This is a genomic window from Synechococcus sp. CS-1332, assembly GCF_025127995.1.
GTDB lineage: Bacteria > Cyanobacteriota > Cyanobacteriia > PCC-6307 > Cyanobiaceae > Cyanobium.
Genome location: NZ_JAHLYP010000020.1, coordinates 1 through 54,047 on the forward strand (window position 1 = coordinate 1; position 54,047 = coordinate 54,047).

Consider the following 54,047-nt stretch of genomic DNA (forward strand, 5'->3'; position numbering starts at 1 on the left):
ATCGCCGGGCGCCGCCTCCGGGGACGGGATGCCTGGGCGGTCTGGGCAGGGGATGGTGTCACCGCAGGGGTTTCCGTCGCCGCGGGGACGACGGGCAGCGGCGGCGGCGCCGGCGGCTCGCCGAGACATCCGCTGCGGCCAATGGCCACAGTCACGTCGTCGCCGCTGCCCTCGCGGCTGACCCGATCCAGCGCCTCCGGCAGGGTGCTGGCCGCCTCGGCGCCACTGCGGGCCAACCAGGCCGCCAGGGTGAGGAAGTCGCCGTCGGTGGCACAGGATTTGCGGATGCCGTCGGTGCAGAGCACCAGGGCGAAGTCGCTGTCGTCGGCGACGATCGGATGCAGGCCCGCCCGGCGGGCGAACAGGGCCGCCGCCCGGGGCTGGCAGAGGCTGCAGGTGGCTTCTCCGAGCGCGGTGGGCTCGTTCTCCTCCTCCAGCAGCCGGGCGCGGCCGTCCGCCTCCACCCGCACCAGGTCCCAGTCGCCCAGGCCCGTATGGCCCCACCAGCGGGTCGTCATCACCACCAGGCCCAGGGTGCTGCCGTAGAGCAGGGGCTCGAAGTCGCCCTCGCCGGGATCGCTCTGCCAGTGGGCCTGCACCGCCTCCAGCCAGCGGCGCTGGACCGCCTCGGGCAGGTCGCGGGCCAGCCAGCGGCTCCAGTCCCCCTCCCCGTCCCCCGGGGGCGCGGCGGCCAGGGTGTCACCCACCACGGCCAGGGCCGTCTCGCAGGCCAGGCGACTGCCCACCTCGCTGCGCCGGTAGCGGCGCCCTCCGTGGCCATCGGCCACCGCCATCAGCATCACCGGCTGCCCGTCGCCATCGCGCAGCTCACCGCAGAGCACGGCGTCCTGACAGGGGCGGCCGGCACGCCGGTGGGCGGCACCGGCCCGGCTGGCACCGATCGGCGCCGCCCAGCGGGTCACCACACCAGGGGACCGACGTCGTCGGTGGGATCCAGCACGGTGGGGGGCAGATCCGGCAGGGGGATGTTGCCCGCCGCGGGCTCAAGGGGCGTTTCGCTGACCCGGCTGGCAGGCATCGAGGCGGCCCCCACCACCGCCGTGGAGGCCCACTGGATGTACTGGGCCAGGGAAGTGGCGTTGCTGGCCTGCAGGGGGCGGCGGGGCGAGCGGCCCGACGTCGCCGGTTCCGTGCCGATGAACCGCTGCAGCACCTCCAGGTCGGCGTCATGGCCCAGGGCGATGGCCAGGCGCACCGCCTTCTGGGCCCAGGGCACCCGCAGCAAAGCCTCGAGGCCGGCGGCGAAATCATCGGTGGGCTGGCCATCGGAGATCAGCACCAGCACCGGCGGCAGGGCGCGCACCTCCATCGGCGGGGTCTGCAGGGCCGCCGCCACCAGCTTCAGGGCCTCCCCCATCGCCGTGATGCCGCCGGCCTGCAGATCGCGCCATTCCAGCTGGTCCACCGGCGTGGGGGACTCGATGTGCCACGCGGCGTGGTCGGCGAAGCGCACGGCCCGCACCAGCACCCGCGCTTCCGGGTTGTCCCGGGCCACCGCCGCCATCCCCGGCAGCGACTGGCGGATGGCCTGGTTGAGGGCCTGCATCTTGCCCGACGCCGCCATCGAGCCGGAGCAGTCGCAGAGGTAGAGGAAGTGGAGCGGGCGGTTGGCCAGCTTGACGTCAGGAAACGGCATCTCTCAGGCGGCGGGGGATGGCCGGGTGGGGCGCTGCACGGCGATCGGACCCGCGGGGGTGTGGATCCGGGCGAGTGCGGCGAGGCTACAGCTCTCGCCAGGCTGCACCGGCTGGACGCGGCCGTCGGGGGTCTCGGCGCTCCAGGCGGCCGCCTGGAGGTTGCGCAGCCCCAGCCGCCGGGGATCCTGGGGATGGGCCACCACCCGGGCCAGTGGCCGGCGCAGGTCCTCCCCTGCCAGGGCATCGAAGTGGTGGGGGTGCAACTCGTTATCGGGCGCCGCCAGCACGGCCCCATGGGGCAGCACCAGCGTGATCGGCTCCGGCAGCGGTGACGCGCAGCTCCAGCACAACGCCGGGGCACCGCTGGCCTGGAAGTTCTCCTGGCCGCAGGCGGGGCAGAGGGCACGGCGGTCGAGGGTGCGGGCCAGCTCCTGCTTCCACTGGCCGGTGAGGGCGCGGCGGGAGGGCTGCTTCATGCCGCGGCAGAAGGTCTGCTCGAACAGCGCCTGGAGGGGGCGGGGGTAGATGGGCCAGGTGATCAGGGCGGCCACATGCTCGATCGGGTCGGGCCTGTTGCGATCGTCGACCGGATCGAAGATGAACACCGGGTCCTCGCCGCAGAGGCGGCGGCGGGCCGGCTCGTCGAGGCAGCGGATCGCCAGCTCCATCTGACCCTTGAGGGGATCGTGGCGGGTGAGCAGCCGGAACAGCAGCACCGCCAGGGAGAAGAGGTCGCTGTCCGCCCCGGGCCGAGCCTGCCCCAGCAGGACCTCCGGGGCCATGAAGCCCGGGGTTCCCAGCACGGCGCCGTGGTCGGCACCATCCACCGCGACGTTGTCGTTGTCGCAGATGAGGATGCTGCCGCCGCCGGGCTCCAGGAAGAGGTTGCCCAGCGAGACGTCCTTGTAACAGAGCCCCGCCAGGTGCAGGGCATGGAAGGCGTCGGCGAGGCCGAAACAGGCGCGCAGCACCTGGCGCAGGCCGATCGCCAGCCGGCCGGCGGCATGCTCGCTGGCGCCCACGTAGGCGGGAGGCCGCAGGGGCATCAGGTAGCCGAAGCTCTCCTGCCGGAGGCGGATCAGGGGGCGGCTGGCGGGGCTGACCCGCAGCAGGGCGATCGGCCAGAGGAAATCCTCGTTCGGAGCGGTGGCCCGGATGCTCGCCACCAGGCGCCGCTCCAGGCCCCCGTCACGGGCGATGCAGGCCGGCAGGTACCACTTCAGGGCCAGCCGCTCCCCCTCCAGGTCCACCTCGTAGACCTGGCCCTGGGTGCCGCCCCCGAGGCCCCGGATGATCTGGAGCGGGGCCTCCAGACCCTCGAAGTCCAGGCTGGCGCCCTCCGGCAGGATCCAGCTCATGGCCGTCGCCCCGCCGCCGGGGCCGCTCCCATGGCCTTGCGGATGCCGTTGCGGTGGGCCAGGGCCGTCTCCAGGCTGTCGAAGCGATGGCGGTAGGCCAGGCCGTCCTGCAGCGTCACCTCCAGCAGATGCTCCCAGCGGGAGCCCAGCAGGATCCAGCCCGCCAGCGCCCCCAGCTGCAGGGGCCAGAACAGCCAGGGGAAGGGAAGCAGCAACAGGCCGCCCAGGCAGAGCAGCAGCCACCAGCTGAAGGCCTGGGGATGGCGCCGGCGGCTGCGCACGTAGGCCGAGCGGATCCGATCGAGGGGCAGGGAGCGGCCGGCGAAATCCAGCTGGCCGGCGGCCGGCTGGGCCAGCACCGGAGCCGCGGGGCGGCTGGTGGCGCGGAACTGCAGCACCGGCCCCTTCAGGCCCAGCCGGATCTCGTCCCCGTCCGAGAGGGGCCGGCAGTCCCGCAGCCGGGCGCCTTCGAGGTAGGTGCCGTTGGCGCTGCCCAGGTCGCAAAGCAGCCACTGGTCCGCCCGTGTTCGCGACACCCGCACCAGGGCGTGGTGGCGGGAGACGCCCTGGGCCTGGCTCAGGCAGAGGCCGCTGGCCGGATCGCGACCGATCGAGAGGGGCGTGCGGGGATCCAGCGCCACGCTGCGGCCGGGATCGTCCCGCAGCAGCAGCCGGGGGTGGGCGCTCATCGGGGGTCGTCTCCGGGCTCAGGGCGGCGGCCCAGGCGCCGGTCGGCCTGGAACCGGCCCCACCAGCCCATCGGTTCCCCCTCCCTCCAGGGAATCACCCGCCCGGGGAACAGCAAGGCCGAGGCCGCCAGCGCCAGCGCCACCAGGAGCAGGAGCAGCAGCACCCAGCCGGGGATCGCCCCCACCCAGGTGGCGGCAAAGCTGGCCCGCACCGCGTACACCCCGATGGTCAGGGCGGTCCAGATGCGGAAAGGTGCCCATGGATCCCGCCGTTGCTCCACCTGGCCGGCCGCTCCGATCGCTGCGGGTAGCGTATGGGAGCAAGGCAGATGGGCCGGGGATGGTGGGGACGACGGAGCAGGCGTCGCCTGGCGACATCACCGCACCTGGCACCGCACCCCACACCGCACCCCACACCGCACCCGAACCCGCCACGGGTTGGCGGAGCCTCCAGCAGGCCCTTCGCCGCACCGATCCGGATGGCGGCCGTCGCCGGGCCATGGCCACGGCCCTGGGGGAACTGAACCGCCACGGCGCCTGGCTGGAACTCTGGATCGGCGGCCAGTGTCGCCGGCATGTGGCCCTGGAGGGCGGTCGTTACCGCATCGGCCGCGATCCCCTCTGCGAGCTGCAGGCCGACGCCACCGGCGTCAGCCGCGTGCACGCGATCGTGGAGCAGGAGTGCCCCGGCGACCGCGACTATGTCGGCGAGGATTTCGGCTCCGCCAACGGTCTGTTTCACCGCGATCGCCGCATCCGCGCCATTCACCTGCGGGACGGGGACCGGCTGCAACTCGGCTCGCCGCTGAAGGGGGAGGCGCCGACCCTGGTGTACCGCCATCCCCGCAGCCCCCTGGGGCAGCTGGTGCACTGGGGGGCGATCGGCGCCCTCGTCGGCTCGGGCGTGGCCCTGGGGGGCCTGCTGCTGGCCACCACCGTCTCCGGTGGCTCCTCGATCCGGTCGGTGGGCGGGCCGGTGAAGGTGTTCTCGACCGATGGCCGCCAGATCGATGCGGCCGAGGGCTCCTCGACGGCCCTGCCCACCCTGGCCGACTACCCCCTGCACCTGCGCCAGGCCCTGATTGCCTCCGAGGACTCCCGCTTCGGCTGGAACAGCGGCATCGACCTGTTCGGCACGCTGCGGTCCCTGGTGCAGGGCACCGGCGGTGGCAGCGGCCTGGCCCAGCAGGTGGCCCGCATGGTCTACCCGGCCGTGGGCACCGATGTGTCGGTGGCCCGCAAGCTGCGGGAGCTGTGGGTGGCCTGGCAGCTGGAGGCCGGATTCAGCAAGAACCGGATCCTGAAGATGTACCTCGACCGGGCCTACCTGGGCCTGGGGGCGGAGGGATTCGAGCAGGCGGCCCAGCTCTATTTCCGCAAGTCGGCCAGCGCCCTGGATGTGGCGGAGTCGGCGTTCCTGGTGGGCCTGCTGCCGAGCCCCAACAGCTACAGCCCCTGCAACCGGGAGAACCCCACCTGGGGAAGGGAGCGCCGCGACCTGGTGCTGGGGCGGATGCACGCCGAGGGCTACCTCTCCGACCAGGCGCTGATCGACGCCCGCCGCCGCCCCCTCAACATCGATCCCTCCGCCTGCCGCGACTCCACCTACTCCAGCTATCCCTTCTTCAGCGATTACGTGATCGGCGAGCTGGAGGGGCGGCGCTTCGCCCTCGACCTCAGCAGTGCGGAGGCCCGGGGCAACTACGCGGTGATCAGCAGCATCGACCCCCGCCTGCAGGCCATCGCCCAGAAGCAGCTGAAGGCGTTCCTGGAGGGGCCGGGGGTCCGGGCCGGGCTCACCCAGGGCGCCCTGATCTCGATCGACTACGGCACCGGGGCGATCCTGGCCTACGTCGGCGGCGGCGATTACAGCCGCTCGAGCTTCGATCGGGTGCAGGCCCTGCGTCAGCCCGGATCCACCTTCAAGCTGTTCTCCTTCCTGGCGGCCCTGGAGGCCGGCGTGAAGCCCGGCGATGCCGTCTCCTGCGCCCCCCTGGCCTACGTGGCAGGCTGCCGTGGCGGGGGTGGCATCACCAGTGTGGCGGCGGGCTTCGCCAACTCCGACAATGTGGTGGCCCTGCGGCTGGCCCAGCAGGCCGGCCTGAACAAGGTGGTGGCCAAGGCCCGCCAGCTGGGTATCAGCACGCCCATGGAGGAGAGCGTCTCGATGGTGCTGGGCGGCAAGGAGACCTACCTCTACGAGCTGGCGGGGGCCTATGCCGTGGTGGCCAACGGCGGCCGCTCGGTGCCCCTCCACGGTGTCAAACGCATCTATGACCTGGGCATCTGCGGCTCGGTGCGGTCCCTGGCCGACTGCCCCCCCAGCGGCGTCACCACACCGGTCGGCGAGCTGCCCCGTCAGCTGATCGAACCAGCGGTGGCCGCCGAAATGGATGCCCTGCTGCGGCAGGTCGTGAGCGGCGGCACCGGCGCCGCCGCCGCCGTGGTGGCCGATGCCCGCGGCAAGACCGGCACCACCGACAACGGCGTCGATGTGCTGTTCGTGGGCTACTCCCCCTCCAGCCGCATCCTCACCGGCATCTGGATGGGCAACGACGACAACCGCCCCGCCCAGGCCGCCTCCGGCGCCCTGGTGGCCCAGCTGTGGGGGCAGGTCATGCGCGCCCTGGCGAGCTGAATCAGACCAGCCAGCCCAGGCTGCTGGCCAGCTCCTGGGCGCGGGTGACCAGGGCCCAGGCCGTTCCCAGCACGGTGCCCCACCACCAGGGGCTGCTCCAGAGACGGGCCATGGGGCTGCTGCTGTCCTGGGGATCGCGGCGGGGCAGCTGCCAGCCCAGCTGCACGGCGCCAAAGATCACCAGCAACACCCAGGCGGGGATCTCCACCGGCCCCAAGACGAAGGGGTGGGCCTTCCAGTGCAACAGGCTGAGAACCGAAGCCAGGGCGATCACGGCCGCGATCGGCCCAGAGGCCCCGTCCCAGTGCCTCAGCACCCGGGCCCGGCGGGCCACCAGCACCGCCGGCGCCGTGGTGGCCAGGGCGGTGAGCGAGTAGCGCAGCAGCAGGGAGGACAGGGGCAGCGATGAGCCACCCAGCACGATCGTCAGCATCACCAGGTTGAACAGGGCCTCGCGGTTGGCCGCATGGATCCAGGGGGCGGTGATCCAGCACCAGGCACGGCGGGGATCACCGCTGGCCTCCAGGGCCAGGGGCCAGCGGCGGCGAAGGGCCCGCAGCGGGCCGAGGGCCAGGGCCTGGAGCAGGGCCAGAGCCACCACCAGCACCACGCCGCTGCCCCAGCGCCAGGGATCGAAAAACCATTGGTCGAGCTCCCCGCCGGCCCAGAACAGCACCAGGGCGCCTGAAGCCGAGAGCGCCAGCCCTGGACCGAGGGGCCGCAGGCTCACCAGCCAGGGCAGGGGGAAGCGCCCAACGGTGGCAGGGGCTACGTCAATGGCCTGATCTTCCCCAGAGGAACGGGGGGGGGCCACACCAGAGCAGGCCTCCAGCAGGTCGAGCAGCTCGGCCAGCACCTTCGGCGCGTAGATCCCGGCCAGATGCTGGCTGAGGGCGGTGACGGCACTGCGCTGGGGGCCACCCTGCAATTGCAGCACCCGCAGCAGCAGGGGCTGGGTGGCCAGATCCCGGACGGGTCCGCGCAGGCCCTCTTCCGCCCCAAGGGCGTCAATCAGCCGGTTGGCCAGGGCCTGGGGGTTGTCCAGGCTGACGGAGCCGGTGTCAATCCACTGGCGCAGTTGCAGACCCAGGTCCCGACCCTTGCCCATCGCCGCCGCAGCCTCCCGGCCCGCAGGAGAACTCAGGCGGCCTTGCTGGCCTGAAGACGGGCGCGGGCGCGGGCCAGGGCCTGCTGGGCCTTGACCTTCTCGGGGCTGGGGTCGGAACCTTCCAGGGCCGTAGCGGCCTGCTGGGCCGCCTCGAAGTCGCTCTGGGCGGCGGTGGCATCGATGCTGCTGCCCAATTCGGCGCCGTTCACGAGAACGGTGACCTCATTGGCCACCACCTCGGCGAAGCCGCCCATCAGGGCGATCGACTGCCAGTTGGTCCCCTCCCGCACCCGCAGCACACCGCTGTCGAGGGCGGTGAGCATGGAGACGTGGCCGGTGAGGATGCCGAGCTGGCCGGTGGTGCCGGGCAGGATCACTTCGTCGGCGGTGCCGTCGAAGACGCTCTGATCGGGGGCGAGGACGCGCAGGGTGAGGGTCATGGAGAAGATTCCCGGATCAGGACTTGGCTGCAGCGAGGATCTTGGCGGCCTTGGCCCTCACCTGGTCGATGTTGCCCACCAGGTAGAAAGCGGCTTCGGGCACATCATCGAGTTCACCGGCCAGGATCATGTTGAAGCCCTTGATCGTGTCGTCGAGCTTCACGTACTCGCCGGACTGACCGGTGAAGATCTCGGCCACGAAGAAGGGCTGGGAAAGGAACTTCTCGATCTTGCGGGCCCGGTCCACCGTGCGGCGGTCGTCCTCGGAGAGTTCGTCCAGACCCAGGATCGCGATGATGTCCTGCAGTTCCTTGTAGCGCTGCAGGGTGGACTGCACGGCCCGGGCGGTGCGGTAGTGCTCATCACCCACCACGGCGGGCTGGAGCATGGTGCTGGTGGAATCGAGGGGATCCACCGCCGGGTAGATGCCCTTGGAAGCCAGACCGCGGCTGAGCACGGTGGTGGCGTCGAGGTGGGCGAAGGTGGTGGCGGGTGCCGGGTCGGTGAGGTCGTCAGCGGGGACGTAGACGGCCTGGATCGAGGTGATCGAACCTTCCAGGGTGGAGGTGATGCGCTCCTGCAGTTCACCCACGTCGGTGCCGAGCGTGGGCTGATAGCCCACGGCCGAAGGCATGCGGCCCAGCAGCGCGCTGACTTCGGAGCCGGCCTGCACGAAGCGGAAGATGTTGTCGATGAACAGCAGCACGTCCTGCTTGTTCACGTCGCGGAAGTGCTCGGCCATGGTGAGCGCCGACAGACCGACGCGCATGCGGGCGCCGGGGGGCTCGTTCATCTGGCCGTAGCAGAGAGCCACCTTCGACTTGGAGAGGTCGCCGGCGTTGATCACACCCGACTCCTTGAACTCCTCGTAGAGGTCATTGCCCTCGCGGGTGCGTTCACCCACGCCACCGAACACCGAAACACCGCCGTGTTCCTTGGCGATGTTGTTGATCAGCTCCTGGATCAGCACGGTCTTGCCGACGCCGGCGCCGCCGAACAGGCCCACCTTGCCGCCTTGGCGGTAGGGAGCCAGCAGGTCGATCACCTTGATGCCGGTCTCGAACACGCGGGGCTTGGTCTCGAGCTCGGTGAGCTTGGGCGCCTGGCGGTGGATCGGGGCCGTCATCAAGGTGGAGACCGGACCCTGCTCGTCGACGGGCTCGCCGAGCACGTTGAAGATGCGGCCCAGGGTGGCTTCACCCACGGGGACGGAAATGGGGGCGCCGGTGTCGAGGGCTCCCATGCCGCGCACGAGGCCGTCGGTGCTGCTCATGGCCACGGCACGGACCCGGTGGTCGCCCAGCAGCTGCTGTACTTCGGCGGTGATGGCCACCTGCTGGCCGGCTGAATTGGTGCCTTCGATGCGAAGGGCGTTGAAAATTCTGGGCAGCTTGCCGGCAGGGAATTCCACGTCGAGGACGGGGCCGATCACCTGGCGCACGGTGCCTTTGGTACCAGGGACGGCGGGAGCGGCAGCAGCCATAGGTAAGGAAGGAACGTGGTGTGCCCAGCGGGGTCCAACCACCCGTCTGAAGCGGCGCAACCTTACCACCGCAGGGTGCCTGGGGTCTGGGGTTCGGTCACCCGCACAGCCCGGGGATGGCGACGCGGCGGAGCTGCCACCTAGGTTGGCAGTCGAAGGGCGTGAGTGCTAACTCACCCCAGCGACGCTCCAGCCCCGGCCGGTCCCGTCGTTGTCTTCGCAACCATTCTTCGCGTCATTTCATGGCTGCCGTTTCCCTCAGCGTCTCCACGGTCAAACCCCTCGGAGATCGCGTCTTCATCAAGGTGTCCGAATCGGAGGAAAAAACCGCCGGCGGCATCCTTCTGCCCGACACCGCCAAGGAAAAGCCCCAGGTGGGTGAAGTCGTCCAGATCGGTCCTGGCAAGCGCAACGACGACGGTTCCCGTCAGGCCCCTGAAGTGGGCGTCGGCGACAAGGTGCTCTACAGCAAGTACGCCGGCACTGACATCAAGCTCGGAACCGACGAGTACGTGCTCCTGTCCGAGAAGGACATCCTGGCCGTCGTCAACTGATCTGACGGCTTTTCCGTCCGCATCACCGTCCACCAAGCAATTTTTCTTCTTCCATGGCCAAGCGCATTATCTATAACGAGCAAGCCCGTCGGGCGCTCGAACGTGGCATCGACATCCTTGCCGAAGCCGTCGCCGTCACCCTGGGGCCCAAGGGCCGCAACGTGGTGCTTGAAAAGAAATTCGGCGCTCCCCAGATCATCAACGACGGCGTGACGATCGCCAAGGAGATCGAACTGGAGGATCACATCGAGAACACCGGTGTGGCCCTGATCCGTCAGGCCGCCAGCAAGACCAACGACGCTGCCGGTGACGGCACCACCACTGCCACCGTCCTGGCTCACGCCATGGTCAAGGCGGGTCTGCGCAACGTGGCCGCCGGCGCCAACGCCATCACCCTTAAAAAGGGCATCGACAAGGCCACCGAGTTCCTGGTCGGCAAGATCGAGGAGCACGCCAAGCCGATCTCCGACTCCAACGCCATCGCCCAGGTGGGCACCATCTCCGCCGGCAACGACGAAGAAGTGGGCCGCATGATCGCGGATGCCATGGACAAGGTGGGCAAAGAGGGCGTCATCTCCCTCGAGGAAGGCAAGTCGATGACCACCGAACTGGAGGTCACCGAAGGCATGCGCTTCGACAAGGGCTACATCTCGCCCTACTTCGCCACCGACACCGAGCGGATGGAAGCGGTGCTCGACGAGCCCTACATCCTGCTCACCGACAAGAAGATCGGACTGGTGCAGGACCTGGTGCCCGTGCTCGAGCAGATCGCCCGCACCGGCAAGCCCCTGCTGATCATCGCCGAGGACATCGAGAAGGAAGCCCTCGCCACCCTGGTGGTGAACCGTCTGCGTGGCGTCCTGAACGTCGCCGCCGTCAAGGCTCCCGGCTTCGGTGACCGCCGCAAGGCCATGCTCGAGGACATCGCCGTTCTCACCAACGGTCAGCTGATCACCGAGGACGCCGGCCTCAAGCTGGAGAACACCAAGCTGGAGATGCTGGGCACCGCCCGCCGCATCACCATCAACAAGGACACCACCACCATCGTCGCCGAAGGCAACGAGGCGGCGGTGAAGGCCCGCTGCGAGCAGATCCGCAAGCAGATGGACGAAACCGACTCCTCCTATGACAAGGAGAAGCTGCAGGAGCGTCTGGCCAAACTGAGCGGCGGTGTGGCCGTGGTGAAGGTGGGTGCCGCCACCGAAACCGAGATGAAGGACAAGAAGCTGCGCCTGGAAGATGCCATCAACGCCACCAAGGCGGCCGTTGAAGAAGGCATCGTCCCCGGCGGTGGCACCACCCTGGCCCACCTGGCCCCGGCCCTCGAAGAGTGGGCGGCCGCCCATCTCTCCGGCGAGGAGCTGATCGGCGCCACCATCGTGGCTTCCTCCCTCACCGCTCCGCTGATGCGGATCGCCCAGAACGCCGGCGTCAATGGCGCCGTCGTCGCCGAGCACGTGCGCAACAAGCCCTTCAACGAGGGCTACAACGCCGCCACCGGCGAGTACGTCGACATGCTGGCCGCCGGCATCGTCGATCCCGCCAAGGTGACCCGCTCCGGCCTGCAGAACGCCGCCTCGATCGCCGGCATGGTGCTCACCACCGAGTGCATCGTGGCCGACATGCCCGAGAAGAAGGAAGCTGCTCCCGCCGGTGGCGGTGGCGGCATGGGCGGCGACTTCGACTACTGATCGCGCCTGCGGTCAGCGTCGGATCCAACCTCCTTCGCTTTCTCCTTCTTGCGCCCCTACGGGGGCGCTTTTTTTTGGCGACCGATCAGTCCGGGTCAGGAACAAGGCCGAGATAGAACGGCAACCCAGCATCAACGGCCGCAAGCTCGCTCTCGCTCACCTGGCCGTAGCGGCGCCGGATGCGTTGCTTGTCTTGCCAGCCTTGCCCCTGCGACCAGCGCACAGCAACGCCGGCAGAGGGATCAAGCAAGTCGCTGCCAACTTCAGACAAGCCCTCAGCCCAGGCGGCCAGACCCCATGCAGCGGTGGCGGTGCTGTCGTGATGGGGGGCGGGTCAGCCCCAGGAACACCAATAGCGCTGCTTGATGAGGACGAACCAGGCGGGCGCCATGGCTGCTGCTGGCGGAAGCACCGGATCCGCCCTCTATCCAGAACGCCAGCGGCTTGTCCTCTCGTCCTGGTCTCGCCCGGAGGCCTGCAGCCCCTGGCAAAGGGAATGGCTGCCAAGGCCGTTGCGGCTTCATGACACTGGGAGGTGCGCATTTTAAAGAGAGAGATACTTCAGATGTGATCAGCAGTTCAACTGCATTCTGCTGTTGAACTGCATCAAAAGAAGTCTCTGGCAATCACAGCTACTGCTTGCACTTTCATTCGCTGCCTACCTTGAAGGGAATGGTCCGGCTGCGTTGTCCGGATGCCAATGCAGCGTTGCCAACGAACAGATGAACGCCCTCCTGCTCTATCCCCACTTCCCGAAAACGTTCTGGTCGTTCGACCGGCTCCTGGCGATGGCCGGCGTGAAGGCCTTCATCCCGCCGCTGGGGATCCTCACCGTGGCGGCCCTGCTGCCGCCGGATTGGAAGCTGCGCTTCCATGACCGGAACGTGGCTGAGGAATCGGAGGACGACTGGCACTGGTGCGACCTCGTCATCCTCTCGGCGATGCTCGTGCAACGGCAGGATTTCCACCAGCTGATTCGCAAGGCGGTAGCGATGGGCAAAAAGGTGGCGGTCGGCGGACCCTATCCCACCTCACTGCCGGCCCATGCGCTGGAGTCCGGGGCCCATTACCTGATCCTCGATGAGGGCGAGATCACGGTGCCCGCCTTTCTGGAGGCCCTCGAGGATGGCGCAGCCTCGGGGGTGTTCCGGGCCGACCAGAAGCCGGATGTCAGCCTCAGCCCCAGGCCCCGCTATGACCTGCTGCAGCGTGACGGCTATCTGATGATGGCGGTGCAGTTCTCCCGCGGCTGTCCCTTCAACTGCGAGTTCTGCGACATCATCAATCTCTATGGCCGCAAGCCACGGACCAAGCAGAACCACCAGCTGCTGGGGGAACTTCAGACCCTCTACGACCTGGGCTGGCGGGGATCCATCTTCATGGTGGATGACAACTTCATCGGCAATCAGCACAACGTCAAGCATCTGCTCCGCGACCTCATTCCCTGGATGCAGGAGCATCGCTACCCCTTCAACTTCCTCACTGAAGCCTCTGTGAATCTGGCCGAGCAGCCCGACCTGCTCAAGCTGATGGCCCAGGCCGGCTTCTTCGGGGTCTTCCTGGGCATTGAGACCCCCGACCAGGACAGTCTCGCGGTCACCCGCAAACAACAGAACACCCGCCATCCCCTTGTGGAGGCCTGCCAGACGATCAACGCGGCGGGGTTGATCATCTACGCCGGGTTCATTCTCGGCTTCGACGGGGAACGATCAGGGGCCGGAGAGCGTATCGAGGCGTTCGTCGCCGAAACAGCCATTCCCCAGCCGATGCTGGGGATTCTCCAGGCCCTGCCGAACACGGCCCTGTGGACCCGGCTGGAGCAGGAAGGGCGGCTGCTGCCGGAGGCCGATATCCTCTGCGGCGACCAGAACACCTTGATGAATTTCGTACCCACCCGGCCGCTCCAGGAGATCGGCCGCGAGTATGTCCAGGCCTTCTGGCGGATGTACGAACCGACCACCTATCTGGAGCGCTGCCTGCGCCACTGCCTCGCTATCACGCCCAATCCCCACTGCTCCCAGCAGATGCATGTGCCCCTGGTCAAGGCGGTGCGGCTACTGGCCCTGCTGATCTGGTACCAGGGCCTGCGCCGCCCTGGGCTGCGCCGCCAGTTCTGGTGGCAACTGCTGCAGATGGGGCGGCAACAACCACGACTGATGGCCCTTTACCTGGGCCTCTGCGCCGCCGGCGAACACTTCTTCGAGTACCGCCAGCTGGCCCGGGAGCGCATCGGCGACCAGCTGGGCCAGGATCTCCTGGTGCCATCCCCGCCTGTGCCGGACGTCAGCGCCAGGGAAGCCGTTCTGGTGGGGGCGGACTGACCCACGACGCCTGGGGCTCAGCGCCCCAACAGAGCCCGCAGCAGGCTCAGTCCGATCAGCAGCCCAAAGCCGATGTTCCAGAGCATGGCGTCGCGACCGGAGAGGGCGGCGAGCCAGCCGGGCAGGCGGCCGCGGCGCTGCTCCAGCAGCAGGGTGAAGCCCAGCAGCAGCAGGAGCGGAACCCCCAGGGCAATCAGCAGCGCAGGCAACGGGGCCATGGTGGGGGGAGGCGGTGCCTCAGCTCCCCGGCACGAAGGCCAGGGCCACGCCGTTGTTGCAGTAGCGCTTGCCGGTGGGCTTGGGTCCGTCGTCGAACACGTGGCCCTGGTGGCCGCCGCAGCGGCGGCAGTGGTACTCGGTGCGCGGCAGGATCAGCTTGAAGTCGGTCTTGGTGACCACCGCCTTGGGCAGAGGTTGCCAGAAGCTGGGCCAGCCGGTGCCGGAGTCGAACTTGGTGGTTGAGGCAAACAGGGGCAGGCGACAGCCGGCACAGACGTAGCTGCCGCTGCGCTTCTCGTTGTTGAGCGGGCTGCTGAAGGGGCGCTCGGTGCCCTCATTGCGCAGCACGGCATAGGCCGCCGGACTGAGGCGCTTCTTCCATTCCGCCGGGCTGAACTGCCAGGCGGGGTCGGTGGCCTTCGCCGCCGCCAGGGCCTTCGAGACCGGCAGGAAGGGCAGCAGCCCCGCCAGGGGCGCCCCCACCCGGGCCAGCAGGCTTGAGAGAAAGTTGCGGCGATCCATGCGTCTCAGCCCAGCCAGCCGGCGCTCAGCACCACCGCCAGCCCCAGGAACAGGGACAGCAGGGTCCAGGTGATGCGGTTGAGGGTGTTCTCGGCGCTGCGGGCGCTGCTGAACATCGAGCCGCCGCTGGAGGCCAGCCCCCCCATGCCGTCGCCCTTGGGGCTATGCAGCAGAACGGAGATGATCAGCAGGGCGCCGCTGAGCATCCACAGGGAGGAGACGATGTTCTTGACCATGGAGCCAGACTAGCCGTCCCCGATGCGGCCCTTCAAGCGCCGAGGGTCTGGGGGATTCGGGCGGCGGGAGCGGAGGCGGGCACCACCAGGGAGGTGCCGGTCATGCGGGCCGGCTTGGGCAGACCCAGGATCTCCAGCAGGGTGGGGGCGATGTCGGCCAGGCCGCCATGCTCGCGCAGGGTGACGTCGTTGCCGTGGCCTTCCAGTTTGCGCTTTTCACCCTCCACCAGGATCACCGGCACGGGGTTGGTGGTGTGGGCGGTCCAGGGGAGCCCGTCGGGGCCCTGCATCACTTCGGCGTTGCCATGGTCGGCCGTGATCAGAAGGGTGCCGCCCATGCGGGTGGTGGCCTCCACCAGGCGGCCCACGCAGCGGTCGACCATGGCGATGGCTTCGGTGGCAGCTTCCATCTGGCCGGTATGGCCCACCATGTCGGGGTTGGCGTAGTTGATCACCACCAGGGAGTAGATCCCCTTGGCGATGGCGGCGATGCAGCTGTCAGTGAGCTTCTCGGCCGACATGGCCGGGGCCATGTCGTAGGTGGCCACCCGGGGGGAAGGCACCAGGTGGCGCTCCTCACCGGGGAAGGCCTGCTCGATGCCACCGTTCATGAAATAGGTGACGTGGGGGTACTTCTCGGTTTCGGCGGTGCGGAACTGCCGCAGGCCGTGGTCGGAGACCACCTGGCCCAGAAGACCATCGAGGGATTCGGGGGGGAAGGCCACCGCCACCGGCAGGCCCTGTTCGTACTGGGTGAACGTGACGACGTGGAGGGGGCCGATCCACTGGCGCGGGAAGCCGTCGAAGTCCGGCAGCACCAAGGCGCGCATCAACTGGCGCACCCGGTCGGGGCGGAAGTTGAAGCAGACCAGGCCGTCGCCGCTCTCCAGCAGTCCCTCGGCGAGGCGCACCGGCTCGAGGAACTCGTCGGTGATGCCCTCCGCATAGGAGCCCTGCAGCACCTCCGCTGGGGTGAGGAGGCAGATCTCGGACGGCTCGGTGAGCAGCCGGAAAGCCTTCTCCGTGCGCTCCCAGCGCTGGTCGCGGTCCATGGCCCAGTAGCGGCCGCAGAGGGTGGCGATCCGCCCCACGCCTGCTTCTTCGATCATGGCCTGAAGGCGGGCCAGATAGCCGGGGCCGCCATGGGGGGCCGAGTCACGGCCGTCGGTGACCACGTGCACCAGCACGTCGCTGAGGCCGCGGCCGGCCGCCCAGCGCAGCAGCCCTCCGAGATGGTCGATGTGGCTGTGGACGCCGCCATCGGAGCAGAGGCCGATCAGATGCAGGGGGCGGCCGCTGGCCACCAGCGTGTCGCCCAGGTCGTTGAGGGCCTGATTGCCGGCGATGGTGCCGCTGCGCACCGCCTGGCCGATCCGCACCAGCTCCTGGCGGATGATCCGGCCGGAGCCGATGGTGAGATGGCCCACTTCCGAGTTGCCCATCTGATGGTCGGGCAGGCCGACGGCAGCGCCGCTGGCTTCGATGAGGGTGTGCGGATAGGCGTGCCAGAGGGCGTCCATCACCGGTGTATCGGCCGCCCTGACAGCGTTGTGGTCGCTCTCGTGGCTGTAGCCCCAACCATCAAGGATGGCCAGGACCATCGGAGCTACGGGGGCAGCCGCCTCGCAGGAAACCCGTTCGGCTTTGCCGTTGGCGGACTGCTTCTGGGAGGGAACTGCGGTCACCAGAGAGAAATACTGCACGTTTCAACACAAAACCAACCTACAGCGCTTCCCTGGGAAGGCGTTCTTCCGGCCGGGATGCGTCAGGCTTTGGTTACACGTCATACGTTTCATGGCCAGGCCCATGGCCGGTCCGGCACCCACGGACCGGTTGGAACTGCTCTCCGCCCAGGACCTGGGACGCACCCTCGACAGGCTCGCCTCCCAGGTGCTGGAGGCCGTGGCCGACAGCCAGGACCTCGTGCTGCTCGGCATCCCCACCCGTGGCGTGGCCCTGGCGCGGGTGCTGGCCGGACGGCTGGAGGCGATCTGCGGCCATCCCATCGCCCACGGCAGCCTCGATCCCACCTTCCACCGCGATGACCTGGAGCGGGTGGGCACCCGGCTGGTGGAGGCCACCCAGCTGCCGGTGCCCGTGGACGGCCGTCAGGTCGTGCTCGTCGATGATGTGATCTTCACCGGCCGCACGGTGCGGGCCGCCCTGGAGGCCCTGCAGGCCTGGGGACGTCCCCGCCGGGTGGGGCTGCTGGTGATGGTGGACCGGGGCCACCGGGAAGTGCCGATCCAGCCCGATTACTGTGGCCGGGTGGTGCCCACCGCCCGCCACGAGACCATCCAGCTCTGCCTCCAGGCCATCGATGGGGAGGAGGGGGTCTACCTGCTGCGGGACTGAAGCGGCCTCAGACAAGGGATGTCAGACGGTGGCCAATTCGTCCTCGCGGAAGTGGGCGCGGAATTTGCCGAAGGCCACCACCACCGGCAGGTTCGGACTGATGGGGCGACCCTTCCAGTCATTGAGGACGTTGAACACCTCTCCCTGCTGTCCTTCCATGTCGAAGGCCTCGCCCCGGTGCTGGGGGTGGTTGTAGATGACCACGCTGCTGCTCACCTTGACCTGATCACCTGGCTGCATGTCCACCGGGACGCTCTGCGGGGTCATCCTGTCATGGGCTCAACGCTGGCAGGCGCTTTCCGGCCCGGCCTCGACCACCCTCCCGCCCAGCTCCTTGCAGGCCGCCTGGAACGCCTGCCACTCGTCCATGCCGGCGGCGATGCGGCGCTGCACCAGGCCATCCAGCTTCTCGCCGGAGACCGTGTGGGGCAGGGAGCCGTGGCTGTCGTGCTCCCGGTCCTTGCCCTTGAGCTGGTCGAGGCCCTTTTTCACCTCCTGCCGCAGGGGCTCGCTCTGCTGGCGCCACCAGGGGTGGTCGAGGCGGTTGAGGCTGTCAAGCGCCTCCCACCAGCGCTTCTGTTTCACGAGCAGGGTCGCCCGCTCCAGCTGGGAGCGGTTGCGGTTCCAGATCTCCTGGAGGTCGTCGCCCATGGAACTGCCATCGTCCTTGCGCTCCTCGCCCAGGGGCGTAAGCGCCGCCAGAGCCCCCGGCAGATCACCGGCCTGGAAGCGGTTCATCGCCATGGCCCGCAGCTGGCGCTGCCAACGGGCGAGCCGTTCCCGGTCGGCGGGGGTGCCGGCCCTGGAGTTGATCACCTGGCGCTGCAGGCGCAGGGCCTCGCTCCAGTTCTCCTGGCCCCAGAGCTGGTCGGCCTTGGCCCGCAAGCACCGGCCCCGGTCGAAGGGGGAGCGGCCGGGCAGCCAGCTGAGGGCGGCCAGCTGTTCGCTGTAGCGCAGACAGTCGTCGAGACGGCCGGTGGCGGAGGCCTGCTCCAGGCGCACGGGCAGTTGGCGCTCCCACCAGTAACCCAGACCGATGGCCGCGGCGACCGAACCCAGGGTGATGGCCAGCCAGAAGCGGGGCAGTCTGTGCCGGCGAAGGGCCAAGGGGGGAGAAGCGGGGCGGTTCTCCATCCGTTGTATGCAACGGCGGCCACCGGCGCCCGGTCGCGGGGGCAGCCTGGTCGGCGTCCACCGCCCCTGCCCTTCAGTGCACCGGACCGAGGCGTTGGGGTCCTCGGCGGCCGCCGTCGGCAGGGGCCTCCAGGTCGTCGCACTCCACCAGGAGCTGGGCCTCGGTATCGATGGAGAACCGCAGCCGCAGCCGATCGACGCCACGGTGACCGGGGAAGGCCAGGGGGATGGCCAGCGGCGGCGTGGACCAGGGCCGCACCGGGGCCGCCCCCGCCGGTCGCGTGCGCAGCACCGGCAGCCCCCCCTCGAAGACCACTTCGGCCCGCTCCTCGGGCAGGGGCTCCCCCAGCACCAGTTCCAGCTGGTCCTGGCCATCCCTGCTGCAGGCCAGCACCAGCTCCAGGGGCTGCTCCGTGGGCCAGCTCTGGCCGGCCATGAACAGGGGATGCCAACGATGGCAGCCGCTGCGCCGGTCCCAGCAGCGCAGGGACACGCCGCGGGCCAGCACGTCCCGCACCCGCACCCCGGGCGTCAGGGCCAGGGCCCCCAGGGCCACGGCCTCCACGGGCCGCTCGCCGCGCAGGGGCACGCCCGGACAGCGGCTCTCCAGCCACTGGCGGATCAGGGGAATTCGGCTGCTGCCCCCCACCGGCAGCACCGCGTCGATGGCGGCCAGCCCCAGTCCCTCCCGGCGGGCGGCCGCCAGCACGGCCTCCAGCAGACCATCGAGCAGCTGCAGCAACCCCCGCTCCTCCAGAAGCCGCTCAAAGGCCGGCCGGCTCAGGCTCAGTTCACGGAAGGAACCCTGCCCGGCCTGGATCTGCAGGGCCTCAGGGGCGTCGCTGAGCTGGCACTTGAGGCGCTCGGCGAGCTGCAGCAGGGCGCCGTCGACCGGAACATCCGGGCAGAGGTGGGAGGCGATCCAGCGATCGATGTCCCGTCCGCCCAGGGCCACACCAGCCTTGCCTATCACCCGTGCGCAGCGCAGGGTCTGGGTGCTGCGGGTCAGATCCCGGCCCGCGAAGCGCAGCAGCTGGGCGATCGGCGCGGCCCGCCCCTCGCCACCTTCCAGGGCTACCAGGGAAAGATCGATGGTGCCACCGCCCATGTCCACCACCAGCACCCGGCTACCGGCGGGCAGCCCGGCGCCGATGGCGGCGGCGGTGGGCTCATCCACCAGCGCCAGCTCCGGCACCGCCAGATCGCGGCTGGCCCGCTGCAGCCAGGCCCGGTAGCCCCGATAGGTTTCGATCGGGGCGGTGAGCACCAGCCGTTCCGGCACCAGTTCCGGAGGCAGGGCCCGCCAGAGCCCCTCCAGCAACAGGGCACCGGCCCGCTCGGCCGTGAGCCAGCCCGACGATGGGCCCGTCGCCGGGGCTCCGATGTGGCGCTTGAAATCCCGGCAGAGGCCGGGATGGTCGCCATCGGCCAGGGCCGCCTCCAGCACCTGGCGGCCGATCAGGGGCCGTTCGGCCTCGGGGGTCTCCAGCCACAGCAGGCTGGGCACCACACAGGGGTCGCCGCAGCTGTAAGGCGGCAGGGGCAGCAGCCCGGGGAGCCCCTGGCTGTCCTGCCAGGCCACCACGGTGGTGCTGCTGCCCAGGTCGATCGCGAGGGTTCCGGGCATGGGTCGGAGGGGGCGGGGTGGCCGAAATGGTGGCGGTGGACCTGGTGGCGCACGGGCGCAGGTGCCCCCCTTCTAGGCCTTGTCCAGGAGGAAGGGCGGGCCCCAGGGGCTGACCTAAGGTGTTGAGATTGATGGTCAGGTCCGTATGCCAAGCAGCGAACTCAATGCCAAGGAGCTGGCCCAAAGGGGGGAGAGCCTGATCCGGCACTCCAGCAACCGCTACCTGACCACCGTTCGCATCGCTTTCCGGGCCAAGCAACGCCGTTTCGATGATTTCGACGGCCTGCTCGACGACTCGATGATCAAGCCCGTTCAGCGGGCCATCGTTGAACTCAGCGACGAGCAGGACCAGCCCGACCTGCTGCCCGGCTGAGCCGGGCCCGTTCCGTCCGGCCGTGGAGATCTGCGAAGGCCAGGGCTGGCGGCTGGTGGTGGATCCCTCCCGCACCCCCTACACCGCCCTGATCGGGGGTGAGGGCTGGGCCAGCGAACTGACCGCCACCGAGCTATTGGCCCTGCAACAGGCGGCCGGGCGACTCACGGCCCAGCACAGGGCCATCGCTGACACCTTGATGGCCGAGGAGGCCATTGACATCGAGCTTGAGTTGCCGATCGGCAATCGTCCTGAAGGAGACCAAGGATCCCTGTGGCTGGGCCTGCGCGGAGATCGCCTCGGCTGGTCGCTGCAGCTGGTGCTGACCCCGGAGCCGGGATCGCGGGGCTTCGAAGCGGGCTGGGGCGCCACTGCCAGCGAAGCCGTCGCTGCGGCGCTGGAGCGCCTGAGACCCGCTGCGGCGGGTGGCGGCGATCAGGAGTCTTGATCGTTGGCGGATTCCGCAGACGTCATCGCTGTTTTGCACCGTTTCTCCCCAGGCGGTTGTCCTCTGCCGCTGCTCCCTGCTCCGGTCTGGGGAGAAGCTCCACCGCCCATGGCTCTGGCTTGACAGATCAAGACAGCCCCTCCGGCGGGAGGCTGGTGACACAGGGAGCGACCTGAAGCCCTTGCAGCCGCTTGTGTCCCATGTTGGGATCGGGGACGTCTTGCCGAAGGCACCGCCGTTTGACGATGCCCCTTCGGTGTGGAGAACTGGCTGACGCGCTGCATGGAATCCACGATGGCCCGCCTGAGAACCCTGCCGTTGGATGGGACCGAGTCGCTGGTGAGCCTGCGGGCAGAGGTGCCCGAACCGCTGCTGGACGCGATGCGACAGTTCATCGAGCACCACCCCAACTGGGACCAGTACCGGCTCTTCCAGGCGGCCCTGGCAGGCTTTCTGGTGCAGAACGGCATCCGCAACCGGGGGGTGACCCGCTGCTACCTGGCCAACCTGTTTCCAGGCCATCAAGGCTTCTCGGCGCCAGCGGCCTGAGGGGGAACAGACCGCCTCAGGCCGCTGGCTCCACCCCCAGAAGGCTGAAGATCCGCGCGGCGCTCGCTTCACTCACCGGCAGGATCGAGAGGCGGTTGCCCCGGCGCACCACCACCAGCTCCTCCACGGTGAAATGCTCCCGCAGAGCATCAAGGCTGAGCAGCGTCGGGAAGGTGGCGCGATAGGAGAGACGAACGCAGTCCCAGCGAGGGGCTTCGGGTTTGGAGGCCGGGTCAAAGTATTGAGAGGTGGGATCGAACTGGCTGGGATCCACCACTGCCGTTTCGATCACCTCCATCAGGCCGACAATCCCGGGGGGACTGACATTGGAGTGGTAAAAAAAGGCGCGATCACCGATCTGCATCGCACGCATGAAGTTGCGGGCCTGGTAATTGCGGATCCCATCCCAGAGGGTGATGCCCTCCGCCTGCAGATGCTGGATGCCGTAGACATCCGGCTCGCTTTTCATCAACCACCAGGCCATGGGTCGTCGGTCTCAGAGGGCCAGCACCAGCCGGCGGAAGTGGTCACCGCGGGCCTCGAAACTGGTGTACTGATCGAAGCTGGCACAGGCCGGGGACAGCAGCACCCCCTGGCAGCCGAGTTCCGGAGCCAGGCTGGCGGCAAGGGCCACGGCGCCCTCCAGATCCTCCACCTGCTGCACCACACCGCCATAGCCGCTGGCGTGCAGGAGTCCGGTGAATGCCCCACGGGCCGCGCCGTAGAGCACCACCGCCGCCGCCCGCTCCTGGAGCCGCTCCAGCCAGGCCGTTGCCTCCCCCTGCTTCGACTGACCACCAGCCAGCACCACCAACGGTCCCTCCAGTGCCCGCAGGGCCACTTCGGCGGCGTCGTAGTTGGTGGCCTTGCTGTCGTTGAACCAGGTGATGCCGTTCAGGTGGCGCAGGCGCTCCAACCGATGGGGCACGCCGGGGAAGCAGCGGCAGGCGGCCTCCATCACCGCCGGCTCCAGCCCGGCGTGGAGCCCCACGGCCACCGCCAGCAGCAGGTTCTGGCGGTTATGGGCCCCTGGCATCGCCAGGGCGCTGGCGGGGAACAGGGCTCCCTGGCGCCCCTGCACCATGTCCTGGTCGTCGATCCAGAGCAGCGGATCAAGGCCAGCGGGCAGGGCCTCCCGGGGCCCGGCGGTGATCCAGTCGGCGTGGTCCCAGGTGTCCGCGTGGCGGCGCAGATCAGGGTCGTCGGCGTTGAGCACGCGGGTGCGGGCGTTCTCCAGCAGGCGTCGTTTGATGGCCCGATAGGCGGCCAGGGTGCCGTGGCGCTCCAGGTGGTCGGGGGTGAGGGTGGTCCAGACGCCGATGGCGGGGGCGACGGACGGGGCCGCCTCGAGCTGATAACTGCTCAGTTCCACCACCAGCCAGTCGGGGCGGGGCCCCTGCTCCAGGCGCCGCTGCAGCACCACCTCGGCGGCGGAGATGCCGACATTGCCGCAGAGCGGCGCATCCTTGCCGCCCTGCTCCAGCAGGTGGTGCACCAGGCAGGTGACCGTGGTCTTGCCATTGGTGCCGGTGATGCCGATCCAGGGCACATCCCGGCTGGCCTGCCAGGCGGGCACGATCTCCCCCTGCACCTGAATCCCCTGGGAGCGCAGCTCCTCCAGCACCGGATGGTTCCAGGCGATTCCTGGACTCACCACCACCACGGCCGGCGGCAGCGGCAGGGACTGGAACGCTTCGACGCTGAGGGGCACCCCCAGGTGCGCGGCGATGGACTCGCTTTCCAGCTCGGCCGCCCGGGCCCGCAGCTCGGGAGTGTCACCACTCTCGATCACCACCACCGGTTCGCCGCGGGCGTGAAGCAACCGTGCGGCCCCCAGTCCCGATCGGCCAAGGCCCACCACCACCGTGCAGGACAGGGGTGGAACGGCCTCGGTGGGACTCACGCTGACTGGCTCAAATTCACGATCGGCCGAGGGTAGCAGCGCAGTGAACGTGGACCAGAATCAACCAGGATTCGGGACGATCGAATAGAAATAAATGGGCGATACTGGAATCGAACCAGTGACTCCTACCGTGTCAAGGTAGTGCTCTACCTCTGAGCTAATCGCCCGTTGCCGGGATCACACCGAGGTGCAGGGAAAACGACTGAGATCTCGATGGAGATCAAAACAGAATGTCGCTCTTGACTTCACCGACGGGAAATCCGTTGGATCCGTTTCTTCCTGAAGCTTTTCCTACTCGCCGGCCTTCCCTCCTGTCAACTTGAGCCCCCGGGGCCTCAATGGCGCTCCATCCGGATCCGGAAGCGCTCCCGCTTGGTGGGATCGATCGCCAACACCTCCAGCTCCCCCCGCCCCTCCAGCTGGACCCGCGCCCCCACGGCCAACGGCTGGCTGGGACTGGTGACCACGCTCCAGTCGATGCGGACGGCCCCCTGGCGGATCAGGCTGGCCATGCGGCTGCGGGACAGGCCAAAACCCGCGGACGCCAGGGCATCCAGCCGCAGGGAGGCTTCCACCGTGGTCAGCTGCCGGGGCAGACGCCGGGCCGGCAGCTGCAGCGCCTCGATGGGCCGGGCCTCGAAGCGCACCGGCACCGTGCGCACCAGGCCCTCGCCGCCATCCAGCCGGCTGGCCAGGGCCGCCGTGACGATGGCCTGAGCGCCCCGATCCCCCCGCAGCCACAGATCGCCCCACTCGGCCGCGCTGGCACCGGCGCGCGCCAGTCCCTCGACCATGTCGGCCGCGGAGGCGGGATCAAAGAGGAAATTGCCGCTGATCTCCAGCCCCATCAGGGCGGGAGCCAGTGGCTCCTGGCCCGCCCGCCCCAACACCAGGCAGCGGCGCTCGGCGCCGGGGTGGCCGCCATCGCTGGCGAGGCCCAGCTCACTGAGCACAGCGAGCCTGGCCTCGGCCTCCTCCCGCACCGACGCTTCAAGGAAACCGCTGACCTGCGGTTCCCAGGTGCGCAGGGCCGTTTCCGCCAGGCTGAACAGACCCTCGAGGGCCTGCGGGTGGCGGCTTCCAGCCAACAGGTCCCGTCGTGGAAGCATGGCGGCAGGGGGATCAGATGTCGTCCAGCCGCACCACCGCCTTCGGTTGTGCCAGCTGGATCGTGGTCCAGGGGATCTCACCCCCGGCGGGTAGCTCCAGCAGCAGCAGCCAGCAGCCTTCGTCGAGGCGGTTGCGCAGGATCCGGATGCGGTCGTCCTCCTCGGAGCTGACGCTGGCGGCGGCGGCGAAGCTGCCCATCCAGCCGGATCCCATGCCCAGCAGGCCGCCGATCAACGGCTCCCCGTAGGCCCCGGCGAAACTGAAGGTGTGCAGATCGGTGATCTGGGTGAAGGTGAGTCCGGCCAGGAAACCGAAGGGCAGCAACCAGCGGACCATCGACTGCTGACGCCGCCGCCGGGCCGTGGCCGGATCCAGCCGCTCAACGTCCGACATGGTCGCCTCACCGCTGCCGATCGCCAGGACGCGGGTCGGGGCCGGCTGAAGCGCCAATAGCCGATCCCGCAACGCCTGCAGGCGATCGCGGTCGTCCAGCACGACCACCACACTCAAGGACATGGGCTCGTCTCCACACCGCTCTCTACACTGCACCTCCGGCCTGCCCCCCTGGGGGCGTACCCCCCGCCCCCCGCAACGCTGCCGGACATGACGAAGGTTCTGGTCTCCGATCCCATTGACCAGGCGGGGATCGACATCCTCTCCCAGGTTGCCCAGGTCGACGTGCGCACGGGCCTCAGCCCGGACCAGCTGGTGGCCTGCATCGGCGACTACGACGGCCTGATGATCCGCTCCGGCACCCAGGTGACCGCCGAGGTGATCGAGGCCGCCGGCAATCTGCGCATCATCGGCCGGGCTGGCGTCGGAGTCGACAACGTCGATGTGCCCGCCGCCACCCGGCGCGGCGTGATCGTCGTGAATTCTCCGGAGGGCAACACGATCGCCGCGGCCGAGCATGCCCTGGCGCTGATGCTCTCCCTGTCGCGGCACGTGCCCCACGCCCACGCCAGCACCATGGCCGGAGGCTGGGACCGCAAGACCTATGTGGGCAACGAGCTTTACAAGAAAACCCTGGGCGTGGTGGGCCTCGGCAAGATCGGCTCCCACGTGGCCCGCGTCGCCCGGGCCCTCGGCATGGACGTGGCCGCCTACGACCCGTTCATCTCCGCCGAGCGGGCCCAGCTGTTGCAGGTAAGGCTGCTGCCCCTGCCCCAGCTGTTCGCCGAAGCCGACTACGTCAGCCTGCACCTGCCCCGCACGCCGGACACCGAAAATCTGGTCAACGCGGCCCTGCTGGCCACGATGAAGCCCACCGCCCGGCTGGTGAACTGCGCCCGCGGCGGCATCATCGATGAACAGGCCCTGGCCGATGCGGTGGAAAACCGGGTGATCGCCGGCGCGGCGATCGACGTCTACGCCAAAGAACCGCTGGCAGCCGATTCACCCCTGCGGCTGGTCAAGGAGCGCCTGATCCTCACCCCCCACCTGGGGGCCTCCACGGAGGAAGCCCAGGAGAACGTGGCCATCGATGTGGCCGAGCAGATCCGTGACGTGCTGCTCGGCCTTCCAGCCCGCAGCGCCGTGAACATTCCCGGCCTGACCGCCGAGGTGATGGAGCAGCTGAAGCCCCACCTGCAGCTGGCCGAAACCCTCGGCCTGCTGCTCAGCCAGCTGGCCAGTGGCCAGATCAGCGAGCTGGAGGTGCGACTGCAGGGGGAATTCGCCTCCCACCCGGCCCAGCCCCTGGTGGTGGCGGCCCTCAAGGGCATCCTGTCGGCCGCCCTGGGCGACAGCATCAACTACGTCAACGCCAGCCTGGAGGCCAAGGAGCGCGGCATCCACGTGCTCGAGGTGAAGGACGACGCCAGCCGGGACTTCGCCGGCGGTTCGCTGCAGCTCAGCTCCCGCAGCCCCCGGGGTAACCACAGCGTCACCGGCGCGGTGTTCACCGACGGGGAACTGCGCATCACCACTATTGATGAGTTCCCGGTCAACGTGACGCCGAGCCGTCACATGCTCTTCACCCGCCACCGGGACATGCCCGGCATCATCGGCCAGCTGGGCTCCCTGCTCGGGGAGCACAACGTCAACATCGCCTCGATGCAGGTGGGGCGCCGCATCGTGCGGGGCGACGCCGTGATGGTGCTGAGCCTGGACGACCCGATCCCCCCCAGCCTGCTGGCGGTGATCCACGACATCAACGGCATCCAGGCCGCCCATCCGGTCACCCTCTGATGGGCCTGGTCTGGTGGCGGCTGGAGATGGCCGCCCCGGCCGAACTGGAGGAATCCCTGCTCTGGAAGCTGCCGCTGCTGGGGGTGCCCCGGGTCGCCCTGCAGCATCCCCCCGAGGCCCCGGAGCGCCGCCAGTTGCTGGCCTGGTTGCCCGAAAGCGATTGGCCCGCCGACCAGCGGCAGGAGCTGGAGCGGGCCCTGGCCCCGTTGGGGGAGCCCTTCAACCTGGCGCTGCCACAGGTCCACTGGCAGCGGCAGGCTGATGAGGACTGGAGCCTGAGCTGGAAGAGCCACTGGCGGCCCGATCCTGTTGGGGAGCGGCTGCTGGTGCTGCCGGCCTGGCTGGAGGTGCCAGCTGAGCAGGCCGATCGCCTAGTGATCCGCATCGATCCAGGCAGTGCCTTCGGCACCGGCAGCCATCCCACCACCCGCCTCTGCCTGGAGGCGCTCGAAGCCCTGGCCGGCGAGCGGGAGCGCTCTGGCCAGGGGCCGGGCCTGCACGGGCTGCGGGTGGCCGATCTGGGCTGCGGCAGCGGCATCCTGGGCCTGGCCGCCCTGCGACTGGGGGCGGCGACCGTGGCGGCCGCCGACTGCGATCCCCTGGCGGAGCGGGCGACACGGCAGAACGCCGCCCTGAACGGCCTGGACGGCGCCCAGGCGCTGACGGTGACCACCGGGTCGGCGGAGGCCCTCTCGGAGCTGCTGGGGGGGCGCGGCGCCGATCTGTTGCTGTGCAACATCCTGGCGCCGGTGATCGAAGCCCTGATTCCCTGCTTCCCACGGCTGCTGGGCACCGGCGGTGTGGGCCTGCTCAGCGGCCTGCTGGTGGATCAGGCCGCAGGCCTGGAGCGGGATCTGCTGGCTGCGGGCTGGCGGGTGGAGCAGCGGGTCGAGCAGGACCGCTGGGGCCTGCTGCGGATCCGTTCGGCCTCGGATGTTGCATAAGGCACGCTGATCTGTGTCCTGGCTTTGATTGGCCTTCCCGGCCTGCGAGCCCAAGAACGCCGGGAATGCCCCCTGTCGGATGTAGGAAGGGCGGGTCCTACAGGCCCTGGCTTCCGGGTGTCTGTGAGCTCCAATCTCTTCCATGGCTTCCTACAAGGTCACCCTCGTCAATGAGAGCGAGGGCCTGAACAAGACCATCGAGGTTCCCGACGACCAGTACATCCTCGACGCCGCCGAAGAGCAGGGCATTGACCTGCCCTACTCCTGCCGCGCCGGCGCCTGCTCCACCTGCGCTGGCAAGCTCACCGCCGGCACCGTCGACCAGTCGGACCAGAGCTTCCTCGACGACGACCAGATCGAAGCCGGCTTCGTCCTCACCTGCGTCGCCTACCCCACCTCCGACTGCACCATCAAGACCCACACCGAAGAAGAGCTCTACTGAGCTCCTCGCCGGGCGATTCGCGCGGATCGCCCCTTGAACCCCGTGTTCTTCTCCGCCACCCTCAGGGGTGGCTTTTTCATGTCACTCCAGGTGAACACCGTGCTGGCCTGCGGCAGCGAGCATCCCAGCCCCGGCGGCCAGTACAGCTACCGGGTCCTGGGGCCCTGCTGCCGCCTGTTCGATCGGGAGGAACTGCCCTGGCCCTGCTGCCGGCTGGCCTGGCGCAGCAAGGAGCCCAGCTGGCGCCGCGTCGGCCGCCGCTTCGTGGCCGACCTGGCCGCCCGCCGCTGCCCCTCCTATGCCGTGGAGCTGCTCCAGCCCGGGGCCAGGCCCACCCGCACCGTCATCACCCTGTTCCCCCAGCGGTTGGCCCCCGGCCTGCAGGAGTGGTGGTACAGCAAGCTGCCCGGCTCCCTGGAGGCCGGCAACCTGGCGCCGCCTCCACCGGCGCCCGCCCCGGCGCCCTGAGCCGCTGGTGTCCAGCCACAAAAAAGCCGGCCAGTCCTGGTGGGCTGCCGGCTCAAAGTTGGAGGGGGAATCAGAAGTAGATCTTGCCGCCGCCCCACTGGATGCCCTGAACCTTGGGGGCCACCAGGATGTAGCCGGCGATCAGGCGCAGATCCTCGTCATCCAGGTCGCGCATCTTCACGAACACATCGCTGCTGCGCAGGCTGGGATGGACGTCGGAGATGCTGTACTCCCCGTCGTAGGAGGTGGGATCCTTCATGTAGTCGACCAGGGCGTCGACCGAATCCCGGGGCGGGGTGGCCAGGGCGAGGGTCTCGGGATCCAGGCCCACGTTCTGGTTGGTCTTGGTGATGCCGCCGGCATGGCAGGTGCCGCAGCTGTCGTTGAAGAGTTTGCGGCCGCTCTTGACCTCCTTCTCGGTGAAGGTCACCAGGGTGCCGTCAGGGGACACCGGCACGGTGAGGTCCTCGGCACTCCACTGGGCCGCTGCCGCGGGACCCGCAAAGCAGACCAGCAGGGCCAGGGGAAGGATCAGCAGGGTCCGGGCGATGGCACGGACAAGGGAGCGACGGACGGCGGAGCGATGGACGGCGGCGCGGCGAACAGCTGAAAGGGGGGCGGCTGAGAGAAAGAGGGGGGCCATGGAAGAAGCCGGCGAAATGGCGGTGGGACCGCAACTGAGACCTTGTATCACGGGCGATGGGTCCCCCGCAGCCGAATCACGCGAACTGTTGCAGGCTCAGCCCGCCTCCCCCACCTCAAGGCTGAGGAAGTCCCTGGCCACGATCGTCTCTGGAAAGATGGCCCGGGCCTCGGCCACCAGGTCGTCAGGGGTCATGGGATTCCCGGCCACGTAGCGGGGACTCAGGTGGGTGAGCACCAGCCGCTTCACCCCCGCCTCCAAGGCCGTCTGGGCGGCCATGGTGCTGGTGGAGTGCTGGCGGGCGATGGCCAGCTCCGCCTCACCGTGGGAAAAGGTGGATTCATGGATCAGCAGATCGGCGCCCCTGGCCAGGGCCACCGCCGCCTCGCTGAACACCGTGTCGGTGCAGTAAACGACACTGCGGCCTGGCCGCGGCGGCCCGCACAGGGCCTCACCGCGGATCACCCGGCCGTCGTCAAGGGTGACGCTGCGACCGGCCTTGAGCTCCCCGTAGACCGGCCCGGGGGGAACACCCAGGGCCTTGGCCCGCTCCACGTCGAAGCGGCCGGGCCGCGGCTTCTGATCCACCCGGTAGGCGTAGGCCGGTACCCGGTGGGTGAGGGGGGTGCAGCGCACCGTGATGTCGTCGTCATCGAGCACCAGGCGGCCCCGGGCGGCGGCCTCCTTCACCCGGTGGGTGCGAAGGGGATAGCCGATGCGGGTGGAGGAGGTGCGCATCACCCCCTCCAGGTAGTCGCGCAGCGGATCCGGTCCGTAGAGATCGATCCCGCCACAGCTGCCGGCCAGACCCAGGCTGGCCAGAAGCCCCGGTAGACCGAAAACGTGGTCGCCGTGCATGTGGGTGACGAAGATGCGGCGCAGCTGCGACACCCGCAGCTCGCTGCGCAGGAACTGGTGCTGCGTGCCCTCGCCGCAGTCGAACAGCCAGAGCTCGGCGCGCTGGGGCAGACGCAGGGCGACGGCGGAGACGTTGCGGGCGCGGGTGGGAACGCCGGAGCTGGTTCCCAGGAAGGTGACCTGCACATCCGGGGGGCCTCAGCTCGCATGTTGCCACGCCGCCAGCCGGTGCGGTGGCCGGCGCCATGGCGATTGCCGAAGGTGCCGTTCAGAATGACCCGTTGTCGCTTGGGCACACTCGTGGCCTTCCTCCGTCTCGGATGGCACGCCGGCTTGCCGCTGGCGCTGCTCCCAGCCGCCGTGGCAGCGCCGGTGCCGATTGAGGCCAGGGCGCCGGCCCCGCTGGTGCGGGTGCTGCTGCAGGAAGCCCCCAGCCTTGAGCTGGAAGCCGGCAGCACCGCCCTGCGCCTCGGCGATGGAGCCGGCCGCACCCTGCTGGAGCTGGCTCCGGGGGCCCGGGTGCAGTTCGTCCGCAGCGGCGCGGCACTGGAGGCGAGGCTTCTGGGACCGGCCGGCACTGCACGGCGGCTGTCGCTGCCATCGGGTCAGGCCTGGATCGATCCCGCCCCGGCCCAGGGCGGCAACAACGAGCCCGTGCTCACCCTGCAGCAGCGCCGCTACCGCGGCCGGCTGCTGGTGCGCAGCGAAGGTGATCGGCTGCAGGCGATCAATCTGATCGACGTCGAGAGCTACCTGCCCAGCGTGGTGGGCAGCGAGATGCCGGCCAGCTGGCCGCAGGCGGCCCTGCGGGCCCAGGCGGTGGCGGCCCGCACCTACGCCCTGCGCCAGCGCCGACCGGCGGCCCCCTTCGACCTCAAGGCCACGGTCGCCAGCCAGGTCTACAAGGGGGTGGAGAGCGAAACCGACTCCACCCGTGAGGCGGTGCGCAGCACCCGCTCCCAGGTGCTGGTGCACGGCTCCGCCCTGATCAACGCGGTGTTCCACAGCAGCAGTGGCGGCCTGACCGAAAACAGCGGCGAGATCTGGCGCCAGCAGCTCCCCTACCTGGTGAGCGTGCCCGATTTCGACCAGGCCAGCCCGGTGCATGCCTGGCAGCTGCGCGTCGAACCCGAAAAACTGGCCAGGGCCTTTCGGGAGACCGACGGCGCCTTCCGCATCGAGGTGCTCTCCACCACCAGCTCCGGCCGCATCCGCCAGGCCCGGGTGACCGGACCTGGCGGCACGCTGCTGCTCACGGGCGCCGAACTGCGGCAGCGGCTGGGACTGCGCAGCACCCTGGCCCGCTTCGACTTCGAGGCCCCCAGGGCCTACCCGTTCCCTCCACCGCTGCCCTCCCTGCAGGGCGTGTTCACCCCCGAGGGGATCCGCTCCCTGGCCTCCGGCATGGTCCCGTCCCCCTGGCGAAGCCCCCGTCCACCCGCCGCGCCGACGCTGCTGGTGAGCGGCCGCGGCTACGGCCACGGGGTGGGCATGAGCCAGTGGGGGGCCTACGGGCTGGCCCTGCGCGGCGAGGATTACCGCCAGATCCTGCAGCACTACTACCAGGGGGCCAGGATCCTCCCCTACACCTCCCTTTGAGGCACGGCTCCCCCTCCACCACCAGCCCCGCCATCACGCCCGTCGTCCTGGCTGATGCGGCGGCGGTGGCCGAACGGGTGGCGGCGCTGCTGCTGGCGGATCGACTGCAACCGCAGCAACCCCTGGGCCTGGCCACCGGACGCACGATGGAGCCCGTCTATGGGGCCCTGGCCCGCCGGATGGCTCGGCTGGAAGCCGCCCTGGCGGCCAGGGTGCGCGACACCTGGTGCAGCTTCAACCTGGACGAGTACGTGGGGCTGGCGCCGCAGGATCCCAGCTCCTTCGCCGCCACCATGGCCCGCCAGCTGGTGGCGCCCCTTGGCCTGGATCCCGAGCGGGTGAGGCTCCCCGATGGGCGGGCCGCCGATCCGGAGGCCGAAGCCCGTCGTTATGGCGCCGCCGTCAGCGCGGCCGGTGGCATCGGCCTGCAACTGCTGGGCCTGGGCCTCAACGGCCACGTGGGCTTCAACGAACCCCCCTCGGACCCTGCGGTGGCCTGCCGCTGTGTGGTGCTCAGCGACCACACCCGCCGCCAGAACGCCGGCGCCTTCGGCAGCGACCCCGCCGCTGTCCCCCGGCAGGCCATCACCCTGGGACTGGCCGAGATCCTCTCGGCCCGCCGGGTGCTGCTGGTGGTCACCGGGGCCGAGAAGGCGGCCATCCTGCGACGCACCCTGGAGGAGCCCCCTTCCGCGGAGCTGCCCGCCAGCTGGCTGCAGCACCATCCCGCCCTGACGGTGATCGCCGACGCCGCGGCGATGCTCAGCTGAGCAGGACCGCTTCCATCAGGGCCTCGTCCGCTTCGAGATTGGTGGTGACGCTGCGCACGTCGTCGAGATCCTCGAGCACATCCAACATGCGCAGACAGGAGGCCAACACGCCCCCGTCCTCGAGGCGGCAGGGCAGGGAGGCGATCCAACGGTGCTCCCACCCCGCCAGCGGCAGCTCCAGATCCCTCAGTCCATCCTGGAGGGCTTCGAGATCAGCAAAGGCCCCGAACACATCGACCCCTTCTGCGTCGATGGCGTAGCCCGCCACCGCCGGACCTCCCCGTTCCTCGAGGGCCAGCAGGCTCTCCAGCAGGGTCTCTTCGTCGGCGGCGGGCAGGGCCAGCCGCACCACGGCCCGTTGCTCGAACAGGTAGCTGACGCAGCCAGTCTCACCGAGATTGCCGCCATGCTTGCCGAACGCAAGCCGCAGGTCGGCGGCGGTGCGGTTGCGGTTGTCGGTGAGGGCCTCGACCAGCACGGCCACCCCCCCGGCGCCATAGCCCTCGTAGCGCACCGCCTCAAACAGGTCGGCGCCACCAGCGCCCTGGCCGCTGCCCTTGGCGACCGCCCGGTCGATGTTGGCGTTGGGCAGCCCCGCCACCTTGGCCTTCTCGATGGCCGTGCGGAGCTGGAAGTTGCCGGCGGGATCGGCACCACCGCGGGCCGCCACGGTGATCTCCCGTCCCAACCGGGTGAAGAGCGCCCCCCGCTTCGCGTCCACCACCGCCTTGGTGCGCTTGATCTGGGCCCATTTGCTGTGGCCGGCCATCGGGTTGTTGGGAGAGATTCAGCCGGTGGCGTCGAACACCAGCCGGGGCAGGAGCAGGCCCTTGCCGTCGGCACGGGCGATGCCCGCCAGACTGCCATCCGGCGTAAGCACGGCAACGGCCCCTTCGGGCAACTGCTCCACCGTACGGGGCAGCGAACGGCCGCAACGCCACGGGGATAGCTGGGCGGGATCAAGACGCTGGCGCGGCAGATCCACCAGCACGTCGAGGGGATCCAGCAGGGGGGGGAGGGGCCCGCTCGCCAGGCGTTCCAGGGAAATCGCCTGGTGCAGGCCGAAACCGAGGGCAGCGGTGCGGCGCAGGCTGGCCAGGGCCCCGCCGCAGCCCAGGGCCTCCCCCAGGTCCCTCGCCAGGGCGCGCACGTAGGTGCCGGCGGAACAACGCACCTCCAGATCCAGGCGGCCGCTGGCCGGATCCCAGCCGAGCAGGTCGAGGCCATGGATCACCACCGGCCGCGCCGTCAACGCCAGCTGCTCTCCCGCCCGCACCCGGGCGTAGGCCCGCTGGCCATCGACATGCACGGCGGAGACCTGGGGGGGAACCTGCAGGATCTCCCCACGGAAGCGGGCCAGGGCCCGTTCCAGATCCTCGGCACCGAGGGACGGCACAGCCTGCTGCTCCAGCACCTCACCCTCGAGGTCATCGCTGCTGGTACGAAGCCCCAGCTTCACTGTGCCGCGGTAGGTCTTGTCGCCGGGAAGGTAGGGGAGCAAGCGGGTGGCCGGACCCAGGGCGATCGGCAGCACGCCGGTGACCGCCGGATCTAGGGTGCCGCCATGGCCCACGCGCCGCAGGCCTGAGGCCTTGCGCACCCGGGCGACGACGTCGTGGGAGGTCAGGCCGGCGGGTTTGTCGATCACCAGGAAGCCGCAGCCGTGGCGTGACGGAGACGTAGGCGGCAGCCTGGTGGAACCTTCCTTCATGCTCAGGCGCCGATGACCCTGCAAGACCGGCGCGAGGTGGCCTTTCTGGTGCTGGCCGGCATCTTCCTGGGGACCATGGGCATGCTCAACATCCTGGGCCTGACACGGTTCCTGACGCTGGGCAGCATCGGCTCCTTCCCGATCATCGTGGCGATCGGGGCCTTGCCGTACCCCGTCACGTTCCTCTGCACCGACCTGATCAGCGAGATCTGGGGCGAGCGGCGCGCCTCCCAGGTGGTGTGGGTGGGTCTGATGCTCAACGGCTGGATCGTGCTGGTGCTCTGGCTTGGGGGAATCCTGCCGGGTCTGGACGGTTTCGGTGGGGCAGCGGGCCTGCCGGCCGACCCCCTAGCGGATGGGGTACCGGTGTTCTTCGAGGTGCGACGCCTGGCCTTCGGGGCCGTGGGGGCCTCGATGGCCGCCTACATGGCCGCCCAGTTCACCGACGTGCGCCTGTTCCATTTCTGGAAGCGCCTCAGCAACGGCAAGGCCCTTTGGCTGCGCAACAACGGCTCCACCCTGATCAGCCAGATCGTGGACACCTCGGCGGTGGTGCTGATCAGCCACTACGCCGCCCATGTGCTGCCCATCAGGGCGGGTGAGCCCGTGCTGCCCCAGCTGGGCGTGTTCATCGCCAGCGGCTACGTCTTCAAGCTGGTGGCGGCCCTGGCCGACACCCTGCCCTTCTACCTGCTGGTGGGCTGGCTGAGGAGATACCTGGAGGTGCCGGGGGACGGCACCGAACTGGACGAGGTGCCCTTGTCCTAGGCGGCCACAGCGATGTCGATGTTGATGCGCTTGCGGTTGCGCAGGCCGCGCTTGATGGATTCGAACTTGACAACGCCGTCCACCAGGGCGAACAGGGTGTCATCGGAGCCGCGGCCGACATTGACGCCGGGGATCACCGAGGTGCCGCGCTGACGGATCAGGATCGAGCCGGCGCTGACGGTTTCACCGCCGTAGCGCTTGACGCCGAGGCGCTTGGAATTGGAATCGCGACCGTTGCGGGTCGAACCGGTGCCTTTCTTGTGGGCCATGGGGAGAACGGGGGGTGGAAGGAGATAGGAAGAGAGCTGGACGCTGGGGAGCCCGATCAGGCGATCGCCTTGCCGCCCACCTTGATCGACTGGACCATCACGCGGGTGAGCTCCTGGCGGTGGCCGTTCTTGCGACGGGTCTTCTTCTTAGGGCGCATCTTGTAAACGATGATCTTCTGGCCGCGGCGATGGGCCATCACTTTGAGCTCCACCGTGGCACCTTCCACGTAGGGCTGGCCAAGGGTGGTGCCGGAAGCGTCCTTCACCAGCAGCACGTTCTCCAGGGTGACGGTGCTGTCGACATCGGCACTGAGCCGATCGAGATCGACATAGCGGTCGGTCTGGAGCCAGAACTGCTGACCGGAAGCCTCGACGATGGCGTAGGCGCCGGTGGTATCACTCATCTCGACGCCAGTCGCTGCTGCGCTGGGGAGATCGTGCTGGGGGGCTTGGGTCATCTGAAGGGGGCGTGGCCAGGCTGGCAGCAGGAAGCCGCCATTGAGCCTGGCGCACGGAATCGAAAGACAGAACTAAGATCTTCCCGTCCGGGCCTACCTTCCGTCAAGAATCAGCCCGATCAGGGGATCTCCCCGCCGCAGCGGTCGATGCCCCAACCGGTTCTCAACATCCTTTCCCTCATCAAGACACCTGCCCTGGCCAAGGCCTGCGGCCAGTGGCTCAAGGGCGGACGCTACCAACTGTTTCAGGTGGACCCTTCCACCGAGCCTCCCGAGCCGTTGGTGCAGCGCTGTGGTGACGTCGACGGACTCCTGCTTGAGGAGGGTGCCCTGGAGGGGAGCTTCTTCGCGACGCTTCACGAGAGGGGGCTTGAACTGCCGGCGGTGCTGATCGGGCCTGTGAGCGGCGAGGTGCTGTTCCATGGGGCCGAAGTTCGCCTGCCCCCTGACCAACTGGAACAGCTGAGCTACAGCCTCGATGCCGCCGTCTCCCGGTTCCTGCGCACCCACACCCCACCAGCCAGCTCCGAGGCCCAGGCGGCCACCCCCGAAGGCTGGAAACTGTCGAACCGGCTCAACGGTCGCCTCGGGTATCTGAGCATTTATTACAAGCGGGATCCCTCCCGCTTTCTGCGCAACCTGGAAGCCGAGGAGCGCAGCGAACTGCTTGACTCCTTGAAGCGCAGCTACCGCGATCTGCTGATCAGCTACTTCAAAAATCCGGCCACGGCCAACCAGGCGATTGAAAGCTTCGTGAACACAGCCTTTTTCGCCGATCTGCCGATCACCAAAATGGTCGAGATCCACGTGAATCTGATCGAAGAATTCTGGAAACAGCTCATGCTGAAAGGTCAGAAGAACGACTTCCTGCAGGACTACCGTCTTGCCCTTCTCGACGTCATGGCCCACCTTTGTGAAATGTATCGGCGCTCCATTCCTGCGGATGTGCCGATCGTGCCTGCCCCCATACCCGAAGCGTCCAGCCCCTCCGCCTAGCCACTTCCATGACTTTTCGTAAGACTTACATCCTCAAGCTCTACGTGGCCGGCAACACGCCCAATTCCATGCGGGCTCTGAAGACACTCCGCGACATCCTCGAGTCTGAGTTCCGCGGGGTCTACGCCCTGAAGGTGATCGACGTCCTGAAGAATCCGCAACTGGCCGAAGAGGACAAGATTCTGGCCACGCCCACCCTGGCAAAGATTCTTCCCCCACCGGTGCGACGAATCATCGGCGATCTTTCCGATCGGGATCGGGTGCTGATCGGCCTTGATCTCCTTTACGAAGAACTCTCGGAGGAGGACTTCAATCTGGACATCGACGATCTGGAGGCTGGCGGTGAAGTCTCCCCCCACGAATCCTCCTGAGGCCGTCCTGGCCAGGCCATCCCCGCAACAACACCAGCCCCATCCCCCTCCATGCCTTCGATGCCGGATCCCAACGTCCACGACACGACAGCCAATCGGATGCAGATGCAGAAGCTACCCACGGGGATCGAAGGCTTCGATGACATCTGCCACGGTGGTCTACCGATCGGCCGATCGACCTTGATCAGCGGCACCTCAGGAACCGGGAAAACGGTCTTTTCGTTGAATTTTCTCTGCAATGGCATTCGCCAGTTCAACGAACATGGCATTTTCGTCACCTTCGAAGAATCTCCCCTCGACATCATTCGCAATGCCTCCAGCTTCGGCTGGAACATGCAGGAAATGGTGGAGCAGAACAAGCTGTTTGTCCTGGACGCCTCCCCGGACCCCGATGGCCAGGAGGTGTCCGGAAGTTTCGACCTCTCCGGCCTGATTGAGCGCATCCACTACGCGATCCGGAAATACAAAGCCAAGCGCGTGGCGATCGATTCCATCACCGCCGTCTTTCAGCAATACGACGCCATCTCCGTCGTACGCAGAGAGATCTTCCGGCTGATTGCCCGGCTGAAGGAGATCGGGGTGACCACGGTGATGACCACCGAACGCGTCGATGAATACGGAGCCATCGCCCGTTACGGCGTCGAAGAGTTCGTCTCCGACAACGTGGTGATCCTGCGCAACGTGCTGGAGGGGGAGCGGCGCCGCCGCACGGTGGAAGTACTCAAGCTCCGAGGCACCACCCACATGAAGGGGGAGTTCCCCTTCACCATGGGCAGCCACGGCATCAGTGTGTTTCCGCTGGGGGCGATGCGCCTCACCCAGCGTTCCTCCAACGTGCGTCTGAGCTCCGGGGTCCCCCGGCTGGACGAGATGTGCGGGGGGGGATTCTTCAAGGATTCGATCATCCTGGCGACCGGCGCCACCGGCACCGGCAAGACCCTGCTGGTCAGCAAGTTCGTGGAGGATGCCTGCCGCAGCAAGGAGCGGGCCATCCTGTTCGCCTATGAGGAATCCCGCGCCCAGCTGCTACGCAACGCCACCAGCTGGGGCATGGATTTTGAGCAGATGGAGCAGGACGGTCTGCTCAAGATCATCTGCGCCTATCCAGAGTCCACCGGCCTGGAGGATCACCTGCAGATCATCAAGACGGAGATCAGCCAGTTCAAGCCGTCCCGCATGGCCATCGATTCCCTCTCCGCCCTTGCCAGGGGCGTGAGCCACAATGCCTTCCGGCAGTTCGTGATCGGGGTGACGGGCTATGCCAAGCAGGAGGAGATCGCGGGCTTCTTCACCAACACCTCTGAGGAGTTCATGGGCAGCCACTCAATCACTGATTCCCACATCTCCACCATCACCGACACCATTCTGCTGCTGCAGTATGTGGAGATACGCGGCGAAATGGCCCGGGCCCTGAACGTGTTCAAGATGCGTGGTTCCTGGCACGACAAAGGCATCCGGGAGTTCGTGATCACGGGCAACGGACCGGAGATCAAGGATTCCTTCGCCAATTTCGAGCGCATCATCAGCGGTGTTCCCCATCGCATCACCACCGATGAGCGGGCCGACCTCGGTCGCATCATGCGCAGCGTGGAAGGGGAAATCTGAAAAGGGAGAGCGGAACAACAAGCCTTGGGTCCTGCGGTGATAGCGCTCAAGGCGTGGCGCCGATCATCCGCTGCTGAGCACCCGCTGGTTGTACCGATGGAACCTGGCCATGAGCAGGGGACGCAAGAGGCGCCGAAAGTGGCGTGTGGTCAGTTCGCGGCGACGGTTCAGGACCGGCTGGGTGGTGCTGCCTTCGATGATGGAGGCTGGAGCACCGATCGCCGCCAGAAATCGGGGCAGCACCCCGTCACCGCTCACAGCCTGGTCGATGTCGTAAAGATGCAGCGGGGAAACAGAAAGGCGTCGCCACTCCCAGGCGAAGGCGTTGTAATCGCTGAACTTTGAAAGATATCTGCCGCGGAGCAGAAACCCAAAAACGAAGCCTGGATAACCAAAGCGAAATCGATGCCCAGAACGCTTCAGCTCGCAGTACAGCGACTCCAAATAGTCGTCAACACGACGCAGGAACATCAGCCAGCACAGTGTGTCCATCTTCTCGAAGAGTTGATTCCAGCCGTTTCAAGCTTTCCGGACGGCCGGCCAACAAGCTGAAATCCTCACTGCTGATCACCGCCTGGGGAAGTCGACAGCCGCGCAACTCAATCACCAGCGCCTCCAATCCACCATTGTTCTGATTCCATCGCTTGTCTCCCATGAGCTGGAAAGCCAGGTTGTGATGGTCAGAATCTGCTGACTAGGTGCCCTTAGCAGGAACGTAGATTCCTGCCGATCCAAGTTCGGCTGCCCGCTGCCTGAGAAAAGCCCGGATAGATGTCGTGCCAGTCTTGTTGTCTCCAATATGCATGAATAGATGCATTGGACTACTGCTATCGATAAATAGTGTGAACCATACCGGAAAAACCAATCGCCAGCTGGCCGCCCCCGCGCTCTGGAAAAAAGCCAGCGAAGCTGGGTCCGGCTCCAGGCGCTTCAGCCGTTGAGCATTTGCAGGTTGGAGCGATGAAAGCGGGCCATCAGCAGAGGGCGAAGGAGCCGTCGGTAGCGACACAACACCTTCTCCCGGCGGGGATTCCGACGAGGAGCTTCGCCAGAAGCGTCAATCAGGGAGCTGGGGGCACCGATGGCCCTGAGGAAACTGGGCAGAACACCAGAACCTGAGGCTGCCCGGTCGTAATCAAGCAGGTGGAGGGGGGAAGAAGACAAGCTTCGCCAGCGGCACGCGAAGTCGGCGAAGTCAAAGTAGTGGACGGTGCGACAAAACTTCCTATTCTGGGTGTACTTTCCATTGAGAAGAATTTTGAGAACGAATCCGGCGTATCCAAGGGATGGGCGAATACCGCAACCCATCAGGAGGCCGTAGAGAGATTCGGAGTAGTCATCCACCCGGCGACAAAACATCAACCAGCTGATCGAATGCCTCTCTTCGTATAGGGTGTGCTCAAGAAGGTGGAGACCCTCAGGATTCTCCACGAGATAGGAAAGTTCTTCGCTGCTTATAATGGCTGCGTGAGTATTGCTATCGCGCAGCTCTGCAACCATCTCATTCAACCCTCCACGCGCCTGATCGTAGCGACTGTCGCCCATAAGCTCGAAGGCCAGATTATGATGAACAGCAGTTTTGCCACTCGCCTCATTCACCGTGCCTGAAACCGGAACGTAGATTCCCGCGGCAACCATTTCGGCAGAATGCTCATAGAGAAAGGCCTGAAGGGATGTCGTCCCGGTCTTGTGGGTTCCGATATGAATGAAGAGATGCATCGCAAAGGAGGAAGCCGGAAGATGCCATCAATTGTAGGAGAGGCGGGGAGTGCCTCTGTCAGCAACCCATCCAGTGCAAGGTATCGAACCCTCCCACATTATCAAGGCTGTGAGCCAAGGACAAAGATCTCAATGATATGGGAAAATTAGGACCCTTGGTGAGATCGAGACGCTGCTTCAGATAAGCCGGCATACTGATTATCGCAAGATTTTGCAACATGCTCTCAATGGTCCAGCTAGACATGCATCGCCGGAGCAGAGGGTCCGAACATGATGACCTGATCCATTATTCAATGGAAGCCATCTCCGAACAGACCTCCATACCCGAGAGTTCACGATGATCAGCCTTTCTCCATCATCAAAGAGTCAAGATTGACTTTCGCCTCATCGTTTCATCCTTAATTTCGCTATAATCGGTAGACATGAGATCATCCAAGTCAAATTTCCTATAAAACTTATTATTCTGCAACTTGTTGAGACAATTTTCAATTGATACAATTCTGTAGTGATAGCAAAGCAAATACCCGTTGCGGATGTCGTCCTCTCGCAGGCAATTGTAGTAGGCAGAAATGCGATCGATATTTTTATTCACGCCATCCACAACCTTTATCCCTCCTCTCAGTACGGCAATTCGACTAGGAACTGGATGATGGTAATACATACGTCGAAAAAACTTTGGCCTGAAAATGCACTTCACTTCTATTTCTTCGTAGCGGCATCTGAACTTTCTCTGGCTTGAACGACTATTGACGTGGGTGACATCATGATTCCAACGATAAATATTATCCTGCAGCAAAGACTCAGGATTCTTCTTCCGAGAATTTGAAGACATCATTACCCATGGTACTTTGATGCACGCGACATCTTTGAAAGTTGTCTCCAGCTCATCCTTGATTGTTAAATGACTATTTCTCTTGGTAGTGATATACTCGTCGACGTCAACATAAATGACCCAATCGTAGCATCTCCTGATACGTTTATACAGCCTGTCCACCTCCTCGTCAATATTCTTCTCAGGGTCATCCAACAGCCTGTACTCAATTTTGGCATGATGGAATAGTGACTGGCGATATTCTTCGGTGGAATTATCATCCAATACGTAAATTTGATCGACACCTTGACTGAGATAATACCTGCAGAATTCATGAAGGAAGGGCTCTTCCTTGTTGCGCGTTACAAGGGCAATATTGGACATTGAGTCACGGTAATATTTTCATTATACCCTACCTGGCATTTACACAAGGGCACCTCAAAAATTCCGTAACACTCACTGACGGCATGTGTATTACGCAATAGACTCCTTGCAGTTCAACATAGCTGAATGGGACAGCGTGGATTCTGGGATGAGGACAAGCGCATCCACAGGCTTCAGCAGAAGAAGCCCACGTTAGCGACTCTATCCGAGACCATTCCCTGGGGTGTCTTCAGGCCACTGCTCAAGCAGGGTTACATCCATAAACGTAAGAGCAATGCTGGTGGAAGCGAATTGATCCCCTCATCCTCTTCAAGATGCTGGTGCTGCAGCAGCTGTTCAACCTCAGCGATGAGGAGCTGGAATTTCAGGTCAACGACAGACGCTCATTTGAGGAGTTTTTCGGACTGGGAGTGATGAACATCATTCCCGATGCCACTACCATTGCTTTCTTCCGCGAGCGGCTCCACAAGTCGGGTGTCATCGATGAGCTTTTTGAACGGTTTGAGACCTGCGATCCCAGGGGCTGGAGGCCCGTGGTGGGCAGATCATCAATGCCACGCTGGTCCCTGTTCCCAAACAGTGAAACTCACGGTCTGAAAACGAAACCATCAAGTGTGGTCAGCTGCCAGAAGGATGGGCCGACAAGCCAGAACGCCTGCGGCAGAAGGACCTTGATGCTTGCTGGGTCAAAGAGAATGGCATCAGCCACTACGGATACAAGAGCAGCATCTGAATTGACGCCGAACATGCCTTCATCCGAAGATACGCCATACCCCAGCCAACATTCACGACCGCCAGATGATCCCGCAGGTGCTGGATCCTGAGAACAGGGATGACTTCGCCTGGGCTGATTCCGGCCACGCAGGCGCGCGGTATGAGTATCTACTGGAAGTGGCTGGTTTTGAGAGCCGAAGTCATGAGAAGGGTTCACGCTGCCATCCCTTGAGCGAGGAGGCCAAGGAGCGAAACAAGGCCCGATCTGGTGTGTGGTCAAGGGTTGAGCACGTCTTTGGGGCAATCACAACCGGCATGCGCGGCAAGTTGACAAGGCGGAAGGGATTGGCCATAACAAAAGCTTGGTGGTGACTGCGTAATTTGGCTTACAATTTCCTGCGCTTCCTGTGCTGCTCCTCAAGGACAGTGCTGGCTGCCTGATCATTCGGTAGCGATACAACCGTCCCGCATTGAAGTCATGGATTTCAGTCATCAGGCGGATCTGCACGTGCCGAGATTGAGCTTGTGGCCTCTAAAGCAGCCTGGGAGATTTCAATATTTTGAGGTACCCCTTTCTTATACATCCCATGCACCTGATTGCCAACCTTGCCGCAGAACTTCTTTCACTTACCCGGATCTTCAAGTAAGCCGGCAGCATGGGTGATCATGCAAAGGGGAAGGTGAGCGATCATTTTCGGTTCTTACCGTTCAGACTGCCGAGATCAGCAGTCCGGTAAACTGATTCTGATCCTACGGATCTACGTTCCACTTGGAGCTGCAGTTCGTCGCTGTCGGAACTTTCTAGCTGCAGGTCGAACCAAAAGGTGGTTCCCGCCCCAGGATCGCTGACCATCTGGGCCCGGCTGCCGTGCTTCTCAACAATCCCCCTGACGATCGACAATCCCAGGCCCGTCCCCGCCTCGGTGTGGACCGCATTCTCCACCCGGTAGAAGCGCTCAAAGATTCGCTCTTGGTCGGACTCTGAGATGCCGCAGCCGGTATCGGAGATTTCAATGCGCAGCCTCGGCAGTGGGGAGGTAAGCGCGCAGTTTGGATGGACTCCGTCGCCGTTACTGGGTTCGAGTAGGCACTGGTCTGGCCAGATATAGGCCCTGATCATCAGCTGACCACCTTTCTGGGTGAACTTGAGGCCGTTGCCCACCAGGTTGTCGAACACCTGGAGCAGGAGATCCCAGTTGCCGCGGACCCGGGGCAAGTGCTGGTCACCGGAGAAGATCAAAGTGACACCCTTCTCCTCCGCGTTCAGCCGGTAGGTGCGCAGGGTCTGCTCGATGGCCGGGGCGAGGTCCATGGGCTCCAGCTGCCAGACCCGGTCGGATTCCAGCCGGGACAGGTCGAGCACGTCGGTGACCAGCCTTGAGAGCCGGTCGGTCTCGGCGTTGGCGATGCTCAGGAATTCCTTCTGCTCCTCGGGGCTGAGCAGGTCGCCCATGTCGTGGAGCGTCTCCACATAGCTCTTGATGTTGCACAAGGGGGTGCGCAGCTCGTGGGAAACATTGCTGATGAAGCGGCTCTGGGCCGCATTCAGTTCCACCTCCCGGGTCAGGTCCTGGATCGTCATGGCGATGCCCTTGAGGCTTTCGCCGCTGGCATCCCGCACCGACTGGAGCACGATGCGCAGGGTCCGGGGGGGATCGCCGAAGCTGCAGCGCACCTCCGTGTTGTCCCGTTCACTGAGGATCAGGCTCTCCAGCGGATCGTGCAGTTCCATGGCCAGCCTGTCGGGCAGTTCGGCGGTCAGCTCGCTGCCCTCCAGGTTGCGGCCCTCCCAGCGGAACAGGCGCCTGGCCGTTGGGTTGGCCAGCACGATGAGGCCTTCGGCGTCGAGCAGCACGGCACCATCGGCCATGGTGGCGATCAGCGACTGCTGCTTCACCTGGGCAGCGGTGAGCTCCTCGATGTTGGCGGCCTTGTAGACCTCCAACTGGGAGGCCATGGTGTTGAACCCGTTGAGAAGCTCACCCAACTCACCGCCCACGGGCAGGGCGATGCGGGTCTCGAAATTGCCGCCGGCGATCGAGCGCACCCCGCGCAGAAGTTCCTTCACCGGCTGGGTGATGGTGAGGGCGTTGAACACCGAGCCCAGGATCACCAGCACCCAGATCGAGATGAACACCGCCACGGTCACCTCCCGGGTGAGGGCGGCACTGGCCAGGAGCGTTTCGTTGGGGTTGATGCCGAGGGCCACCACCCCGAGGTAGCGGCCGTCGCTCACCATCGGCACGAACACATCGGTGACCTGGCCGTCCGGGGTGAGGTGCTGGCGGATCAGCGGGTTGTCGGGACGCCGCTGAATGTCGGCAGGCAGCTCCAGGCGGCGGCTGAGCAGGCGCTCGCCCATGCCGGTGCTACCACCCATGGGGATGCCCAGGTAGATCACCCCGTCGGAATCGGCGAAGAAGATGTAGCGAAGGCTGCGGCTGGACTGCCAGAAGCGTTCGGCCACCGAGGCCAGTTCGCGGTCGTTGCCCTCGGCCACAAGGGGAGTGACGTTGGCCGAGAGCAGCAGCCCGAGGTCCCGGGCAAAGCGGGTGTCACTCATCCGGGCATCCCGCTGGATGCCGTTGAGTGCCAGGAAGGTGATGCCCGTCATCAGCAGGCTCACCACGAGAGTGGCGACCGCAAGCAGTTTCGTCTGCAGGCTGAACTCAGCCCACCAGCGCCGCAGGCGCGCCCGCCAGAGGGTCAGGGAATCGGCCGGCTCGGCGCTGCTGCGGGCGGACCCTGGTTCGCTGAGCGTCATGGCCGCACCGGCGGTCGCGTCCGCACCTGGTGGCCGATGTCGCGGCGGTAGACCATGCCCTCGAAGCCAACCTGTCCCAGGCCGGCGTAGGCCCGCTCGAACGCCGCATCGAAATCCTCAGCCTGGGCCACCACGGCCAGCACCCTCCCTCCGGCGGTGACCACGTGACCGTCCTCGCCCCGGCGAGTGCCCGCGTGAAACAGCTGCAGGTCCGGGTCGTCCAGCAGGTCGCCGTGGATCGGATCACCGCGACGAACCTCGCCGGGGTAGCCCTCGGCGGCGGCGATCACGCAGGCGCTGCAGCGGGGCTCGATCGTCAGGGGAGGGGCCCCCTCCAGGCAACCGGTGGCACAGGCCAGCAACACCCTGGCCAGCTCCGGGCCGAGCAGCGGCATCAGGGTCTCGCACTCCGGGTCGCCGAAGCGGCAGTTGAACTCGATCACCCGCGGACCGTCGCCGGTGAGCATCAAGCCGGCGAAAATCACGCCGCGGTAGTCGATGCCACGGGCCCGCAGGGCCGCCAGGATCGGCTCCAGCACCAGCTGGCGCACCTGCTCCATGCCCGCCCCATCGAGTAGCCGGGCGGGGGCGTAGGCCCCCATGCCACCGGTGTTGGGGCCCGTATCGCCTTCGCCGATGCGCTTGTGATCCTGGGCCGGGGGCAGCAGCACCATGGTGCGGCCATCGGTGAGGGCGAACACCGACACCTCCGGGCCGTGCAGACGCTCCTCCAGCACCAGGGAGGGGGCGGCGCCGGCTTCACCAGGCGTGACGGCCTGGAAACGACCGGCGAACACCTCCTCGATGGCCTGCCGGCACTGCTCGAGGCTGTCGGCCACCGTTACGCCTTTGCCGGCAGCCAGCCCATCGGCTTTCACCACCAGGGGGCGGCCATGACGCTCGAGGGCGTCCAGGGCCTGCTGCTGATCCGTTGCCGGCCAATACCCCGCCGTGGGCACGCCCGCTTCTCGCATCAGGTCCTTGGCCCAGCGCTTGCTGGCTTCCAACAGGGCGCCATCCGCCCCGGGGCCGAAGACCGCCAGGCCCTCCGAGCGCAATCGATCCGCCAGACCGGCCGCCAGGGGCGCTTCCGGCCCCACCACCACCAGGTCGATGGCCCGCTCGCGGCAGGCTGCGGCCAGAGCCTCCTGGTCGTTTTCGGCGATGGCCAGCTGGCCGCAACCAGCCAGGGACGCGGTGCCACCGTTGCCGGGAGCCACCAGCACCTGCTCAACTCCGGGACAGCGCGCCAGGGCCCAGCCCAGGGCGTTCTCACGGCCACCGCCGCCAACCACAAGGATCCGGGCCGGCACCGACCCAGCCGGGGGAACATCAGCGGCGGTGGACGAAACCATGGGCAGAAAAGAGGAGCAGAACGGGGGTGGATCGGGGAGGAGAGCTCCCCTAGGTTGAGCGCCGGCACGGGTGCTGCACCGGTTGCCCTCACCTGCCTTGCTGCCACTCCCCTTTGCCATTCTCTCCGACCGCCGTCTCGACTGCCGCCCCGCCCAGCGGATCCGGCCCGACCACCGGCCAGTCCCGGCGCTGGCAGCGGTGGCCACGGGGGTGGCGATGGGCGCTCCCGGGGACCCTTGGAGCGCTGGCCATCCTGGGGCTGTTGACGCCACTGGGTGCTGCGGCGGCCATCCCCACGACCGCTGCGCCGTCAGTGGCAGCAGACCAGGAACCCCGGGGTCCTGCCGTAGACGGGGCAGAGACCGGAGCCTCCGGGCCGCCGCAGGAGTCCGAAGAACCGCCACCAATCCTCAGCGACAAGGCGTTCGCCGACCTGCTGCGCGACGGTGACCTGGAGCAGCTCGACGTGGCCTGTCGCCAGAGCGCCGAGGCCGATCTGGGTGAGCGCCTGAGGCAATTACAGCAACGGTTGCTGACACTCCATCCGGCCCCCCAGCCCCTGGAGGTGGTGCTGGCCAACGCCGACGTGCTGCTGAGCTGCCGGGCGCCCAGCGAGGCCATGGACGTGCTGAACCGCTTCGGGCCGGCCGCCGGAGCCGAGCGGATCCAGTGGTTGCAGCTGCAGTGGCGCGCTGCCTCGGCGGGGCTGGACCATCGCCGGGCGGCCCTGGCCCTGGAGCGGCTGCGGCAGGAGAGCGGAACGTCCCTGGATGGCATCGCCCTGCCGCTGCAACGCCAGGAGGATGGCACCGTGATCAGTCGCTCCGCGCTGGAACTGCTGGCTCTGCATCTCGAATCGCGGGGCTTCCCCCGGGTTGGCGGCGACCTGCTGGTGCGGGCCCGCCAGGGTGGCCTGGCGGGGGCCCTGCGTCTGCAGCAGGCGGTGGGGTTGCTGGTGGAACTGCCGGCGCCTGAGCGGGAGGCCCTGCTGGAGGCGGCCCTCGACCAGGCGGCGGCGGCGGGGGCCTGGGGCCTGGTGGCGGAGCTGCTGGACACCCAGGCCGCCTTGCCCTCCGGGCGGGCCGTGGAGCGCCGCCTGCGGCTCAGCGGCCGCATCGACGACGCCTACGGGGAATGGCGCTGGCGGCGCGAGGATCCGGCTTCGGCCCCGCGCGCCCGCCAACTGGAGATCCAGCTGCGTTCCCCCCGCGACCCTGGCGGCCATGCCGCCGATCTCCCGGTGCCGGCGACGGAACCGGCCCCGACCACGACGCCCGCCCCATGACCCTCATTCCTGCCACCGGCCGCCTCCTCTACGAAGGCAAGGCGAAGCGGGTCTATGCCACCGACCAGGACGACCTGGTGGCCGTGGAATACAAGGACGACGCCACGGCCTTCAATGCCCTCAAGAAGGCCCAGCTGCTCGGCAAGGGGGCCCTCAACTGCCGCATCTCCGCTTTGCTGTTCGAGCACCTGGAGCGGCTGGGGGTGCCCACCCACTACCTGGGCCTGCAGGGGGATCACTGGATGCTGGTGCGGCCGGTGAGGGTGGTGCCGGTGGAGGTGGTGGTGCGGAACGTGGCCGCCGGTTCCCTCTGCCGCCAGATGCCGATCGCAGCGGGCACCCCCCTGGATCCGCCCCTGCTCGATCTGTACTACAAGGACGACGCCCTGGGCGATCCCCTGCTGAGTGAGGCGCGGCTGGAGCGCCTCCAGCTGGTGACGCCCGACCAGCTGGAGGCGATCAGGGACCTGGCCTTCCGCGTCAACGGCGGCCTGCGTGCGCTTTTCGCCCAGGTGGGGCTCGACCTGGTGGATTTCAAGATCGAACTGGGCTTCACCAGCACGGGCGAATTGGTGGTGGCTGACGAGATCAGCCCCGACACCTGCCGCCTGTGGAACCGATCGGTGAGCGACGTCGAGGCGAGGATTCTGGACAAGGACCGTTTCCGCCAGGACCTGGGCGGAGTTGTCGAGGCCTACGGGGAGGTCCTCAAACGGGTCCAAGGGGTCTGTCCCGAACCGCGGGTCTACGGGTAAGGTCAGCGGAATTTGCGGCCTGGCCGCTCTGCAGACGACATCCATGATTGGCGTTCGCCTCGGCAGGCCCCACATCCTTCGAAGCGTCACGCCCCGGGCGGCGACCGCCTCCTTGCCACTGCTCGTGGCCCTGGTGCTGGCAGGCGGCCAGGCCAGGGCGGTCGAGACTCCCCCTACCAAGCGCGAGGGTCAGGCCCCGGTGCCCTCGCTGGCTCAGGCTGGCGCCGATCCTTTCGCTGCCCCGGCCGACGTCGCCCCTGCCCCCACCGGCACCCCAGCAGCACCCGCCCCCGGAGCCAGCCCAGCCACCCCCGCCACTCCAACTCCAGCCACTCCAGCCCCAGCTACCCCTGGCGCCCCCGCCGCCAGCGACGACCGGCCCGGCAAGCCCGCCCTCGGACCAGCCCCCTCCCCCGCCGCATCAACCGAGCCCCGGGTGCTGATCAGCGAGGTGGTGATCGAAGGCCTGGCGGATCATCCGGAGCGTGAGCGGCTGGAGTTGGCTGCCTATGCCGTCATGGCGGTGACACCCGGCAACGCGATCACCCGCAGCGAACTGGAAACGGATCTGCAGGCCATCTACGCCACTGGCTGGTTCTCGGACGTCCGGATCCAGCCCCAGGACGGCCCCCTTGGGGTGAGGCTGGTGGTCTCGGTGGTGCCCAACCCAGTGCTCACCAAAGTGAGCCTCGATCCCGTCGACGCCAAGCTGCCCGACACGGTGCTGCAGGACACCTTCGCCGGTGACTACGGCAAGACCCTCAACCTGGTCACCCTGCAGGGCCGCATGCAGGAACTGCAGAAGTGGTATGCCGACCAGGGCTTCTCCCTGGCCCGCGTCACCGGCCCCTCCCGGGTCGGCCCCGATGGCGACGTCCAGTTACTGGTGCGCCAGGGCACGGTCAAGGGTGTGGAGGTGCAGTTCCTCAACAAGGAGGGATCGGCCACCAACGACAAGGGCCAGCCGATCAAGGGCAAGACCAAGGAGTGGGTGATCACCCGGGAGATTTCGATCAAGACCGGCGAGGTCTTCAACCGCCGCAACCTCGAGGACGACCTCAAACGGCTCTATGGCACCGGCCTGTTCAGCGACGTCAAGGTAACCCTGCGTCCTGAACCGGAGGATCCCGGCTCGGTCGTGATTGTGCTGGGGGTCGTCGAGCAGTCGACCGGTTCCCTCTCCGGTGGTCTGGGCTACAGCCAGAGCCAGGGTGTCTTCGGCCAGATCCAGGTGCAGGACAGCAACCTGTTCGGCCGCGCCTGGGACCTCTCCACCAGCTTCACCTACGGGCAGTTCGGCGGCCTGGCCGATATCTCCTTCAGCGACCCCTGGATCAAGGGGGACCGGTTCCGGACCGCCTTCCGCTTCAAGGCCTTCATCAGCCGGGACGCCCCCCAGGTGTTCCAGAGCCAGAACAACGGCAACATCTTCACCGTCTCCGACTTCTACCAGGCCCCTGGTACCCAGGTCGCCTACAACATCTTCTCGCCGATCAACCCCCTCGGGGATGTCTTCCCGTCGGTGACGGCGGCCCGCATCGCCGCCGAAACCACCGGTCAGAACCTCAGCTGGTTCCAGTTCGACGGCAACAGCGTGCTGATCCAGCGCGTCGGCGCCAACGTTCAGTTCGTGCGGCCCCTCAACGGCGGCAACCCCTTCAAGCGGGCCCCCTGGACCGTGCTGCTGGGTCTGACCGGCCAGGTGGCCACGCCGATGGACTTCTCCGGCACCTCCCGCCGCTTCGGTCTGGCCACCCCGAACGAGGCCACCGCACTCTTCACCGCTCCCACCAACTCGATCATCTGCCTGGCCTACAACTGCGCCGCCCGCAACCAGTTGCTGGGCCTGCGGTTGGCGGCAACGATGAGCACCCTCAACGATCCCCGCAACCCCACCAAGGGCAACTTCCTCAGCCTCGGCACCGAACAGTTCTTCTCAGTGGGTCCCGACTCGCCCACCTTCAACCGACTGCGGGGCAGCTTCACCCATTACATCCCGGTCCGCTGGCTGAAGTTCTACAAGGGGTGCCGGCCCAAAGCCGGCGAGACCGAAGACTGCAAACAGGCCCTGGCCTTCCAGGTGTCCGCCGGCACGGTGATCGGCGATCTGCCCCCCTATGAAGCCTTCTGCCTGGGCGGCGGCAACTCGGTGCGGGGTTACTTCGACTGCGATCTTGGCGTGGGCCGCAGTTTCGGCGAGGCCACGATCGAATACCGATTCCCCCTGTTCAGCATCGTCAGCGGCGAGCTGTTCGTCGATGGCGGCACCACCTTCGGCAGCCAGACGAAAGTGCCCGGCAACCTGGGCGGTCTGCTCAACAAGCCTGGCTCCGGCTTCTCGATCGGCACCGGCCTGATCGTCACCACCCCGGTCGGCCCCCTGCGACTGGAAGTGGCGAGCCAGGACTTCACTGGCGAATGGCGCTTCAACCTCGGCGTGGGCTGGAAGTTCTAGTGACCAGCTGGCCCAGCGACTACCGCCAGGCCTGGACCCTCCGCTCCTCCGTGGAGCGCACCGGGGTCGGGCTGCACAGCGGCGCCATCTCCCGCGTCCGCCTCGGCCCCTCGGAGCGTCCTGGCTACTGGCTGGGCTGGCTGGACGCCCCGCAACGCCCCCTGCAGCAACTCGGCCCCGAGCAGGTGAGCGACACCCGCCTCTGCACCTGCCTGCAGCTGGGGGATCGTCGCCTGGCGACGGTGGAGCACCTGCTCGCGGCCCTCGCCGGCACCGGCGTCAGCCAGGCGGAGCTGCTGGTGGAGGGGGAGGAGATCCCCCTGCTGGACGGCTCGGGGCTTCCCTGGGTCGAAGCCATCAGCGAGGCGGGGCTCTGCAGCCAGGGTGAGCGCCTCGAGCCCCCCCTGCCGTCCCTGCCCCTCACCCTTCACCAAGGCCAGAGTTTCGTGGTAGCCCTGCCGAGCGACCGGCTGCGCCTGGCGGCGGCCATCGACTTTCCCCAGGCGGCCATCGGCCGCCAGCTCTACGCCCTGGATCTCACCCCAGAGAGCTTCGTGGCGGAGATCGCTCCGGCCCGCACCTTCGGCTTCCGGGAGCAGGTGGAGCAGCTGCTGGCCGCAGGGCTGATCCGCGGCGGTGCCCTCGACAATGCCCTGGTCTGCGACGGTGATGGCTGGGTCAATCCACCACTGCGCTTCAGCGACGAACCGGTGCGCCATAAGCTGCTGGATCTGCTGGGAGATCTGGCGTTGGTGGGCCTTCCCCGGGCCCACGTCTTCGCCTACCGCGGTTCCCATGGCCTGCACACCGCCATGGCCGCGGCCCTTGCGGCCCAGGCGCCCCGCCTGCCCGTGCCCGTCCCGATCCACTGATTCCTTGACCGTTCTCCCCTCCGCCGCTCCCCAGGCCGCCACGGCCGCCTGCCCCGCCGCCGACCCGGCGCGGGCCGTGGTGCTCAGCAGCGAACAGATCCTCAACCTGCTCCCCCATCGCTACCCCTTCGCCCTGGTGGATCGGGTGATTGAGTACGTCCCAGGCAAGCGGGCGGTGGCGCTCAAGAACGTCACCTTCAACGAACCGCAGTTCCAGGGCCATTTTCCCGGCCGCCCCTTGATGCCCGGCGTCCTGATCGTCGAGGCCATGGCCCAGGTGGGGGGCCTGATCGTCACCCAGATGCCCGATCTGCCCAAGGGCCTGTTCGTTTTCGCGGGCATCGACGGTGTACGTTTCCGGCGGCCCGTGGTACCCGGCGATCAGCTCCTGATCACCTGCGAACTGCTCAGCCTCAAGCGCAAGCGCTTCGGCAAGGTGCACGCCACCGCCACGGTCGATGGCGAGCGGGTTTGCTCGGGCGAGCTGATGTTCTCGCTCGTGGACTGACGCGATGTCGAGTACTGCCATGACGACATCCGTGCATCCCACGGCCCTGGTCGATCCCCGGGCCCGATTGTCCCCCGGTGTGGAGATCGGTCCCTATTCCGTCATCGGTCCGGAGGTGGAGATCGGCGAAGGCAGTCGCATCGGTCCCCATGTCGTGATCGACGGGCGGGTGCGGATGGGCAAGGGCAACCGGATCTTTCCGGGGGCCTGCATCGGCCTTGAACCCCAGGATCTCAAGTACGGCGGTGCCCCTACCGAAGTGGTGATGGGGGACGAGAACACGATCCGGGAGTGCGTCACCATCAACCGGGCCACGGCCGAAGGGGAGAGCACTGTCCTCGGCAACGGCAACCTGTTGATGGCCTATAGCCACATCGGCCACAACTGCCAGCTCTCCGACCGCATCGTGATCGCCAACGGTGTGGCTGTGGCGGGTCACGTGGTGATCGGGGACCGCGCCGTGATCGGCGGCGTGCTCGGGATCCACCAGTTCGTCCACATCGGCAGTCTGGCGATGGTGGGCGGCATGAGCCGGATTGATCGGGATGTGCCCCCCTTCATGACGGTGGAAGGCCATCCCGGCCGCATCCGGGGCCTGAACCGTGTCGGACTGCGCCGCAGCGGTGTGGCCCAGCTGGACGACGGCGCCCAGTTCCGCCAGCTGCAGGATCTCTGGACCCTCATCTACCGCAGCGATCTGGTGTTGGCGACCGCCCTGCGGCAGGCGCGGGAGCGTCCCCTGCTGGCCGCGGCCGATGAGCTGTGCGCCTTTCTGGAGGCCTCGGTGGGGCCGGGCCGGCGCGGACCGCTGCCGGCCCAGCGCTGATGGTGCGATTGCTGGTCAGCACCGGTGAAGTCTCCGGTGATCTGCAGGGATCCCTGCTGGTCAAGGCCCTGCACGAGGAGGCCGCCCTCCGTGGCCTGCCCCTGGATGTGGTGGCCCTCGGGGGTAGCCGTATGGAGCGGGCCGGGGCCCAGCTGCTGGCCGACACCACCAAGCTGGGGGCCATTGGGCTGTGGGAACCGATTCCCCTGGTCCTTCCCACCCTCAAGCTGCAGGCCCGGGTGCGCCGCTGGCTGCGCCAGCACCCCCCCGATGCGGTGGTGCTGATCGATTACATGGGGGCGAACGTGAACCTGGGTCTGCGCCTGCGGCGGCTCTACCCCACTGTGCCCATCACCTATTACATCGCCCCCCAGGAGTGGGCCTTCCGCCTCGGCGACGGTGGTACCACTCGGCTGATCGGTTTCACTGACAGGATCCTGGCGATCTTCCCAGAAGAGGCCAGCTTCTACGCCGCACGCGGTGCCCAGGTCACCTGGGTGGGCCATCCCCTGATCGACACCCTCCAGCAGCGGCCCTCTCGCCAGGAGGCCCGCCAGCAGCTGGGCCTGCCCCAGGAGGCGCCGGTGCTGCTGATGCTGCCCGCCTCGCGGCGGCAGGAGCTGCGCTACGTGCTGCCTCCCATGGCCGAGGCGGTGGCCCTGCTGCAGCGGCAGCGTCCCGATCTGCAGGTGCTGCTGCCCGCGGGCCTGCCCGGGTTCGAGGCGGTCCTGGGCGACACCATGCAGGAGGCCGGGATCACGGCCGTGCGGGTGATCCCGGCCGGGGAGGCCGATGGGCTGCGGCCCCTGCTCTGTGCCGCCGCCGATGCCGCTCTCACCAAGTCCGGCACCGCCAACCTGGAACTGGCCTTGCGGGGGGTGCCCCAGGTGACCGGTTACCGGGTGAGCCGGCCCACGGCGTTTCTGGCCAAACATGTGATCCACTTCAATGTGGCGCACATCTCCCCGGTGAACCTGGTGCTCGGTGAACGGCTTGTGCCTGAACTGCTGCAGGACGACTTCACCCCGGACGCCATCCTCGCGGCCCTGCTGCCCCTGTTCGATCCCGCCTCAGGCGCACGCGAGCGGGT

The 54,047-nt window shown here is 67.3% G+C and carries 58 protein-coding genes and 1 tRNA gene (1 of these 59 running past the window's edge); 27 read left to right on the plus strand and 32 right to left on the minus strand.

Features of this window, described 5'->3' with window-relative positions:
• The 5 genes from KQ305_RS04265 to KQ305_RS04285 all read right to left on the minus strand — a co-directional run.
• The coding region (locus KQ305_RS04265) for a protein phosphatase 2C domain-containing protein (RefSeq protein ID WP_259724197.1) at positions 1-926 on the minus strand (926 nt) is incomplete at its 3' end.
• Positions 920-1,657 (minus strand): VWA domain-containing protein, encoded by a 738-nt coding sequence (locus tag KQ305_RS04270; protein ID WP_259724198.1) that lies wholly within the window; start codon positions 1,655-1,657, stop codon positions 920-922. The genes KQ305_RS04265 and KQ305_RS04270, both read right to left, overlap by 7 nt.
• A gap of 3 nt (positions 1,658-1,660) precedes the next feature.
• Positions 1,661-3,016, minus strand: coding sequence for a protein kinase domain-containing protein (locus tag KQ305_RS04275; protein ID WP_259724199.1), 1,356 nt, complete (start codon positions 3,014-3,016; stop codon positions 1,661-1,663).
• Entirely contained in the window at positions 3,013-3,705 is a 693-nt protein-coding gene (locus KQ305_RS04280) for an FHA domain-containing protein (protein WP_259724200.1), read from the minus strand. Before KQ305_RS04280 ends, KQ305_RS04275 begins: the two co-directional genes overlap by 4 nt.
• On the minus strand, positions 3,702-3,986 hold the full coding sequence (locus tag KQ305_RS04285) for a hypothetical protein (RefSeq protein WP_259724201.1): 285 nt from the start codon (positions 3,984-3,986) through the stop codon (positions 3,702-3,704). Before KQ305_RS04285 ends, KQ305_RS04280 begins: the two co-directional genes overlap by 4 nt.
• Positions 3,987-4,045: 59 nt before the next feature.
• Between KQ305_RS04285 and KQ305_RS04290 the strand changes: the two genes are divergently transcribed.
• Positions 4,046-6,343: a transglycosylase domain-containing protein gene (locus tag KQ305_RS04290; protein WP_259724202.1), complete on the plus strand. Its 2,298-nt coding sequence runs from the start codon at positions 4,046-4,048 to the stop codon at positions 6,341-6,343.
• 1 nt (position 6,344) lies between these two features.
• Here the strand turns inward: KQ305_RS04290 and KQ305_RS04295 are convergent, their stop codons facing one another.
• The 3 genes from KQ305_RS04295 to atpD are packed head-to-tail and all read right to left on the minus strand — an operon-like array spanning position 6,345 to position 9,374.
• Entirely contained in the window at positions 6,345-7,451 is a 1,107-nt protein-coding gene (locus KQ305_RS04295; RefSeq protein WP_259724203.1) for a rhomboid family intramembrane serine protease, read from the minus strand.
• Positions 7,452-7,483: 32 nt separating this feature from the next.
• On the minus strand, positions 7,484-7,891 hold the full coding sequence (gene atpC / locus KQ305_RS04300) for an ATP synthase F1 subunit epsilon (RefSeq protein ID WP_259724204.1): 408 nt from the start codon (positions 7,889-7,891) through the stop codon (positions 7,484-7,486).
• 16 nt (positions 7,892-7,907) lie between these two features.
• Positions 7,908-9,374: a F0F1 ATP synthase subunit beta gene (gene atpD, locus KQ305_RS04305; protein ID WP_259724205.1), complete on the minus strand. Its 1,467-nt coding sequence runs from the start codon at positions 9,372-9,374 to the stop codon at positions 7,908-7,910.
• A 242-nt stretch (positions 9,375-9,616) separates the two neighbouring features.
• On the opposite strand from atpD, the gene groES reads away from it, so the two are divergent.
• Positions 9,617-9,928: a co-chaperone GroES gene (gene groES / locus KQ305_RS04310; RefSeq protein WP_015110667.1), complete on the plus strand. Its 312-nt coding sequence runs from the start codon at positions 9,617-9,619 to the stop codon at positions 9,926-9,928.
• Positions 9,929-9,981: 53 nt separating this feature from the next.
• A complete protein-coding gene (groL, locus tag KQ305_RS04315; RefSeq protein ID WP_259724206.1) occupies positions 9,982-11,619 on the plus strand; it encodes a chaperonin GroEL in 1,638 nt (545 codons plus the stop codon).
• 85 nt (positions 11,620-11,704) lie between these two features.
• Here the strand turns inward: groL and KQ305_RS04320 are convergent, their stop codons facing one another.
• Positions 11,705-11,869, minus strand: coding sequence for a hypothetical protein (locus KQ305_RS04320; protein WP_259724207.1), 165 nt, complete (start codon positions 11,867-11,869; stop codon positions 11,705-11,707).
• Positions 11,870-12,341: 472 nt separating this feature from the next.
• Here KQ305_RS04320 and KQ305_RS04325 point away from each other — a divergent pair, with 472 nt between their 5' ends.
• On the plus strand, positions 12,342-13,940 hold the full coding sequence (locus tag KQ305_RS04325; protein ID WP_259724208.1) for a B12-binding domain-containing radical SAM protein: 1,599 nt from the start codon (positions 12,342-12,344) through the stop codon (positions 13,938-13,940).
• Between the two features lie 17 nt (positions 13,941-13,957).
• On the opposite strand, the gene KQ305_RS04330 is transcribed toward KQ305_RS04325, so the two are convergent.
• From KQ305_RS04330 to gpmI, 4 genes are read right to left on the minus strand one after another with little or no spacing between them, the layout of a single operon-like run.
• A complete protein-coding gene (locus KQ305_RS04330; protein ID WP_259724209.1) occupies positions 13,958-14,158 on the minus strand; it encodes a hypothetical protein in 201 nt (66 codons plus the stop codon).
• A 19-nt stretch (positions 14,159-14,177) separates the two neighbouring features.
• Positions 14,178-14,681 carry a peptide-methionine (R)-S-oxide reductase MsrB gene (gene msrB, locus KQ305_RS04335; protein ID WP_259724210.1) on the minus strand — a complete coding sequence of 168 codons (504 nt, stop codon included), beginning with the start codon at positions 14,679-14,681 and terminating at the stop codon, positions 14,178-14,180.
• A 5-nt stretch (positions 14,682-14,686) separates the two neighbouring features.
• Positions 14,687-14,917: a preprotein translocase subunit SecG gene (gene secG, locus KQ305_RS04340; protein ID WP_216906160.1), complete on the minus strand. Its 231-nt coding sequence runs from the start codon at positions 14,915-14,917 to the stop codon at positions 14,687-14,689.
• A gap of 32 nt (positions 14,918-14,949) precedes the next feature.
• On the minus strand, positions 14,950-16,518 hold the full coding sequence (gene gpmI, locus KQ305_RS04345) for a 2,3-bisphosphoglycerate-independent phosphoglycerate mutase (RefSeq protein WP_259724211.1): 1,569 nt from the start codon (positions 16,516-16,518) through the stop codon (positions 14,950-14,952).
• 193 nt (positions 16,519-16,711) lie between these two features.
• On the opposite strand from gpmI, the gene pyrR reads away from it, so the two are divergent.
• Positions 16,712-17,272: a bifunctional pyr operon transcriptional regulator/uracil phosphoribosyltransferase PyrR gene (gene pyrR, locus KQ305_RS04350; RefSeq protein ID WP_259724212.1), complete on the plus strand. Its 561-nt coding sequence runs from the start codon at positions 16,712-16,714 to the stop codon at positions 17,270-17,272.
• Between the two features lie 21 nt (positions 17,273-17,293).
• Here pyrR and KQ305_RS04355 read toward each other — a convergent pair whose 3' ends face one another.
• The 3 genes from KQ305_RS04355 to KQ305_RS04365 all read right to left on the minus strand — a co-directional run bounded on the left by KQ305_RS04355 (position 17,294) and on the right by KQ305_RS04365 (position 20,033).
• Positions 17,294-17,512: a ferredoxin-thioredoxin reductase variable chain gene (locus tag KQ305_RS04355; RefSeq protein WP_259724279.1), complete on the minus strand. Its 219-nt coding sequence runs from the start codon at positions 17,510-17,512 to the stop codon at positions 17,294-17,296.
• Positions 17,513-17,551: 39 nt separating this feature from the next.
• Positions 17,552-18,379, minus strand: coding sequence for a hypothetical protein (locus KQ305_RS04360; RefSeq protein ID WP_259724213.1), 828 nt, complete (start codon positions 18,377-18,379; stop codon positions 17,552-17,554).
• Between the two features lie 100 nt (positions 18,380-18,479).
• Positions 18,480-20,033 (minus strand): Hsp70 family protein, encoded by a 1,554-nt coding sequence (locus KQ305_RS04365; protein ID WP_259724214.1) that lies wholly within the window; start codon positions 20,031-20,033, stop codon positions 18,480-18,482.
• Between the two features lie 145 nt (positions 20,034-20,178).
• Between KQ305_RS04365 and KQ305_RS04370 the strand changes: the two genes are divergently transcribed.
• From KQ305_RS04370 to KQ305_RS04380, 3 genes are all read left to right on the plus strand, one after another.
• Positions 20,179-20,406 (plus strand): DNA-directed RNA polymerase subunit omega, encoded by a 228-nt coding sequence (locus KQ305_RS04370; RefSeq protein ID WP_216901535.1) that lies wholly within the window; start codon positions 20,179-20,181, stop codon positions 20,404-20,406.
• A gap of 22 nt (positions 20,407-20,428) precedes the next feature.
• Positions 20,429-20,854, plus strand: coding sequence for a DUF1818 family protein (locus KQ305_RS04375; protein ID WP_259724215.1), 426 nt, complete (start codon positions 20,429-20,431; stop codon positions 20,852-20,854).
• 294 nt (positions 20,855-21,148) lie between these two features.
• Positions 21,149-21,403 carry a DUF2811 domain-containing protein gene (locus KQ305_RS04380; protein WP_259724216.1) on the plus strand — a complete coding sequence of 85 codons (255 nt, stop codon included), beginning with the start codon at positions 21,149-21,151 and terminating at the stop codon, positions 21,401-21,403.
• Positions 21,404-21,419: 16 nt separating this feature from the next.
• Here KQ305_RS04380 and KQ305_RS04385 read toward each other — a convergent pair whose 3' ends face one another.
• The 5 genes from KQ305_RS04385 to KQ305_RS04405 form a co-directional block, all read right to left on the minus strand.
• On the minus strand, positions 21,420-21,887 hold the full coding sequence (locus tag KQ305_RS04385) for an EVE domain-containing protein (protein WP_259724217.1): 468 nt from the start codon (positions 21,885-21,887) through the stop codon (positions 21,420-21,422).
• Positions 21,888-21,899: 12 nt separating this feature from the next.
• A complete protein-coding gene (gene murD / locus KQ305_RS04390; RefSeq protein WP_259724218.1) occupies positions 21,900-23,306 on the minus strand; it encodes a UDP-N-acetylmuramoyl-L-alanine--D-glutamate ligase in 1,407 nt (468 codons plus the stop codon).
• Positions 23,307-23,401: 95 nt separating this feature from the next.
• A tRNA-Val gene (locus tag KQ305_RS04395) sits at positions 23,402-23,473 on the minus strand.
• 168 nt (positions 23,474-23,641) lie between these two features.
• The gene (locus KQ305_RS04400) at positions 23,642-24,415 is read right to left on the minus strand and encodes a photosystem II S4 domain protein (protein WP_259724219.1); all 774 of its coding nucleotides are present in this window, start codon (positions 24,413-24,415) and stop codon (positions 23,642-23,644) included.
• 13 nt (positions 24,416-24,428) lie between these two features.
• On the minus strand, positions 24,429-24,932 hold the full coding sequence (locus tag KQ305_RS04405) for a hypothetical protein (protein ID WP_259724220.1): 504 nt from the start codon (positions 24,930-24,932) through the stop codon (positions 24,429-24,431).
• An 87-nt stretch (positions 24,933-25,019) separates the two neighbouring features.
• Here KQ305_RS04405 and serA point away from each other — a divergent pair, with 87 nt between their 5' ends.
• From serA to KQ305_RS04425, 4 genes are all read left to right on the plus strand, one after another.
• Positions 25,020-26,606, plus strand: coding sequence for a phosphoglycerate dehydrogenase (gene serA / locus KQ305_RS04410; RefSeq protein ID WP_259724221.1), 1,587 nt, complete (start codon positions 25,020-25,022; stop codon positions 26,604-26,606).
• The gene (gene prmA / locus KQ305_RS04415) at positions 26,606-27,550 is read left to right on the plus strand and encodes a 50S ribosomal protein L11 methyltransferase (RefSeq protein WP_259724222.1); all 945 of its coding nucleotides are present in this window, start codon (positions 26,606-26,608) and stop codon (positions 27,548-27,550) included. Before serA ends, prmA begins: the two co-directional genes overlap by 1 nt.
• A 142-nt stretch (positions 27,551-27,692) precedes the next feature.
• The gene (locus KQ305_RS04420; protein WP_094585612.1) at positions 27,693-27,992 is read left to right on the plus strand and encodes a ferredoxin; all 300 of its coding nucleotides are present in this window, start codon (positions 27,693-27,695) and stop codon (positions 27,990-27,992) included.
• A 78-nt stretch (positions 27,993-28,070) separates the two neighbouring features.
• Positions 28,071-28,460 (plus strand): hypothetical protein, encoded by a 390-nt coding sequence (locus tag KQ305_RS04425; protein WP_259724280.1) that lies wholly within the window; start codon positions 28,071-28,073, stop codon positions 28,458-28,460.
• Between the two features lie 70 nt (positions 28,461-28,530).
• Here the strand turns inward: KQ305_RS04425 and psbV are convergent, their stop codons facing one another.
• The gene (psbV, locus tag KQ305_RS04430; RefSeq protein ID WP_259724223.1) at positions 28,531-29,103 is read right to left on the minus strand and encodes a photosystem II cytochrome c-550; all 573 of its coding nucleotides are present in this window, start codon (positions 29,101-29,103) and stop codon (positions 28,531-28,533) included.
• Between the two features lie 96 nt (positions 29,104-29,199).
• Complete coding sequence (gene rnz, locus KQ305_RS04435) at positions 29,200-30,147, minus strand: ribonuclease Z (protein ID WP_259724224.1); 948 nt, start codon at positions 30,145-30,147, stop codon at positions 29,200-29,202.
• An 87-nt stretch (positions 30,148-30,234) separates the two neighbouring features.
• On the opposite strand from rnz, the gene KQ305_RS04440 reads away from it, so the two are divergent.
• Both KQ305_RS04440 and KQ305_RS04445 read left to right on the plus strand, forming a co-directional pair.
• A complete protein-coding gene (locus KQ305_RS04440) occupies positions 30,235-31,560 on the plus strand; it encodes a SpoIID/LytB domain-containing protein (RefSeq protein ID WP_399230588.1) in 1,326 nt (441 codons plus the stop codon).
• The gene (locus KQ305_RS04445) at positions 31,557-32,330 is read left to right on the plus strand and encodes a glucosamine-6-phosphate deaminase (RefSeq protein ID WP_399230591.1); all 774 of its coding nucleotides are present in this window, start codon (positions 31,557-31,559) and stop codon (positions 32,328-32,330) included. Before KQ305_RS04440 ends, KQ305_RS04445 begins: the two co-directional genes overlap by 4 nt.
• Here KQ305_RS04445 and KQ305_RS04450 read toward each other — a convergent pair.
• On the minus strand, positions 32,323-33,099 hold the full coding sequence (locus KQ305_RS04450) for a YebC/PmpR family DNA-binding transcriptional regulator (RefSeq protein ID WP_259724226.1): 777 nt from the start codon (positions 33,097-33,099) through the stop codon (positions 32,323-32,325). The genes KQ305_RS04445 and KQ305_RS04450 overlap by 8 nt on opposite strands.
• An 18-nt stretch (positions 33,100-33,117) precedes the next feature.
• On the minus strand, positions 33,118-34,041 hold the full coding sequence (gene truB / locus KQ305_RS04455; RefSeq protein ID WP_259724227.1) for a tRNA pseudouridine(55) synthase TruB: 924 nt from the start codon (positions 34,039-34,041) through the stop codon (positions 33,118-33,120).
• Between the two features lie 12 nt (positions 34,042-34,053).
• On the opposite strand from truB, the gene KQ305_RS04460 reads away from it, so the two are divergent.
• Positions 34,054-34,809 (plus strand): queuosine precursor transporter, encoded by a 756-nt coding sequence (locus KQ305_RS04460; RefSeq protein WP_259724228.1) that lies wholly within the window; start codon positions 34,054-34,056, stop codon positions 34,807-34,809.
• Here the strand turns inward: KQ305_RS04460 and rpmA are convergent.
• The gene (gene rpmA / locus KQ305_RS04465; protein WP_259724229.1) at positions 34,806-35,078 is read right to left on the minus strand and encodes a 50S ribosomal protein L27; all 273 of its coding nucleotides are present in this window, start codon (positions 35,076-35,078) and stop codon (positions 34,806-34,808) included. The two genes, KQ305_RS04460 and rpmA, sit on opposite strands and share 4 nt — an antisense overlap.
• Before the next feature lie 56 nt (positions 35,079-35,134).
• A complete protein-coding gene (rplU, locus tag KQ305_RS04470) occupies positions 35,135-35,482 on the minus strand; it encodes a 50S ribosomal protein L21 (protein WP_259724282.1) in 348 nt (115 codons plus the stop codon).
• Between the two features lie 201 nt (positions 35,483-35,683).
• Between rplU and KQ305_RS04475 the strand changes: the two genes are divergently transcribed.
• Genes KQ305_RS04475 through kaiC form a run of 3 tightly spaced genes read left to right on the plus strand, consistent with a single transcriptional unit; the run spans position 35,684 to position 38,508 of the window.
• Positions 35,684-36,532, plus strand: coding sequence for a circadian clock protein KaiA (locus KQ305_RS04475; RefSeq protein WP_259724230.1), 849 nt, complete (start codon positions 35,684-35,686; stop codon positions 36,530-36,532).
• Positions 36,533-36,540: 8 nt separating this feature from the next.
• Complete coding sequence (kaiB, locus tag KQ305_RS04480) at positions 36,541-36,903, plus strand: circadian clock protein KaiB (protein WP_259724231.1); 363 nt, start codon at positions 36,541-36,543, stop codon at positions 36,901-36,903.
• Between the two features lie 60 nt (positions 36,904-36,963).
• Positions 36,964-38,508: a circadian clock protein KaiC gene (kaiC, locus tag KQ305_RS04485; RefSeq protein ID WP_259724283.1), complete on the plus strand. Its 1,545-nt coding sequence runs from the start codon at positions 36,964-36,966 to the stop codon at positions 38,506-38,508.
• A gap of 63 nt (positions 38,509-38,571) precedes the next feature.
• Here kaiC and KQ305_RS04490 read toward each other — a convergent pair whose 3' ends face one another.
• The 3 genes from KQ305_RS04490 to KQ305_RS04500 form a co-directional block, all read right to left on the minus strand.
• Positions 38,572-39,000 (minus strand): hypothetical protein, encoded by a 429-nt coding sequence (locus KQ305_RS04490; protein ID WP_259724232.1) that lies wholly within the window; start codon positions 38,998-39,000, stop codon positions 38,572-38,574.
• A gap of 438 nt (positions 39,001-39,438) precedes the next feature.
• Entirely contained in the window at positions 39,439-40,227 is a 789-nt protein-coding gene (locus tag KQ305_RS04495; protein WP_259724233.1) for a hypothetical protein, read from the minus strand.
• 358 nt (positions 40,228-40,585) lie between these two features.
• Positions 40,586-41,422 carry a glycosyltransferase family 2 protein gene (locus KQ305_RS04500; protein WP_259724234.1) on the minus strand — a complete coding sequence of 279 codons (837 nt, stop codon included), beginning with the start codon at positions 41,420-41,422 and terminating at the stop codon, positions 40,586-40,588.
• A gap of 314 nt (positions 41,423-41,736) precedes the next feature.
• On the opposite strand from KQ305_RS04500, the gene KQ305_RS04505 reads away from it, so the two are divergent.
• Together KQ305_RS04505 and KQ305_RS04510 are read left to right on the plus strand one after the other, a co-directional pair.
• Complete coding sequence (locus KQ305_RS04505; RefSeq protein WP_259724235.1) at positions 41,737-42,246, plus strand: transposase; 510 nt, start codon at positions 41,737-41,739, stop codon at positions 42,244-42,246.
• A complete protein-coding gene (locus KQ305_RS04510; RefSeq protein WP_259724236.1) occupies positions 42,221-42,508 on the plus strand; it encodes a transposase in 288 nt (95 codons plus the stop codon). Before KQ305_RS04505 ends, KQ305_RS04510 begins: the two co-directional genes overlap by 26 nt.
• A gap of 316 nt (positions 42,509-42,824) precedes the next feature.
• On the opposite strand, the gene KQ305_RS04515 is transcribed toward KQ305_RS04510, so the two are convergent.
• Together KQ305_RS04515 and purD are read right to left on the minus strand one after the other, a co-directional pair.
• Entirely contained in the window at positions 42,825-44,900 is a 2,076-nt protein-coding gene (locus tag KQ305_RS04515) for an ATP-binding protein (protein WP_259724237.1), read from the minus strand.
• Positions 44,897-46,255, minus strand: a complete 1,359-nt coding sequence (gene purD / locus KQ305_RS04520; protein WP_259724238.1) for a phosphoribosylamine--glycine ligase — start codon at positions 46,253-46,255, stop codon at positions 44,897-44,899. Before purD ends, KQ305_RS04515 begins: the two co-directional genes overlap by 4 nt.
• Positions 46,256-46,518: 263 nt before the next feature.
• On the opposite strand from purD, the gene KQ305_RS04525 reads away from it, so the two are divergent.
• From KQ305_RS04525 to lpxB, 7 genes are all read left to right on the plus strand, one after another.
• On the plus strand, positions 46,519-47,541 hold the full coding sequence (locus KQ305_RS04525) for a hypothetical protein (protein WP_259724239.1): 1,023 nt from the start codon (positions 46,519-46,521) through the stop codon (positions 47,539-47,541).
• Entirely contained in the window at positions 47,538-48,296 is a 759-nt protein-coding gene (purC, locus tag KQ305_RS04530) for a phosphoribosylaminoimidazolesuccinocarboxamide synthase (protein ID WP_259724240.1), read from the plus strand. The genes KQ305_RS04525 and purC overlap by 4 nt, the downstream gene beginning before the upstream one ends.
• Before the next feature lie 43 nt (positions 48,297-48,339).
• On the plus strand, positions 48,340-50,751 hold the full coding sequence (locus tag KQ305_RS04535; protein ID WP_259724241.1) for a BamA/TamA family outer membrane protein: 2,412 nt from the start codon (positions 48,340-48,342) through the stop codon (positions 50,749-50,751).
• Positions 50,751-51,623, plus strand: coding sequence for a UDP-3-O-acyl-N-acetylglucosamine deacetylase (gene lpxC / locus KQ305_RS04540; protein WP_259724242.1), 873 nt, complete (start codon positions 50,751-50,753; stop codon positions 51,621-51,623). The genes KQ305_RS04535 and lpxC overlap by 1 nt, the downstream gene beginning before the upstream one ends.
• 79 nt (positions 51,624-51,702) lie before the next feature.
• Positions 51,703-52,131, plus strand: a complete 429-nt coding sequence (fabZ, locus tag KQ305_RS04550) for a 3-hydroxyacyl-ACP dehydratase FabZ (RefSeq protein ID WP_259724284.1) — start codon at positions 51,703-51,705, stop codon at positions 52,129-52,131.
• A gap of 19 nt (positions 52,132-52,150) precedes the next feature.
• Positions 52,151-52,957, plus strand: coding sequence for an acyl-ACP--UDP-N-acetylglucosamine O-acyltransferase (lpxA, locus tag KQ305_RS04555; RefSeq protein ID WP_259724243.1), 807 nt, complete (start codon positions 52,151-52,153; stop codon positions 52,955-52,957).
• On the plus strand, positions 52,957-54,047 hold the 5' portion of the coding sequence (lpxB, locus tag KQ305_RS04560) for a lipid-A-disaccharide synthase (protein WP_259724244.1). Its footprint extends 91 nt past the window's final position; the window shows 1,091 of its 1,182 coding nt (coding positions 1-1,091); its start codon is at positions 52,957-52,959; its stop codon lies off the right edge, out of view. The genes lpxA and lpxB overlap by 1 nt, the downstream gene beginning before the upstream one ends.

Coding starts and splice junctions, on each gene's coding strand:
- KQ305_RS04380 (WP_259724216.1), top strand. CDS start 21,149: ATGGCCCGCCTGAGAACCCTGCCGTTGGATGGGACCGAGTCGCTGGTG.
- KQ305_RS04370 (WP_216901535.1), top strand. CDS start 20,179: ATGCCAAGCAGCGAACTCAATGCCAAGGAGCTGGCCCAAAGGGGGGAG.
- groES (WP_015110667.1), top strand. CDS start 9,617: ATGGCTGCCGTTTCCCTCAGCGTCTCCACGGTCAAACCCCTCGGAGAT.
- atpD (WP_259724205.1), bottom strand. CDS start 9,374: ATGGCTGCTGCCGCTCCCGCCGTCCCTGGTACCAAAGGCACCGTGCGC.
- psbV (WP_259724223.1), bottom strand. CDS start 29,103: ATGGCCCCCCTCTTTCTCTCAGCCGCCCCCCTTTCAGCTGTTCGCCGC.
- KQ305_RS04460 (WP_259724228.1), top strand. CDS start 34,054: ATGACCCTGCAAGACCGGCGCGAGGTGGCCTTTCTGGTGCTGGCCGGC.
- KQ305_RS04295 (WP_259724203.1), bottom strand. CDS start 7,451: ATGGGCAAGGGTCGGGACCTGGGTCTGCAACTGCGCCAGTGGATTGAC.
- KQ305_RS04385 (WP_259724217.1), bottom strand. CDS start 21,887: ATGGCCTGGTGGTTGATGAAAAGCGAGCCGGATGTCTACGGCATCCAG.
- rplU (WP_259724282.1), bottom strand. CDS start 35,482: ATGAGTGATACCACCGGCGCCTACGCCATCGTCGAGGCTTCCGGTCAG.
- secG (WP_216906160.1), bottom strand. CDS start 14,917: ATGGTCAAGAACATCGTCTCCTCCCTGTGGATGCTCAGCGGCGCCCTG.
- kaiB (WP_259724231.1), top strand. CDS start 36,541: ATGACTTTTCGTAAGACTTACATCCTCAAGCTCTACGTGGCCGGCAAC.
- prmA (WP_259724222.1), top strand. CDS start 26,606: ATGGGCCTGGTCTGGTGGCGGCTGGAGATGGCCGCCCCGGCCGAACTG.
- KQ305_RS04275 (WP_259724199.1), bottom strand. CDS start 3,016: ATGAGCTGGATCCTGCCGGAGGGCGCCAGCCTGGACTTCGAGGGTCTG.
- lpxA (WP_259724243.1), top strand. CDS start 52,151: ATGACGACATCCGTGCATCCCACGGCCCTGGTCGATCCCCGGGCCCGA.
- atpC (WP_259724204.1), bottom strand. CDS start 7,891: ATGACCCTCACCCTGCGCGTCCTCGCCCCCGATCAGAGCGTCTTCGAC.
- truB (WP_259724227.1), bottom strand. CDS start 34,041: ATGAAGGAAGGTTCCACCAGGCTGCCGCCTACGTCTCCGTCACGCCAC.
- KQ305_RS04505 (WP_259724235.1), top strand. CDS start 41,737: ATGCTGGTGCTGCAGCAGCTGTTCAACCTCAGCGATGAGGAGCTGGAA.
- KQ305_RS04290 (WP_259724202.1), top strand. CDS start 4,046: ATGGTGGGGACGACGGAGCAGGCGTCGCCTGGCGACATCACCGCACCT.
- KQ305_RS04450 (WP_259724226.1), bottom strand. CDS start 33,099: ATGGCCGGCCACAGCAAATGGGCCCAGATCAAGCGCACCAAGGCGGTG.
- KQ305_RS04400 (WP_259724219.1), bottom strand. CDS start 24,415: ATGCTTCCACGACGGGACCTGTTGGCTGGAAGCCGCCACCCGCAGGCC.
- groL (WP_259724206.1), top strand. CDS start 9,982: ATGGCCAAGCGCATTATCTATAACGAGCAAGCCCGTCGGGCGCTCGAA.
- pyrR (WP_259724212.1), top strand. CDS start 16,712: ATGGCCAGGCCCATGGCCGGTCCGGCACCCACGGACCGGTTGGAACTG.
- KQ305_RS04405 (WP_259724220.1), bottom strand. CDS start 24,932: ATGTCCTTGAGTGTGGTGGTCGTGCTGGACGACCGCGATCGCCTGCAG.
- KQ305_RS04355 (WP_259724279.1), bottom strand. CDS start 17,512: ATGCAGCCAGGTGATCAGGTCAAGGTGAGCAGCAGCGTGGTCATCTAC.
- KQ305_RS04535 (WP_259724241.1), top strand. CDS start 48,340: ATGATTGGCGTTCGCCTCGGCAGGCCCCACATCCTTCGAAGCGTCACG.
- gpmI (WP_259724211.1), bottom strand. CDS start 16,518: ATGGTCCTGGCCATCCTTGATGGTTGGGGCTACAGCCACGAGAGCGAC.
- KQ305_RS04490 (WP_259724232.1), bottom strand. CDS start 39,000: ATGGACACACTGTGCTGGCTGATGTTCCTGCGTCGTGTTGACGACTAT.
- KQ305_RS04515 (WP_259724237.1), bottom strand. CDS start 44,900: ATGACGCTCAGCGAACCAGGGTCCGCCCGCAGCAGCGCCGAGCCGGCC.
- KQ305_RS04270 (WP_259724198.1), bottom strand. CDS start 1,657: ATGCCGTTTCCTGACGTCAAGCTGGCCAACCGCCCGCTCCACTTCCTC.
- KQ305_RS04280 (WP_259724200.1), bottom strand. CDS start 3,705: ATGAGCGCCCACCCCCGGCTGCTGCTGCGGGACGATCCCGGCCGCAGC.
- purD (WP_259724238.1), bottom strand. CDS start 46,255: ATGGTTTCGTCCACCGCCGCTGATGTTCCCCCGGCTGGGTCGGTGCCG.
- KQ305_RS04510 (WP_259724236.1), top strand. CDS start 42,221: ATGATCCCGCAGGTGCTGGATCCTGAGAACAGGGATGACTTCGCCTGG.
- purC (WP_259724240.1), top strand. CDS start 47,538: ATGACCCTCATTCCTGCCACCGGCCGCCTCCTCTACGAAGGCAAGGCG.
- msrB (WP_259724210.1), bottom strand. CDS start 14,681: ATGGATCGCCGCAACTTTCTCTCAAGCCTGCTGGCCCGGGTGGGGGCG.
- KQ305_RS04330 (WP_259724209.1), bottom strand. CDS start 14,158: ATGGCCCCGTTGCCTGCGCTGCTGATTGCCCTGGGGGTTCCGCTCCTG.
- KQ305_RS04495 (WP_259724233.1), bottom strand. CDS start 40,227: ATGCATCTCTTCATTCATATCGGAACCCACAAGACCGGGACGACATCC.
- serA (WP_259724221.1), top strand. CDS start 25,020: ATGACGAAGGTTCTGGTCTCCGATCCCATTGACCAGGCGGGGATCGAC.
- KQ305_RS04500 (WP_259724234.1), bottom strand. CDS start 41,422: ATGTCCAATATTGCCCTTGTAACGCGCAACAAGGAAGAGCCCTTCCTT.
- KQ305_RS04475 (WP_259724230.1), top strand. CDS start 35,684: ATGCCCCAACCGGTTCTCAACATCCTTTCCCTCATCAAGACACCTGCC.
- KQ305_RS04440 (WP_399230588.1), top strand. CDS start 30,235: ATGACCCGTTGTCGCTTGGGCACACTCGTGGCCTTCCTCCGTCTCGGA.
- kaiC (WP_259724283.1), top strand. CDS start 36,964: ATGCCGGATCCCAACGTCCACGACACGACAGCCAATCGGATGCAGATG.
- KQ305_RS04325 (WP_259724208.1), top strand. CDS start 12,342: ATGAACGCCCTCCTGCTCTATCCCCACTTCCCGAAAACGTTCTGGTCG.
- KQ305_RS04420 (WP_094585612.1), top strand. CDS start 27,693: ATGGCTTCCTACAAGGTCACCCTCGTCAATGAGAGCGAGGGCCTGAAC.
- KQ305_RS04425 (WP_259724280.1), top strand. CDS start 28,071: ATGTCACTCCAGGTGAACACCGTGCTGGCCTGCGGCAGCGAGCATCCC.
- KQ305_RS04365 (WP_259724214.1), bottom strand. CDS start 20,033: ATGCCCGGAACCCTCGCGATCGACCTGGGCAGCAGCACCACCGTGGTG.
- rpmA (WP_259724229.1), bottom strand. CDS start 35,078: ATGGCCCACAAGAAAGGCACCGGTTCGACCCGCAACGGTCGCGATTCC.